Genomic DNA, 57671 nt, shown 5'->3' with positions numbered 1-57671 from the left:
AGCCAGCACGTCGAGTTCCTGCCGCAGGACAGCGCCATGACCTCACTCGGAGTCGTGAAGCTCACCGACGGCATGCCCGAGCAGCTCGGGATGATCGGGTTCCTGTACCCCTCGGTCGTGAAGCTCGAGTCGGGCGCGTACGCCTCGGCGCACGGCGCGCTGAATCTGCCGCTGCTGACCCTCGACGTGTACCAGGGCGATCTCGGCATCGACGACGGCACACCGCGCTCGGTGTTCGAGCTCGATACCAACGAGCTCGAGAAGCTCAACGGCCGCGGTACCAACGTCGACTCGATCGAGCTGCAGCCCGGCCAGACCGCCGACCTGCCGAACGGCCTGGGCACGGTCACGTTCGAGGACGCATCGCCGGCCGGCGCGACCGATTCGCTGGAGTCGGTCGATCGCTACGTGTCGCTGCAGATCCACCATGACGCGTCGGCGAAGTGGGTGCTCGTGTTCGCCATGCTGGCGCTCGGCGGACTGGGGCTGGCCCTGTTCGTGCCGCGTCGCCGGATGTGGGTGAAGGCGACAGCATCCGGTGACGACAGCATCCACCTGGAGTACGCTGGCCTCGCGCGCGGCGAAGACCCCACTCTGGCCGCTGCCGTGGACGATCTCGTCCGCGGACACGAGCGGCTGCTCGATGGGGCCGCGCTTCGCCCCGAGACCCCCGCGAAGGGAGCATGAACATGCCCGATCTCGATTCCCTCTCGATCCTGACGCTGTGGACGGCGATCGCGATCTACGCCGCATCGTTCATCGCGTACGCGTTCGACCTGGCGCGTCGGTCGTCGGCGAGCGATGCGGCGAAGACGAAGGTGCTTGTCGCTGCTGGCGGCGAAGCCGTGGCATCCGACGTCGGCGCGGGCGCGTCTGACGCGAGCGACGCCGATAAGCCGGCCAAGCCGCGCTACGTCTTCGCGCGGATCGGCACGGCGCTCGCGGTGCTCGGCTGGCTGTTCCACCTCGCGGCGACGCTGACCCGCGGCTTCGCCGCCGGCCGGGTGCCGTGGGCGAACCTCTACGAGTTCGCGATGATCGGCACGCTGCTGATCATGGGCGTCTACCTCGTGATGCTGCTGCGCATCGACCTGAAGTTCCTCGGCAGCTTCATCTCAGGGCTCACGCTGGTGCTGTTGGGGGCTGCCGCGGCGAACTTCTACACCGAGGTGACGCCGCTGGTCGATCCGCTGAAGTCGGTGTGGCTCATCATCCACGTGTTCGTCGCGTCGCTGTCGACCGCGCTGTTCGCGCTCGCGTTCGCGCTGTCCGTCCTGCAGCTGATGCAGTCGCGTCGCGCGCGTCGTGTGGCCGAGGGCATCGAGAACGCGGGGCCCGGGTTCCTGCGCACGCTGCCGGAGACGTCGCGGCTCGAGAACATGGCGTACCACTTCACGGTCGTCGGCTTCATCTTCTGGACGTTCACCCTCATCGCGGGCTCCATCTGGGCGCAGGACGCCTGGGGCCGCTACTGGGGCTTCGACGTCAAGGAGACCTGGACATTCATCATCTGGGTGCTCTACGCCGGTTACATCCATGCCCGCGCGACGCGCGGCTGGCGCGGCAACCCGTCGGCGTGGCTCTCGATCACCGGCTTCGCGGCCGTGATCTTCAACTTCACGATCGTCAACGTCTTCTTCAAGGGCCTGCACGCATACTCCGGGCTGAGCTGAGCCGGCTGAGCTGAGCTGAGCCGGCTGAGCTGAGCCGGCGGCGCGCGGTTCTTGCTGTCCCAGCATCCGTCCTCGCGCCACCCACACCCGAGAACCGGCTCGTTAGCCGGAGCAGGCCGATTTCGGCGAAACGGGCCTGCTCCCGACGTCTGACCTGATCTCAAGACGGTTCGGCCTCACGCCCGGGCGAAGCACGATGTACTGCCACCCCTCCAGGTAATCGCGCACCATGAGTCGAGGCTAGCGGCGCACGATCTCTTGCGCCGTGCCACGTTGTGCGCGAGAACAGGCCCGTTATCGAGCACAGGATGATTCTTGCGGGATCAGCCTGCTCCGGATAACGAGCCTGTTCTGGTGAGCGAACCCTTCGAGGCTAGGCCGTCGCGAGGGCGGACCTGACGCTCGTGGTGCGTCGGGTCGCGACTGCCAGGGTCGCAGCTCCAAGCGCCAGCACGCCCCAGACGACCAGGCCTGCGGCGGAGGAGCCGCTCGTGCTGACGAGCCCGCTGAGTGCGGGTGTCGTCGGCATGGCTGCGCCGAGTCCGGCGAGCCACGCGGGCACGGTCGAGATCAGGCTGGTCGCAAGGGCGAGCACGCCCACCAGGGCGCTGACCCAGCGGCCGATACCGCCCAGCACCGCGACGAGCGCCTGGTTGATCGCGGCGAATGCGACGCCGGCGAGCACGGCGAATCCGGCGAAGCCCCACCAGGCGGCCTGGTCGTAGTCGGCGACCATCTGCACGACGAGCGCGACGAGCACGCCCTGGCCCGCGCCGATCGCGGCAGCAGGCCAGAACCCGCGAAGCACCATGCCGATCGACGAGCGACGCGAGGTGAGCGCGCTGCCGGGAACCGCGCGCAGCGCGATGAACGAGGCGAGCGCTCCGAACCACAGCACGACGGTCGCGAGGAGCGGGATCGTGGTCGGCCCGAACATGCCGTCCGCGTCCGTCGACGAGCTCACCGGGTTCGCGATGACGGATGCCAGTGATGTCGACTCCTCGTCGCTGAACGACGGCAGCGAGGTCGATGCGGTCTCCAGACCGTCGGCCAGGTCGCCGGTGCCGGATGCCAGCGTGCCGATGCCTGTGGCGAGCTCATCCGCTCCTTCACTGAGGGCGGTGGCGCCGTCGCCGAGCTGGCTTGCGCCATCGCCGAGCTGCGTGGCGCCGCTCGCGAGTCCCGTCGCTCCGGTGGCCGACTGGGAGACACCGTCGGCCAGCTGTCCGAGGCCGCCGCCGAGCTGCGTGGCAGCGGCACCCGCGGTGCGCATCTGATCGGCGATCGCCTTCGGAGCCTCGGCATCGAGGGCGCGCATTCCCTGGGCCGTGCCGGCGGATGCCTGGTTCGCGCCGGTCGCCGCCTGCGCAGCGGTGGCCGAGAGCTGAGCCGCCGTCGTCGCGGGCTCCCGCAGGCCCTCAGCCGCACCGGCGAGTGCCGTCAGCTGCGCACAGAACTCGGCGTCAGCGGTGCAGGAGGTCGCGAGTCCGCTCAGCCCTGGGGCGAGTTTGTCGAGACCCTGCTGCACCCCGGCACTCGCCTGCGCGGCGCCGCCCGCGGCCTTGGCCGCACCGTCGCTCGCCGTCACGGCGGCATCCGCCGCCCCGAGCAGCTCGTCCGGTACAAGTCCGTTCTGCTCGAGCGTCGCCGCGCCCGCGGTGAGCCCCTGGCCGAGCTGGGTCGCCCCGGCACCGGCCTCGCGGGCCTTCGTCGAGATGGTTCCCAGACCGCCTGCGAGCTGCGTCGCGCCGTCGGCGAGGCCACCTGCGCCGTCTGCCAGTCCGTGTGCGCCTTCGGCGAGCTTGGCGGCTCCGTCCGGGATCTCGGCGGCTCCGTCAGCGGCGGTCTTGGCGCCGTCAGCGAGCTGTGCGGCGCCGTCAGCGGCCTCGCCGATCTGGTCGCCGATGGTCGCGAAGCCGACGAGCACGTTGCCGACGGTCGCCTCACTGAGCATGGTGCCCATGGTCGATGCGGCGACGGAAGCGATCTGCTGGGTGATCATGCCGTCGGCGACGCGGCCGTCGGGCGCGGTGGTCACGGTGATCTCGGCCTGCTCGGCGGTGCCGCCGTCCTGAAGCGCGGTGCCCGCGGAGGTGGCGTCCGCAGAGAACGACTCGGGGATCGTGACGATTGCCTGGTAGCGGCCGTCGGCCATGCCGTCGGCGGCGTCGTCCTCGTTCGAGATGACCCAGGTCAGGTTCGAGTCCATCTCGTCGGAGCCCTCGACCAGACCGGCGGCCAGCTGCCGGCCGAGCGGCGTGTACTGGTCGTCGATCGTGACGGGCTTGTCGAGGTTGACGACCGCCGCGGTCATCGCGTCGAGCCGGTCGGTCGGGTTGTGCAGCGCGGCGACGAGGATGCCACCCACGACCGCGGGCAGCAGCAGCACGCCGATGATGGTCAGCCAGGTGATCGGCCGACGCGAGCGGGCGCGTTCAATGGGGAGGGTCACTTCGTCTCACTCCGTTCGCTCAGTACATCGCATGCGTTCACCTCGGTGGTGTCGGTTGCCTGTCGCCGAGACCCCGTGCTGCCGTCGACACCCCGTGCTGCGGACGCCTGCAGCACGGGGTGTGGGCGAGAAAGGGGGGTGTCGGCGGAAGAAGAGGATGAGAGGTCGGCGACGGATGCCCGTGGGCGGCCGGCCTCGGCCAAGAGGCGCTGTGCAGCATCCGGGTTCGACGTCGTCAGCACCACAGCGGTGCCCGAGCCCGCATCGCGCAGGCGGGCCGCGACCTGATCCTGCTGGGCGGACGTGAGGCGGTCGACGCCGTCGACGACGACCAGGCCGGTGCGTCCGCGCAGCGCTTCCGAGAGCTCGGATGCCGCGTCAGCATCGCCCAGCAGAGCGATGCCGACGCGCGATCGCACCCAGGCGGCGCGGCCGGGCAGCAGGTGCCCGTCGACGCGCAGGCGCCCGGCATCCGGCTTCACACGGCCGGCGAGGGCGAGCGCGAGCGTGCGCAGCGAGCGCGGGGCCGCGCCGGTGACGATCAGCGATCGGCCGGGTGCGAGTCGCAGGTGCGCGCGGTCGATGCCGGCGGCGTCGAGAGTGAGGTCGTCGGCGGCGAGGATGCTGTCATCGCCGGGCCACTGCTCGAGCGCGCGTTCGCGCTCGACGGACTCGCCCTCGATGTCGACGTGCGGAAGGATCTTCTCCATCCAGCGCGGGATGCGCCAGGCGCGGTCGCCGAGGATCGCCATCACCGCGGGGATCAGCGTCATGCGCACCAGGAATGCGTCGACCGCGATTCCGGCCGCGAGGCCCAGCGCGATCGGCTTCAAGGACGAGTCGCCCTCGGGGACGAACGCCACGAACACGGCGAACATGATCAGCGCGGCGGCGGTCACCACTCGCGCAGAGGAGGTGAATCCGGAGCGCACGGCGCGGATGGCGGCGGCCCGGCGGTTCTCCGCCACCGAACGGGCGGGGTCGTGCACGTAGTCCTCGCGCATGCGCGAGACGAGGAACACCTGGTAGTCCATCGCCAGGCCGAACAGCACGCCCATCAGCACGATCGGCATGAACGCGATGATCGGTCCGGTGCGCGCGACGTGCAGCAGATCGGCGAACCAGCCCCATTCGAACACCGCGGCGACGACGCCGAACGAGGCGGCGATCGAGAGCAGGTAGCCGGCGGCGGCGGTGATCGGCACCCAGATCGAGCGGAACACGATCGCCAGCAGGATGAGCGAGAGCCCGATCACGAAGATGCCGAAGGGAAGCAGGGCTGCTCCGAGCTGGTCGGAGATGTCGATCGCGACGGCCGTGAAGCCGGTCACCTTGAGGTCGATGCCGTACTCGTCGAGCCACTCGTCGTGGTGCGCGCGCAGCTCGCGGACGAGGTCGCTGGTGGCCGGGTCGTCGGGTGCGGTCTCGGGCACGATCTGCACGATGCCGGTGTCGGCGGTCTCGTTCGGCGTGGCCAGCGCCACCTCGCGCACGCCGGGCAGCTGCTCGACCTCTTCGCCCAGATCCTGCATCAGGGTGAGCGGATCGGTTGAGGTCACGATGGTGCCGGTGAGGATCAGCGGGCCGTTGAATCCGGGTCCGAACTCCTCCGCCGTGAGATCGTAGTTGAGCCGGGCCTCGGAGTCCTTCGGCAGCACACCGGCGTTGGGCAGCGCGAGGTTCAGGCTGAGCGCGGGCACCGCGACGATGCCGAGTCCGAGCACGATCGCGATGGTCACGAGGATCGGCCGCTTGGTGACTGCGCCGACCCAGCGGGCGGCAAAGCCCCGTCGGGATGCCGGCGCCGTGGCATCCGACTTCGCGCTCTTCGAGACCTTCTTGACCCTCTTGGGTCGCCCGGCGACCCGCCCCTTCAGGAAGCCGAGCACGGCCGGCGTCAGCGTCACCGAGATGGCGACGGCGATCGCGACGGCGACGGCCGCGGCGATGCCCATGGTCGTCAGGAACGGGATGCCCGCGAAGCCGAGCCCGATCAGGGCGATGACCACGGTGATGCCGGCGAAGACGACGGCGGAGCCGGCGGTGCCGACCGCGCGGGACGCGGACTCTTCGGGGTCGATGCCCTCGCGCACCTGATCCTGGTGGCGCGCGATGATGAACAGCGCGTAGTCGATTCCGACGGCAAGACCCAGCATCAGTGCGAGCAGCGGCGTGGTCGATGAGACCGTCGCGAAGGCGGTGGCCGCGAAGATGCCGGCCATTGAGATGCCGACGCCGAGCAGCGCGGTGAGCAGCGGCATGCCGGCGACGACGAACGAGCGGAAGGTGACGATGAGCACGAGCAGGGCGATCACGACGCCGACGGCTTCGGTGAGTGTGATCGTGGGCATGGACACGGCGAACAGGTCGCCTCCGAGTGCGGTCTGCGAGCCCTCCGGCAGCTCGGCGCTGAGTTCGTCGACGACGTCCTGCAGGTCGGTCTTGACGCTGTCGGGCACATCGGTGACCTGTCCGTCGAACTGCAGGCGCACGATGGCCGCCGTGTGCTCGTCGTTGACCATGCCGTCGATGTTCTCGTCGTAGGGAGAGGTGACGGCCAGCACGCCGTCGAAGCGGGCGAGCTCGTCGACGGCGTCTTCGATCTGGTCCTGGTAGCCGGGGTCGGTGATGTCGTCGCCGTCGGCGGCGACGACGATGAACTGCGCGTTCGTGCCGCTGACCTGCGGGAACGTGCGCTCGAGCTGCTCGAGCCCTGCCTGCGATTCCGTGCCGGGGATCGAGAACGCGTCATCCGTTCCGGCGCCGAGCGCGAGCGCGCCGCCGCCGGCGATGCCGAGCACGATCAGCCAGCTGATGAGTACTCGCCAGGGGTGCCGGAACGACCAGCGTCCCAGGGAAGAGAGCAGAGTGGACACGCGTGCCTCCGGCAGATTCAATACACAGGTGTATTCAGTACGTACATGTATCGTAAGTGAATCGCGAGGCCGGATGCTGTGCGCCGGATGTGAACCTGCGATAGTGAGGCCGAGGAGGCAGCCATGATGACGACCGCGACGCGAAGCCGCGAGAACACGCGCGCACGCCTGCTGGAGGCGGCGGCGCAGGTGTTCGCGGAAGTAGGTCTCGACGGCGCCACCGTGGAGGCCGTCTGCGAGCGAGCCGGATTCACCCGCGGCGCCTTCTACTCGAACTTCGAGTCGAAGGACGAGCTTTTCCTCACCCTCGCGGGCACCGTCGCAGAAGAGCGCCTGAGCGCCGTGCGTGAGCAGGTGACGAGCATGGCCGCCGAGGGCGCTCTCGGCGACACCGACCCGGTGGCGCTCGTGCAGCGGATCATGGATGCCGGTGGCGAGGACCGTCTGAGCGTGATGCTCATGAGCGAGATCCGCATTCGCGCGCTGCGCGACCCTGTCTTCGGCGCAGCCTTCCTCGCGCAGGAGGGGGAGATGGTGGCGAGCATCGCCGAGATCATCCGCGACATCGTCGATACCGGGGCCATCGCACTGCGACTTGAGCCGGAGCTCGCGGCTCGCCTGCTCATGATCGCCTGGGAGGGCATGACCGTGCGCGGTGCCATGGCCGCCGACGGAGAAGCCCGGCTGCACGACACCGCCAGCGAGGCGCTCGGACGCCTCGTGCAGGCCCTGACGGCCTGAGCTCACACGTCTGAGGAGAGCTCAGACGCGTGCGGTGAGCACGGCGTGACAGCGGGTCAGCCGCGCCAGCCACCAGTCGCGGCGGTCTGGGTCAGCGGCCAGGCGGTCGAGCGCGCCGGCATCCGGGACCACGCGCGCGGCCGACACGGAACCCGCCACCGGTCGCGCATCGGCGACATCGTCGGCGAACAGTGACCCGGTACCCAGACCGCAGTCGTACTCCAGCGTCGGGAGGGCTGCCGCCAGTGCGGCGCCCTGGGCCAGGCCCACCGCTGTGTCGAGCGCGCTGGAGACCACCGCGGGCAGACCCGCCTCCGCCACGATCGACAGCGCCCGGCGGATCCCGCCGAGCGGCTGAGCTTTGATGACGATGAGGTCGGCGGCCTTCGCCTCCGCAACCGCGAGCGGGTCGGCGGCCTTGCGGATGCTCTCGTCGGCGGCGATCGGGATGCCCTTGTGCTTGACCCGGTAGCGCAGCTCGGCGAGCTCGGACACGGTGGCGCACGGCTGCTCGACGTACTCCAGGTCGAACTCGGCGAGTGCGTGCACCGCGTGCTCTGCCTCGTCGAGGTTCCAGCCGCCGTTGGAGTCGATGCGGATGCGACCGTCCGGACCCATGACCTCTCGGACCGCCCGCACCCGGGCGATGTCGTCGGCCAGGCGCTGACCGCGCTCGGCGACCTTGACCTTCGCCGTGCGGCATCCGTCGAACCGCGCCAGCACCTCGGCGACCCGCGCCGCCTCGACCGCGGGAACGGTGGCGTTCACCGCGATCCGATCGCGCAGCGGCGCCGGCTGCTCGTGCCAGGCGAAGTCCAGGGCCGCGGCCAGCCAGGTCGACGCCTCCGCGTCGTCGTACTCGACGAACGGCGAGAACTCCGCCCATCCCTGCGGACCCTCGAACAGCAGCGCCTCGCGGGTGTCGACCCCGCGGAATCGCGTGTTCATCGGCAGCGCGACCACCCGGGCCGTGGCGAGCAGTTCGTCGATCGCAGGCGTCATGCGTCCATCATGCCGCGCTGTCACGCCCGCGCGCTCGCCGCAACTCCGGAGATCTGCCCGGGTTCCGCCCGGAAACGGCCCGGAGCGACGGCTGCGGGCCCGGTTCTCCGGAGTTGTGGCGAGCGGGCTGCCGGAGTTGTGGCGATCGGGCCGCTGGCACTCAGCCCAGGCGCTTCTGCAATTCGGCCATCCGCGCCGCAGCGTAGGGCCGCGTCGCGAACTGCAATGTGCTGTTGACAATAGTGTGCGACGCACAATATAGTCAGTCACATGACCGAAGCGGATTTCGATGTACATCTGCAGGAGCTGAGGCGCGGCACGATCGTGCTGGCCAGCCTGCAGCTGCTGCGGGCGCCGGGGTACGGGTACGGACTGCTCGAGCAGCTGGCATCCGCGGGCTTCCCCACCGACGCCAACACTCTCTACCCCCTGCTTCGCCGGCTGGAGAAGCAGGGGTATCTCGAGAGCGAGTGGAACACCGATGACGCGCGACCGCGCAAGTTCTACCGCACCTCCGAGGCGGGCATCCGCCTCGCCACGACCCTGACTCAGGAGGTCGCCGCCATCGCGGCCGCGACCGCCGCCCTCTCGACCGGAGAATGACATGACCGCCACACTCACCGACCGCTACATCGCTGCGACCGTCCGCAGCCTGCCGCCCGGCCTCCAGCCCGAGGTGCGCGACGAGCTCGACGTCTCGATCGCGGATGCCATCGGCGCCCGCACCGAGCAGGGTGAATCGCACGAGGACGCTGAGCGCAGCGTTCTGAACGAGCTCGGCGATCCCGGCATCCTCGCCGCGGGCTACGCCGATCGTCCGCTGCACCTGATCGGCCCGAAGTACTACCTCACGTGGTGGCGGCTGCTGAAGCTGCTGATCGCCATCGTCCCGGCATGCGCGTTCGCCGGAGTCGCCATCGGCCAGGCCGTCGCCGGCGCTGGAATCGGACCGATCATCGGCGAATCGATCGCGGTGGCGCTGTCGGTCGTCGTGCACGTCGCGTTCTGGACGACCCTCGTGTTCTTCGTCCTCGAGCGCACCGGTGCCGACACCGGCGTGCGCTGGAGCGTCGACCAGCTGCCCGAGGACCAGCCGAACGGCGTCGGCCGCGCCGATCTGATCGCCTCACTGGTGATGATCGGGATTCTCGCCGGAGCGCTCCTGTGGGATCACTTCCGCGGATTCGTCCCCGGTCCCGAGTCCCTGCCGCTGATCAACCCCGAGCTGTGGCCGTGGTGGATCGGCGTGCTGTTCCTGCTGCTCGCCGCCGAGGCCGCACTCGCCATCGCCGTGTTCGCACGCGGACGCTGGACGAACGGCCTCGCGATCGCCAATGCCCTCATCGCGCTGGCGGTGATGAGCGCCGGACTCACCGCGCTCGGCAACGGCGTGCTGTACAACCCCGAGTTCGTCGACGTCGTGATGGTGGCGAACGGAGTGGACGACGACGCGCTCGCCGTGCTCGCGGTCCTCACCGGGGTGGGCATCGCCGGGATCGCCATCTGGGATGCCATCGACGGGTTCCTCCGAGCGCGTCGCGCCCGGATCGCCGGCTGAGGGCATCCGACGCCCCGTGGCGGGTCAGTTCGCGGTGACGGCGTCCAGCGTCACCGGGGTCTTCGGGGTGCCGTCGGACGCGCCGGATTCGGTGCCGTTGGCGGCGACGCCGGCCACGATCTCGGTGCTGGCGGTGTCGAGGTGGCCGAACACCGTGTACGAGGGCGGCAGCGACGTGTCGGCGTACACGATGAAGAACTGCGAGCCGTTGGTGTCGGGGCCTGCGTTGGCCATCGCCAGTGTGCCGGCCGGGTAGGTCTCGGAGCCGCTGAGCTCGTCGGCGAACGCGTATCCGGGGCCGCCGGTGCCGGTGCCCGTCGGGTCGCCGCACTGCAGCACGAAGATGCCCTGCGTCGTCAGACGGTGGCAGTTCGTGCCGTCGAAGTACCCCTGCTCGGAGAGCGAGAGGAAGCTGTTGGTCGTGCACGGCGTGGCATCCGCATCCAGCGTCACGGCGAGATCGCCCGCGCTCGTCGCGATCGTGACCGGCACTTCTCCCGAGACGGCCGGATCGGCGTCGGGCAGGTCGACCGCCTTCGAAGCCGGGCGCGCCTCGGTCGAATAGCTGCATTCGCTGGACGGCGCGGGCGCCTCACTCTGGCTCGGAGCAGCAGCCGGGGCATCCGGGGCGGACGCACAGCCGGTCAGCGCCAGAGCGGCGGCGGCAGTGAGGACGAGCAGGGAACGACGCAGGCGCGAGGATGTCTGAGGCACGCCATGATCGTACGCGAGTGCGGGCAATAGGGTGGATGCCGTGACCTCAGCATCCGTCTCCGACCTCTTCGATCCCGCCGAGTGGACCCTGGCGCCGGGCGCCGAGGCGTACACCGACATCACCGCGCACGTCTCGCGCGACGGCGGTGTCGCCCGCATCGCTTTCGACCGTCCGGAGGTGCGCAACGCCTTCCGCCCGCACACCGTCGATGAGCTGTACCGCGCACTCGACATCGCCAGGCAGGACCCGAAGATCGGCGCCGTGCTGCTCACCGGCAACGGCCCGAGCGCGAAGGACGGGGGCTGGGCGTTCTGCTCGGGTGGCGACCAGCGCATCCGCGGACGCGACGGGTACAAGTACAGCGAGTCCATGACCGAGGTGAACAACCCGGCACGCGCCGGCCGCCTGCACATCCTCGAGGTGCAGCGCCTGATCCGGTTCATGCCGAAGGTCGTCATCGCCGTCGTCCCGGGGTGGGCCGCCGGCGGCGGGCACTCGCTGCACGTCGTCTGCGATCTGACGATCGCGTCGGCCGAACACGGCCGCTTCAAGCAGACGGATGCCGACGTCGGCAGCTTCGACGCCGGATACGGCTCCGCGTACATGGCCCGCCAGACCGGCCAGAAGATCGCCCGCGAGGTGTTCTTCCTCGCCGAGGAGTACTCCGCGCAGCGAGCGTACGAGATGGGCGCGGTGAACCGGGTGGTGCCGCACGCCGAGCTCGAGCGCGAGGCGCTGAGGATGGCGCGGACGATCCTGACGAAGTCGCCGACGGCGATCCGGATGCTGAAGTTCGCCTTCAACGCCGTCGATGACGGCCTGGTCGGTCAGCAGGTCTTCGCCGGCGAGGCCACGCGTCTCGCCTATGGCACCGACGAGGCCGTGGAGGGCCGCGACTCGTTCCTCGAGAAGCGCGACCCCGACTGGTCTGCCTTCCCGTACCACTATTGACGCGGTGCGGGTCAATGCGACGCGTTGACGCGCGCCGGGTCAACATTGAGCGAGCGCAGCGAGACGAAATGGAGATCGATGAGGAGACTGCATCCGATCCACGGCGACGACCCGCGGGCGGTTCGCGATGCGCTGCCGGCCGCGCTCGACGGCATCCGCCCGCTCGCGCTCGGCTTCAGCCCGGAGCCGGATGACGTCGTTCCCGACGGCACGGCCGTCGTCGTCGCGACCTCGGGGTCGAGCGGAGTCCCGAAGAAGGTCGTGCTGAGCGCCGCCGCGCTGCGGGCGAGCGCCGAGGCGACCGGTGCCCGGATCGGCTCCGGCCGGTGGACGCTCTGCCTGCCCGCCGGCTACGTCGCAGGACTGCAGGTGCTGGTGCGCTCGCAGCTCGCCGGCACCGATCCGACCGTCGTCGAGGGGCATCTGTCGCCCCAGGCCTTCGTCGAGGCGACGCGGCAAGCCGCAGGCGACGATCTGCACATATCCCTTGTCCCCGCGCAGCTGGCCACCCTGATCGATGCGGCCGATGACGACCCGGCGGTCTTGGCGGCGCTGCGCGCGCACCGTGCGATCCTCGTCGGCGGGCAGGCTCTCTCCGACAGCATCCGAATGCGCGCGATGGATCTGCGGGTGCCGCTCGTGCACACCTACGGATCCAGCGAGACCAGCGGCGGCTGTGTCTACAACGGCGTTCCGCTGGACGGTGTGCGGGTCGGCCAGGTCGATGACGAACTGCGGATCAGCGGCCCCATGCTCGCCGACGGCTACCTGGCAGATGAGGCGCTGACCGATCGCATCTTCACCACCGACGAGCAGGGCGAGCGCTGGTATCGCACCGGCGATCGCGGGTTCATCCTCGACGGCGAGGTCGAGGTGCACGGCCGGCTCGACAACGTGATCGTCTCGGGCGGCATCAACATCTCCCTCGATCGAGTGGAGCGCATCGTGCGCACCGTGCCCGGGCTGGAGCAGGCCGTCGTCCTCGGAATGCCGGACGAGCGCTGGGGCGAGTCGTCGATCATCTTCGCGCCCCCCGTGCGCGGTGACGGCGGGCGAATGCTGGAGGATGCCCGCGCGCGCGTCGCGGCCGAGATCGGCAGGCACGCACGCCCCGTGCAGCTGGAGACCGGCGAGCTGCCGATGCTGGCATCCGGCAAGCCCGATCGTGAACTGCTGCGCCGGATGATCCACGACGTGCCGCCGCCTCCCGAGTGACGCGCGACGTCTTCGAGCAGATGCGCGCCTCTAGGCTGACGTCCATGGCCGTCTACACGCATGGGCACCACGACTCGGTGCTCCGCTCGCACAACACCCGCAGCATCGCGAACTCGGCGGCCTACCTCGAGCCGCTCCTCATGCCTGAGACGCGCCTGCTCGACATCGGTGCGGGTCCCGGCACGATCACGGCCGACTTCGCGAGTCGCGTCGGGCACGTGACGGCGACAGAGATCAACGCCGACGCCCTCGCGCTGTCACAGACCCTCGCCGCCGAGCGCGGTGCCGGCAACATCGACTTCGCCGTCGAGGACGTGCATGCGCTGAGCTTCGCCGATGACACGTTCGATGTCGTGCACGCGCATCAGGTGCTGCAGCACGTCGGCGATCCGGTGCAGGCGCTGCGCGAGATGCGCCGCGTCGCCAAGCCGGGTGGCGTGGTCGCCGCGCGGGATGCCGACTACGCCGGATTCCACTGGTTCCCGCTGCTGCCGGAACTCGACAAGTGGCTTCGGCTGTACCGTGAGGCCGCGCGGGCCAACGGCGGAGAGCCGGATGCCGGCCGCCGGCTGCTGTCCTGGGCGCGCGCCGCGGGCTTCGCCGACATCACTGCGACGGCATCCACCTGGTGCTACGCGACGCCGAGCGAACGCGAGTGGTGGGGCGGGATGTGGGCCGACCGAATCCTCGAATCCGCGCTCGCGCGCCAGCTGGAGCGCGAAGGGATGGCATCCCGCGGGAAGCTGCGGGCCATCAGCGACGCCTGGCGGGCGTGGGCGGCCGACGGCGACGGCTGGTTCCTCGTCCCGCACGGTGAGATCATCTGCCGGGTCTGACTGCTCACGCCGCCAGAACTCCGGAGAAACTCCGCCCACCGGGCCCAGATCCGCCCGTTCGGTCGCATCCGCCACCGGATCTCCGGAGTTGTGGCGAGCCGGCGGCGGGCATCCGCCCGGATACATCTCCGGAAGGATGCCCGGGCGCCGGCGCTCCCGTAGCGTGAAAGTGTGATCCGTCGCGTCCCTGTGCCCCTGCTCGTCCTGGACATCATCGGGGCGCTCATCGGCTTGGCCATCACGGTGCCGCTGACGCTGCTGATGATCGCGCCGTCGCCGAGCGGATGGATCACCGATTCCGGATGGGGGACGACGCTGTACATCGTCGTCAGCGTGCTGCTGTGGGGCGCCGCGGCGATAGTCCGCTTCTCTCCGCCGCTGGCGCTCGCGATCGCCTGGGCCGCAGCCATCCTGCAGATGGGGGTCGGCCTCTGGCCGGTCATCGCCAACATCGCGATCTTCGGCGTGCTGTTCGCCGTCGGAGCCTGGGGCAGCCGGCGCCTCATGTGGCTCGGCGGGGCTTCGGCTGTCGCGGGTGGCGTACTTGCCGGCGTGTACGTACCGCTGCTGCAGCAGATCGGAATGCCTCCCAGCAGCGACGCGGCCCTGCAGATGCTGATCTTCGGGTTGCTGACCGGCAGCACGGTGCTGTTCTCGCTCGCGCTGTCCTGGGGCGCGGGCCTTCTGTGGCGCAGCGTCCGGCAGAGCCGCGAGACGCGTGAGGCGCAGCTGCGCGCCGAGGCGAAGGCCGCCGAGGAGCAGGAGCGCGTGAGCATCGCGCGTGACATGCACGACGTGGTCGCGCATTCGCTTGCAGTGGTGATCGCGCAGGCGGACGGTGCCCGATACGCGGCAGCCAGCCACCCTGAGATGGCGCAGGAGGCACTGGGCACGATCGCGACGACGGCCCGTGGTGCGCTTTCGGATGTCCGGATGCTGCTCACCCAGCTGCGCCACCGCCAGGGCGACGGGCCGCAGCCCACGCTCGCCGACCTCGAGACGCTGTTCGCGCAGGTGCGTCGGGCGGGCATCGAACCGCGCGTCACCGTCGATCCGATGCCACCGGGCGAGCCGCCAGGGGCGATCCAGCTGGCCGTCTATCGCATCCTGCAGGAGGCGCTCACCAACGCGCTGCGCCACGGCGCCGGCGACGTCGACGTGCGCCTGTCCTGGCTGCCGGATCGCGTCGACATCGAGGTGCGCAACACCGTCACGGGAGCCGCGGCCCCGACCGGCGGCGGACACGGTCTTGTCGGCATGCGCGAGCGCGCGCAGCTCGTGGGCGGTACGCTCGTGGCCGGGCGGAACGCCGGGATCTTCACCGTCACCGCCGCGCTGCCGATCGGGAGCGCAGCGCATGCCGGCAGCGGAGGTTCACCATGATCAGGGTCGTGCTGGTCGACGACCAGGCGCTGTTCCGCGCAGGCATCCGGATGCTGGTCGCATCCCAGCCCGACATGGAGGTCGTCGGCGAGGCGGGTGACGGGCGCGAGGCTCTGGGCGTCGTCGCCGGCGCTCGGCCCGACGTGGTGCTGATGGACATCCGGATGCCCGTGATGGACGGCCTGGCCGCCACGGCCGAGCTGCTGAAGCAGCCGAACCCGCCGCGGGTGGTCATGCTGACGACGTTCGACCTCGACGAGGCTGCGGCCAGGGCGATTCAGCAGGGGGCGAGCGGATTCCTGCTGAAGGATGCCGATCCGGAGTTCCTGCTCGCCGCGATCCGCACCGTCGACTCCGGGTCGAGCGTGATCGCGGCATCCGCCACTCGCGAGCTGTTCGCTCACTTCACCGCCGAGACCAAGCCGGTGCCGCCGACGTACGCTGGTCTCACCGACCGCGAGCGGGAGATCTTCGCGCTCGCCGCGCGAGGGCTGTCGAACTCCGAGATCGCATCGCGGGAGTTCCTCAGCGAGGCGACCGTCAAGACGCACATCAGCCGCATCCTCTCCAAGCTCGGTCTGCGCGACCGGGTGCAGCTGGTCGTCTTCGCGTTCGAGCACGGCCTGGCCTGACTTGTCATCCGCCGGGTACCGCGGGATCATCCTGCCGATGTACTCGAGATGATTCCCCTGGCCGATGTGCCGGATGCGGCGGCGGAAATAGCGTCGAAGCATGGAGATCACGACCTCGGACCTCGGCCTCGCCGCACGTGTTCAGCACCTCACCAAGACCTACGGCACGGGGGATGCCGGTGTGCGGGCCCTCGACGACATCAGCGTCGGCGTGCGGCGCGGCCAGTTCACCGCGATCATGGGCCCCTCGGGCTCGGGCAAGTCCACGCTGATGCACATCATGGCCGGCCTCGACGCGCCCACCGAGGGTCGCGCGTGGATCGGCGACACCGAGATCACCGGCCTCGGCGACCTCGAGATGACGATCCTGCGCCGTCGGCGCGTGGGGTTCATCTTCCAGGCGTTCAACCTGGTGCCGACCCTCGATGCGCTCGGCAACATCATGCTGCCGTTCGAGCTCGACGGCCGCACGCCGACGGCCATCGAAAGGGCGCGCATCGACGGCCTCGTCGAGCGTCTGGGCCTGGCGTCTCGTCTCACGCATCGCCCGCACGAGCTCTCCGGCGGTCAGCAGCAGCGCGTGGCGATCGCCCGCGCGCTCGCCACCGGTCCTGACCTCGTCTTCGCGGATGAGCCCACCGGCAACCTCGACTCCCGCACGGGGCGTGAGGTGCTGCAGCTGCTGGCCACGGCCAGTCGTGAGCACGGTCAGTCCATCGCCATGGTCACGCACGACGCCATCGCGGCCAGCCATGCCGACAGGGTGCTGTTCCTCGGCGACGGCCGCATCGTGGCCGATCACCCGAAGCAGAGCGCCGAGCAGATCTCGTCGTACATGCTCGCGGCGGAGGTGGCCGCATGAGCTCGCACATCGCACGCGCCGGCCTGGAGCGGCCCCGACCGTCCCGGTTCGGATGGCTGCGCGATCGGGGCATGGGAGCCAGCATCCTCGTCGCCGCTCTCACTGCAGGGTTCGGAGTGGTGCTGGTCGAGGTGACCGCGTACATCGGCGCCTACCTGCAGTCGGATCCGTACATCGGCGACAGCGAGACGCTCGCCATCGTGGTCGCGATCCTGTCGGTGCTGCTGACCGGGGTCGCGATGTACGTCGCGGCGATCGTGACGGCGAACACGTTCTCGACGATCATCGCCGGGCGCACGCGCCGCATCGCGCTGATGCGTCTGATCGGGGCATCCGCCCGCTCGCAGCGCTCGGAGGTTGCGGGGCAGGGGTTCGTCGTCGGAGTGCTCGGTGCGACGGTGGGGCTCGTCCTCGGGGTGCTGCTCTCGGCGCTGGGGATCATGGTCGGCGAGCGGCTCCTCAAAGGGGCGCCAGAGGACTTCAGCCTCGTTCATCCGGCGGTCCTGCTGCCGTTCGCGGGCGTCGCGCTGACCACCTGGCTGGCCGCCTGGATCGGCTCGCGCCGGGTTCTCACCGTCACGCCGCTGCAGGCGCTGGGTGGCGCGGTCGAGCGCACGCATGAGGATGTCGCGGGCCGCGCCGGCCGGCACGTCGGCGCTCTGGTCCTGCTCATCATCGGGGTGGCGCTGCTGGCGTTCGGCGTCATGGTCGGCCTGATCACCCCGCTGGGTGTCGTGATCGCCTTCTTCGGCGGAATCCTCTCGTTCACCGGGCTGACACTGGGAGCGGTGCTGTTCATGCCTCCCGTGCTGCGGCTGGTCGGGCGCATGTTCGGCGGCTCGGCCACGGCACGGCTCGCCGCCGAGAACGCCTTGCGGTACCCGGAGCGCTCGAGCCGGATGGCGATCGGCGTGGTGATGGGCGTGACGCTGGTGACCATGTTCGCGGTCGCGCTGGAGTCGACCAAGGCACTGATGAGCCGGCAAAGCGACGAGGCCTCGCTGGGCGACACGTTCGCCGTGCTGGATGGGTTCGCGAGCGTGATGATGGTGCTCGTCGCTGTGTCGGCCGTCATCGCCGGCGTCGGCCTGGTCAACCTGCTCACGATCGGTGTCGTGCAGCGCCGGCGCGAACTCGGTCTGCTGCGGGCCATCGGCCTCACCGGCGGGCAGGTGCGCAGGATGGTGCTGCTGGAGGCGGTGCACATCACCGTGGCGGCGACCCTCGCCGGTCTCGTGCTCGGTGTCGCCTACGGCTGGGTCGCGGCGCAGTCGCTGCTGGGCTCGGTGCCCGTGCTGCCGGACTTCGAGCCGGCAGGTCTCGTGTACCCGGCGGTGCCGTGGCTGCCCGTGGTGATCATCGTGCTCGCCACGGCCGTGCTCACGGCGGTCGCGGCGGTCACCCCGACCCGGCTCGCGACCAGGGTCGCGCCGGTCGAGGCGCTCGCCGCGGACTGAAGCGGGGGCGTGTTTTGAAGGATGATTGCACTTCTGAAGGATTCTGCGGGCGCGAGAGTCCTTCAGACCTGCAGTCGTCCTTCAGAAATCCGGTGGGGTCGCCGTTGCATAGGCTGGACGGATGCCATCGCCCTTCGATCAGTCGTCGTATCAGGTCCGCTTCGAGTGGGGTGTCGATGGGCTCGCCCGGCTCGCGCCCGCCGACGTCGTCGTGGTGGTGGACGTGCTGCGGTTCTCTTCCACAATGGCGGATGCTGTCGCCGAAGAGCCGATCGCGCTGGAGCGCGCACTGCTCTGGTCGTCGAACGGCGCGGCCGTGGCCGCGGCGGCTGCCGGGTCGGGCGAGGGGCCGGATGCTGAAAGGTTGGATGCCGGCGCCCTAGATTCTGGGACCGCGCCGGTCGTTCTGCTCGGCGGCATCCGGAATGCGGCGGCGACCGCGCGTGCCGTCATGACGCTGCAGGAACGGCGCGGAGCGCGCACCTCGGTGAGCGTCATCGCCGCGGGGGAGCGCGCCCCCGACGGGAGCCTGCGCTTCGCGGTCGAGGATCAGCTGGGCGCCGGCGCCGTCATCGCGGCTCTGTCAGATCTCGGGATCGACCATTCCTCGCCGGAGGCGGCGGTCTCGGCGGAGTCGTTCCGGGCGCTGCGCCGCGGGCTGCGCCACCTGCTGATCGGCAGCGGGTCAGGGCGGGAGCTCGCCGGCGGGGTGGCCTCCACCGCGCGCATGCAGGACGATGGCATCCGCCCGGCGAGCGTCGCCCAAGCCGCGGAGCTGGACGCGTCCGACGTCGTCCCCGTGCTGCGCGCCGGGAACTTCGAGCCGTTCGACCGATGCGCTGGAGGGGACTGATGCGCGGAAAGGGATGCCCGCGGGCGGACACTCGCGCGCGCAGCACGGCAACAGGGCCGGGTCGCCATAGAGTGGCGCCATGAGGTACCTCCCCGCGCTCATCGTCGATGCCGTCCTGGTGCTCATCTTCGCCGCCATCGGCCGTGCATCCCACAATGAGGATCCGCTGGGCTTCCTCCTCACGGCCTGGCCGTTCCTCGTCGCGCTGGTCGCCGGGCATGCGCTCGCCGCTCTGGTTCCGGCACGGCCGCGTCGCCCGTGGTCGCTCGGGTGGGGACTGATCGTGTGGATCGTCACCGTGGCCGGAGGGATGCTGCTGCGCGTCGCATCCGGCGACACGGCCGAGGTCCCGTTCATCATCGTCGCGACACTCGTGGTCGGCGCGTTCCTGATCGGCTGGCGCCTCCTCGCCATGCTGGTGCGTCGCCGCCGGCCGCACCCGGGGAGCGCACCCGTGGCATCCGATCTCGACGAGCCGTTCATCATCGGCGAACCGGATCCCATCGACGAGCCGGATGTGATCGCCGAGCCGGATGCCATCGACGTGCCGGACAAGACCGACGAGCGGGCCGAAAGGCACGACGAGCGCGACCCGTCAGCCTGAGCGCGCACCGCTCAGGCGCCCGCCCTCACCGGGGCGTCTGCGCTGCCAGCCGGTCGGCAGGCGTGATCTCGCGGCGGCGCCACGCGAACAGGTAGCGGCGATCGAAGCGCCGCGAGCATTTCGCGCATGACGTCTCGCGTGCGGGCCGGCGGTGCCGGTAAGTCACGTGCCCGGCAGGGCACTGTCCGATCCACGGCGCCAGCTCGGTCGCGGTCTCACCGTGATGGGTGGTGCCGCCGACGTACCCGAGGTCGCTGGCGATGCGCTTCCACTCCGGGCCGTGCGCGGCGGTGTGGCCGGCGACCGCGTGCGCGACCTCGTGCAGCAGCGTCTGATGGATCTCATCGTCTTCGAACCTGGCGGCGAGATAGCGCGACACCGTGATGCGCTTGCGCTGGAAGTCACAGAGCCCCGCGCGGCGCTTGGCGTGGTCGAAATCGAACACCCAGGAGTCGTCGAGGTGCATGCTGATCAGCGCCTCCGCCCAGACCCGCACACGGTTCAGATCAGCCATGAGATCAGAGTATGGCCACCGACGGACATTCGGGCAAGCGCCAGGGAACTCGACGCGTCCGGCGCAGAACCGATGGACTCAGACCAGGACGCTCGGCTCGGCGGCGCTGCGCCGCTCGGCAGCCTCGATCGCGCGCAGCGCCTTCTCGAGGTCGGTGTCGTCGGCGCCGGCGGAGCGGCGCAGGAACAGCGACTGCTTGAAGCTGTCGCGCGCCTCGTCGAACTCGCCGGCCTCGTAGGCGTTCTTGCCGTGGTGCTGGTACGCGAACGCCGCGATTCCGAGCCACTCCTGGCCCTCGGCCTCGTTCGCGCAGGTGGCGAGCTCCTGCGCGGCGGCGGCGTGGGCGCCGCGGTTCTGCAGCACCGTGCCGTGCAGCACACGCGCGCGCAGCAGGTCCTTGCGGGTGCCCGCCATGCGGGCCTGTCGCACAGTCTCCTCCGCCAGGTCCAGGGCCTCGTCGAGGCGGTCGAGCACCTTCAGCAGCCAGACGCGCTCAAGCAGCACGGGCAGGCTGCGCTGATTCTCGATCTCGGCCAGACGCTCCTGGCACTCCTGCTGGTCCACCAGCTCACGAAGCGTATTCGGGTCGTAACCCTTGATCAGATTCACGGCTGATGGCTCCTCTCCGCGACCGTACTGACAGTCTGCCTCGCGGACGCTCGAACGCGCCCGAGCCACGCCCTGCGACGCGGCATCCGCCTTCCGTCAGCGCAGGAAGAGCCCGGCATCCGGGCGCGGAGACGCGACAGCATCCGCATCCGTCACGACCGCCGCTCCTCGTGCGAAGGAGGCGACTTCGTCGCCCTGCGCGATCTTCGCCGGGTGCGGGCCCGCCGCCAGCATCCGCGGAAGCCAATCGGTGGGCAGCGCAGTGGCGGATGCCGCGAGCACGAGGTTCCCGAACCGCCGTCCCTTGAGCACCTGCGTGTCGGCCAGCAGTGCGACCTCGGGGAACACGGTCGCCGCCGTCGCGACCTGCCGCCGCGCGAACGCGAGGCCCGGCCCGTCGGCGATGTTGACCAGCAGCACGCCTGTGGGCGCGAGCAGCTCGGCGATCTCGCGGTAGAACTCGAGGCTGGTGAGGTGCGCCGGGGTCTGCGCGCCGGAGAAGACGTCCGAGACGACGAGATCGCAGTTGCCCATCAGAGCCGGAGGGAGCCGGCGAAGCCCCTCGCGGGCGTCGCCGATGCGGATGCGGATGGCCGCGCCCTTGGGCAGTGGAAGATGCTCGCGCACGAGGGTCACGAGTGGAGCCTCCAGTTCGATCACCTGCTGGCGCGATCCGGGCCGGGTCGCGTCGATGTAGCGCGGGATCGTGAGGGCGCCGGCGCCGAGGTGCACGACGCTGAGCGGGGCGGATGCCGACGCTCCGAGCTGATCGATGACGGCGCCCATCCGCACGATGTACTCGAAGTGCAGGTGAGTCGGGTCGTCGAGGTCGACGTGCGACTGCGGCGTGCCGTCGACGACCAGCTCGAACCCGTTCGCGAACTCGGATGCCATGATCTCGGCCACCCCGCCGTGGTCGAGCTTCGCCTGCGGATTCTCGGCGTCGCGCCCGCGTGCTCTTCCCATGAGCTCGAGCCTATCCAGCCGCAGTCCCCTCAGCCCGAGCAGGTCTGCTGGTTCAGGTCGATGCCGCTGATCTCCTCGGACAGCACCGTCTTGTCGGTCGGAGTCGGGGTGGGTGCCGCGGACGGCGATGCGGTTGGGGTCTCTGGCGGGTCAGAGGGGGCCGGGGTCGCCGCCACCGCGCCGCCGTGATTGCTGACCTTGCCGGTGATCTCGAGCGAGTTCCCCTCGGCGATCGCGGCCCACATCGGCGCCGCGGCCGTCTCGTTGGCCACGACGCGACCGGGGTCGTCCGGATCGTCGAGGGTCGGCAGCTGCAGGAGCACGAAGTCATCGAACGGCACGTGCCTCAGCGCCAGCGCGAGCTGCGCGAGCCGCACCGGATTGGCGAGCGTGTCGCTCGGGTCGACATTGTCGGCGATCACGTTGGCCAGCTTCAGCAGGGTCGGCACGTCGCTGAGTGTCTCGCTGCTGAGCATCTTGCTCGCCAGCCGCGACATGTACTGCTGCTGGTTGGAGATGCGCGCCAGGTCGCTGCCGTCGCCGATGCCCTTGCGCACCCTGATGAACTGCAGCGCCTCGTACCCCGAGATCGCGCGCGCGCCGGGACCCCAGTCCAGGGCGGTCTCCTTGTCGTGCAGCCCGTTGGGACCGATGCAGACCTCGACGCCGCCGATGGCATCCGTGATCTTCATCACGCCGTCGAAGCTGAGCTTCGCGGCGAAGCCGATGTCGATGCCGCTCAGCTCCGACACCGTCTTCGCCATGCACGACAGGCCGCCGTGCTGGAAGACGCTGTTGATCTGCGCCTTGCTCATGCCGGATGCCACGGTGCCGTCCTCCGCGGTGCACTCCGGCACCTCGATCATCAGGTCGCGCGGCAGCGAGACGACGCTCACCTTGCGAGGCGCGGCAGAGACGTGCACGAGCAGGTTCACGTCGTTGCGGATGCCCTCCTCGCCGATGCAGCGCTCGCCGAGCCTCTGCGTCGAGATGGCACCGCACTCATCGGTGCCGACGAGCAGGATCGCGAACTCGCCCGGATATTCGCCGAGTGAGGGAGGGGCGACCGAAGGTGCGTCCTCGAGGGTCACGGCGTCCTCTCCGACGCGCACGACGAGATCCGTGGCGATGAAGGCGACCACGGCGACCGCCGACACCGTCAGCACCGCAAGCGCGATGCCCAGCATCTTCAGCACAGAGCCCGCCGCCGTCGGCGTGCGTTGCGGCGCGTGCTGCGCGACCGGTCTGCGCTTCATGAGCACTGACCCTACAGCGCCGCACCGTGACAGCACTGTCAGAAGCCGATACCAGATCGCAACGCGCCGGGGTTTGGAATACGCCGATCGCGTCGGTAGCGTCGGAGCATCACGTGTGCGGATGCAATGGTGCATCCGAACTCGCAACGTAGCGTTCACAGAGAGGTTCATCATGACCCACAGCCCCCTGCGCAGGCGAGGGATCGCCCTTGCCGCCGGAGTCGCCGTCGCAGCCATCGCGCTGACAGGCTGCGTCGCCAGCGAGCGCGGTGACAACGGAGGCGACGAGACCGCCGCCGACGTCGACACCACGTTCGTGTTCGCAGCTTCCTCCGACCCACAGGGCCTCGACCCGTCGGTCGCCCAGGACGGCGAGACCTTCCGCGTCTCCCGCCAGATCTTCGAGGGCCTCGTCGGCACCGAACCCGGCACGGCCGACCCGGCACCGCTGCTCGCGGAGGAGTGGGAGTCGTCCGAGGACGGCATGTCACACACCTTCACGCTGAAGCAGGACGTCACGTTCCACGACGGAACGCCGTTCAACGCCGAGGCCGTGTGCTTCAATTTCGAGCGCTGGTACAACTGGACCGGCGTGCTCGCGTCCGAGGCCGTCGGCTACTACTACAACAAGCTCTTCAAGGGCTACTCGTCCAACCCGCAGGACGCCGTCTACAAGTCGTGCACCCCGGACGGCGACGACAAGGTCACCATCGAGCTGAACAAGCCGTTCGCCGGCTTCGTGGCATCCCTCTCGCTCCCCGCATTCGCCATGCAGAGCCCCTCGGCCCTCGAGGAGTTCAGCGCTGACGAGGTCGGCGGCACGGCCGAGGCGCCCACGCTCTCCGAGTACGCGAAGGGCCACCCGGTCGGCACCGGTCCGTTCCAGTTCGACTCGTGGGCACCGGGTGAGAACGTCACCCTGACCGCGAACGCCGACTACTGGGGCGAGCAGGGCCAGATCGAGGAGATCATCTTCCGCGTCATCGACGACCCGACCGCACGCCGCCAGGCGCTCGAGGCCGGCGACATCGACGGCTACGACCTGGTCGGTCCGGCCGACACGCAGGCACTGGCCGACAAGGACTTCACGATGGTGTCCCGCCCGCCGTTCACGATCCTCTACCTGGCGTTCAACCAGGCGATCCCGGAGCTGCAGGACATCAAGGTGCGCCAGGCCCTGTCGTACGCCGTCGACAAGGATGCGCTGATCAAGCAGGTCCTGCCCGAGGGCACCGAGAAGGCGACGCAGTTCGTGCCGCCGGTCGTCAACGGCTACAACGACGGCGTCACCACCTACGAGTACGACGCCGACAAGGCGAAGTCGCTGCTGGAGGAGGCCGGTTACACCGCCGACAACCCGCTCACGCTGACCTTCAACTACCCGGTCAACGTCTCGCGCCCGTACATGCCGGACCCCGAGCAGATCTTCACCGTCCTGGCGAAGCAGCTCGAGGAGGTCGGCGTGCAGATCACGCCCGAAACCGACGCGTGGAGCCCGGACTACCTCGAGAAGATCACGGCGGGGTCGGACCACGGCATCCACCTGCTCGGCTGGACCGGCGACTACAACGACACCGACAACTTCGTCGGCGTCTTCTTCGGTCAGAAGAGCGCGGAGTGGGGCTTCGACAACCCCGAGCTGTTCAAGGCGCTGACCGACGCCCGTGGCGTCTCCAGCCTGGAGGACCAGACGTCCCTCTACGAGGACATCAACGAGCAGGTCGCCCAGTTCATCCCGGGTGTGCCGATCGCGCACCCCGCGCCGACGCTGGCCTTCAGCCCGCGCGTGGAGAGCTACCCGGCGAGCCCGGTGAACGACGAGGTCTTCACGGACATCGTCCTCACCGAGTAAGCCCGCCGAGTACGATCACCCGCTCAGACGATCCTTCCCCTCGCGCGATCCGCGAGGGGAAGGATCGTCGCGAGACCCGGAGACCCCTTTGCTGCGAACAATCGGCAAGCGGCTTCTGCTGCTCATCCCCACCCTCTTCGGCCTGAGCGTGCTGCTCTTCGCCTGGGTCCGCGCGCTCCCCGGAGGGCCCGCGATCGCCCTTCTCGGTGAGAAGGCGACACCCGAGGCGATCGCAGAGGTCAACGAGCTCTACGGCTTCAACCGCCCGCTGTACGAGCAGTACTTCGTATGGGTGGGTCGCCTGCTCCAAGGCGACTTCGGCTCGTCGATCGTCACGGGACGACCCGTGACCGAGGAGTTCTTCCGGCGCTTCCCCGCGACGATCGAGCTGAGCGCGCTGGCGCTGATCTTCGCGATCGGCGTCGGTGTGCCCCTCGGCTACTGGGCGGCGCGTCGGCACGGCAGGTGGACCGATCACACCGCCGTCGTGTTCAGCCTGATCGGCATCACGATCCCGGTGTTCTTCCTGGCGTTCATCCTGAAGTACATCTTCGCCGTGCAGCTGGGCTGGCTGCCCTCCGATGGGCGCCAGAGTGCACGAATAGATGCGACGCATGTCACCGGCTTCTACGTCTGGGACGGCATCATCACGGGCGAGTTCGATGCGGCCTGGAATGCCATCACGCACCTCATCCTCCCGGCGCTGGCACTGGGCACGATCCCCCTGGCGATCATCGTCCGCATCACCAGGGCGAGCGTGCTCGAGGTGCAGAATGCCGACTACGTCCGCACCGGACGCGCCAAGGGACTGGCCGTGCCGACGCTGCGCAACCGGTTCATCCTGCGCAACGCGATGCTGCCGGTGATCACGATCATCGGCCTCCAGACGGGCCTGCTGATCTCGGGCGCAGTCCTCACCGAGACCGTCTTCGCGTTCCCGGGCATCGGGTCGTTCCTCGCCCGCTCGATCTTCTCCCGTGACTTTCCCGTGCTGCAGGGATTCATCATCTTCATCGCGATCGCGTACGCGCTGATCAACCTCGCGGTGGACGTGTCGTACAGCCTGATCGATCCGAGAGTGAGGGTTCAGTGATGAGCGCAGTGCTCCCACCCGCACAGGGCCCGACCGGGCCGGCTGAAGGCGCAGCTGAATCGTCCGACACCGTCGCGGTCGCACAGGCGGAGCTGCACAAGAGCGGCAGCTTCTGGAGCGATGTCCTGCGGCGGCTTCGCCACAACCCCACGGCGTGGATCGGCGCGGCGATCGTGTTCGTCTTCCTCGCCGTGGCGCTGCTGGCCCCGATCCTGGCGCCGTACCCCGAGACCGCGCTGCCCGGCGCCGAGTACATCACCCCGACGCACATCCCCGGCCCCGGTGAGCTGCCGCAGTTCCCGCTCGGGCTCGACCGCTTCGGCGGCGACGTGCTCTCCAAACTCATCTGGGGTGCGCAGGCATCTCTGATGGTCGGTGTGGTCTCCACCGCGCTCGGTCTGGTCGGCGGAATGCTGCTCGGTCTGATCGCGGGCACGTTCGGCGGCTGGGTCGACACCCTGATCATGCGCATCGTCGACATCATCCTGTCGGTGCCGAACCTGCTGCTGGCGGTGTCGATCGCCGCGATCCTCGGGCAGACGCCCTCCGCGGTGATGATCGCCATCGGCGCCTCGCAGGTGCCCATCTTCGCGCGCCTGCTTCGGGCATCGATGCTGCAGCAGCGCAGTAGCGAGTACGTGCTCTCGGCGCAGACCCTGGGACTCGGCCGCGGACGCATCACCATGTCGCACGTGCTGCCCAACGCCATCGGGCCGGTCATCGTGCAGGCCACGCTGACGCTCGCGACCGCGGTCATCGATGCGGCGGCGCTGTCGTTCCTCGGCCTCGGCGGCGGGCGCCCGGAGACGGCCGAATGGGGTCGGATGCTGACCTACGCCCAGAGCGAGCTGGCGATCGCCCCGTGGCTGGCGTTCTTCCCCGGCATCTGCATCGCGGTGACGGCGCTCGGCTTCACACTGTTCGGCGAGGCGCTGCGCGAGGCGATGGACCCGAGGACGAGGGCGCGATGAGCGCCAGGGGAGATGAATCGATGACCGAGATGCAGACGAGCGCACAGCCGCTGCTGCAGGTGTCCGGCCTCGCCGTCGACTTCGGCACGATGGACGGTGTCGTGCACGCCGTCGAGGGCGTCGACCTCGAGATCGCGCCCGGTGAGACCGTCGCGATCGTGGGGGAGTCCGGTTCGGGCAAGTCCACGACCGCCATGGCGGTGATCGGCCTGCTGGCATCCGGCGGTCGGGTGGCCGGCGGCAGCATCCGACTCGACGGGCGCGAACTCGTCGGCGCCTCCGAGAGCGAGCTGCGCAAGATCCGCGGCCGCGACATCGGGATGGTCCCGCAGGACCCGATGTCGAACCTCAACCCGGTCGCCAAGATCGGCACGCAGGTCGCCGAGACCCTGCTCGCGCATGGCCTTGCGAACCGCGGCAACGTCAAGGAGAAGGTCGTCGAAGCGCTCTCGGCGGCAGGGCTCCCCGATCCGGAGCGGCGTGCGAAGCAGTATCCGCACGAGCTGTCCGGCGGTCTGCGTCAGCGGGCCCTGATCGCCATCGGCCTGGCGTGCCGGCCGCGCCTGCTCATCGCCGACGAGCCGACCAGCGCGCTCGACGTCACCGTGCAGCAGACGATCCTCGACCAGCTGGGCGAGATGACCCGTGAACTCGGCACGGCTGTGCTGCTCATCACGCACGACCTGGGGCTGGCCGCGGAGCGCGCGCAGCGCGTCGTGGTGATGCACCGCGGCCGCGTGGTCGAGCAGGGCTCGGCGCGACAGATCCTCGAGGCCCCGCAGCACCCGTACACGCAGAGTCTCGTGAACGCGGCCCCCTCGATCGCCGCGGCTCGCCTCCAGCCGGAAGTCTTCGTCGCGTCCGAGAAGACGTCGGATGCCAGTGACACGGGGCTTCCGGCATCCGACAACATCGTCGAGATCGAGGGCTTGCGCAAGGTGTATCCGGTGCGCGGCCAGAGCGACTTCGTCGCCGTCGACGACGTCTCGCTCTCGATTCCGCGCGGCAAGACCGTCGCGATCGTCGGCGAGTCGGGGTCGGGCAAGACCACGACCGCACGGATGCTGCTGAAGCTGATCGAGCCGACCGCAGGCACCATCCGGTTCGAGGGGCGCGACATCCAGTCGCTCGACAAGGCGCAGGCGCGTGAGTTCCGCCAGCGCGTGCAGCCGGTCTTCCAGGATCCGTATTCGAGCCTGAACCCGATGTTCACGATCGGGCGACTGATCGGCGAGCCGCTCGAGTTCTACAAGCGCGGCAGCCGATCCGAGCGCCGCGCCAGGGTGCGTCAGCTTCTCGATGACGTCGCGCTTCCGGCATCCATGATGCAGCGTTACCCGTCCGAGCTGTCCGGCGGGCAGCGCCAGCGCGTCGCCATCGCGCGGGCGCTGGCGCTCTCGCCCGATCTGATGGTGTGCGACGAGCCGGTGTCAGCGCTCGACGTGCTGGTGCAGGACCAGATCCTGACCCTGCTCGGCGACCTGCAGAAGGAGTACGGACTCAGCTATCTGTTCATCTCGCACGACCTCGCGGTCGTGCGGCTGATCAGCGACTACGTGTGCGTGATGAAGGACGGTGCGCTGATGGAGGCCGCCACGAGCGAGGAGATCTTCACCAACCCGCGCGATCCGTACACGCGCACACTGCTGGCATCCATCCCGGGCAATGAGCTCGGCATCGCATCCTGAGGGATGCCAATACCGCAGGTTCTCGAATTGGTCAAGGATCGTGCTTGCCATGTCGCCGAAATCGGCTTATAGTTAGTAGTTGCGCTCGCTTCTCCGTGCCCTCATATGGTGGTCGGCATCCGTTGAGTTCTCGAGCGCGCACTCCACGTCTAGGAATCGACCAGCCCCTGCCCGGGCTCACGGAGGTTACTCCCTTGGCTGCTGCTCGCAACGCATCCACATCCACCACCAACAAGAACGGCCGCGGAGTATCCCGCCTCTCGTTCGCCAAGATCTCCGACACGCTGACGGTCCCGGACCTGCTGGCACTGCAGACCGAGTCCTTCGGCTGGCTCGTCGGCAACGACGACTGGAAGGCTCGTGTCGCGGAGGCCAAGAAGGCCGGCCGCACCGACGTCTCCGAGGTGTCGGGTCTGGGTGAGATCTTCGAGGAGATCTCCCCGATCGAGGACCTCGGCGAGACGATGCAGCTCTCGTTCACGAACCCGTACCTCGAGCCCGAGAAGTACTCGATCGACGAGTGCAAGGAGCGCGGCAAGACCTACGCCGCTCCGCTGTACGTCGAAGCCGAGTTCATGAACCACCAGACCGGTGAGATCAAGACGCAGACCGTCTTCATGGGCGACTTCCCCCTGCAGACCGGCAAGGGCACGTTCATCATCAACGGCTCCGAGCGCGTCGTCGTCTCGCAGCTGGTGCGCTCGCCCGGTGTCTACTTCGACAAGACCCCCGACAAGACCAGCGACAAGGACATCGTCACCGCTCGCGTCATCCCGAGCCGTGGCGCATGGCTCGAGTTCGAGATCGACAAGCGCGACCAGGTCGGCGTCCGCATCGACCGCAAGCGCAAGCAGTCCGTCACGGTCTTCCTGAAGGCGCTGGGCATGACCAGCGAAGAGATCCTCGCCGAGTTCGCCGGCTTCCCGTCGATCGAGGAGACGCTGTCGAAGGACACCATCCTCACCAAGGAAGACGCGCTTCGCGACATCTACCGCAAGCTCCGTCCGGGCGAGCAGGTCGCCGCAGAGGCCGCCCGCGCGCTACTGGACAACTTCTACTTCAACCCGAAGCGCTACGACCTCGCCAAGGTGGGTCGCTACAAGATCAACCAGAAGCTCGGTCTCGCCTCGCCGCTGACCGACTCGGTGCTGACGGTCGAGGACATCGTCGCGACGATCAAGTACCTGGTGCGCCTGCACCGCGGTGACGAGACGTTCTCCGGCATCCGCTCGGGCAAGAAGGCCGAGATCCGGATCGCCACGGACGACATCGACAACTTCGGCAACCGTCGCATCCGCGCGGTCGGCGAGCTCATCCAGAACCAGGTCCGCACCGGTCTGTCGCGCATGGAGCGCGTCGTCCGCGAGCGCATGACCACGCAGGACATCGAGGCGATCACGCCGCAGACCCTGATCAACGTGCGCCCCGTCGTCGCCGCGATCAAGGAGTTCTTCGGAACGTCGCAGCTGTCCCAGTTCATGGACCAGAACAACCCGCTCGCGGGCCTGACGAACAAGCGTCGTCTGTCGGCTCTCGGCCCCGGTGGTCTGAGCCGTGACCGCGCCGGCGTCGAGGTCCGTGACGTGCACCCCTCGCACTACGGCCGCATGTGCCCGATCGAGACGCCTGAAGGCCCGAACATCGGCCTGATCGGCGCGCTCGCGACCTTCGCGCGCATCAACTCGTTCGGCTTCATCGAGACGCCGTACCGCAAGGTCGTCGACGGCGTCGTGACCGACCAGATCGACTACCTCACGGCAGCCGAAGAGGTCGACTTCAACATCGCCCAGGCGAACGCCCCGCTCGACAAGAAGGGCGGCTTCACCGAGAGCCACGTGCTGGCGCGCCCCCGCGGCGGCAGCGGTGAGGTCGACCTGTTCCTCCCCGAGGAGATCGGCTACATGGACGTCTCCCCGCGCCAGATGGTGTCGGTGGCGACCTCGCTCGTTCCGTTCCTCGAGCACGATGACGCGCAGCGCGCCCTGATGGGTGCCAACATGCAGCGTCAGGCCGTGCCGCTGCTCCGCTCCGACTCGCCGCTCGTCGGCACCGGCATGGAGGGCTACACCGCGATCGACGCCGGTGACGTGGTCACCGCCGCCAAGGCCGGTGTCGTCAGCGAGGTCTCCGCAGACCGCGTCGTCGTCATGCTCGACGAGGGCGGCACGCAGGAGTACCACCTGCGCAAGTTCGACCGCTCGAACCAGGGCACGTCCTACAACCAGCGCGTGATCGTCAGCGCCGGTGAGCGCGTGGAGGTCGGCGAGGTCATCGCCGATGGCCCCGCCACCGAGAACGGCGAGCTCGCGCTCGGCAAGAACCTGCTCGTCGCGTTCATGCCGTGGGAGGGTCACAACTTCGAGGACGCCATCATCCTCAGCCAGGAGCTGGTGAAGGACGACACGCTCTCGTCGATCCACATCGAGGAGTACGAGGTCGACGCCCGCGACACCAAGCTGGGCAAGGAGGAGATCACGCGTGACCTCCCCAACGTCAGCCCCGAGCTGCTGAAGGACCTCGACGAGCGCGGCATCATCCGCATCGGCGCCGAGGTCCGCCCCGGCGACATCCTCGTCGGCAAGGTCACGCCCAAGGGCGAGACCGAGCTGTCCGCCGAGGAGCGCCTGCTCCGCGCGATCTTCAACGAGAAGAGCCGTGAGGTTCGCGACACCTCGCTGAAGGTCCCTCACGGTGAGCAGGGCACGATCATCGCCGTCAAGGAGTTCGACGCTGAAGAGGGCGACGACGAGCTCGGCTCGGGCGTCAACCGCCGCGTCGTGGTCTACATCGCTCAGAAGCGCAAGATCACCGAGGGCGACAAGCTCGCCGGCCGCCACGGCAACAAGGGCGTCATCGCGAAGATCCTGCCCGTCGAGGACATGCCGTTCCTCTCGGACGGCACGCCGGTCGACGTCGTGCTCAACCCGCTCGGCATCCCCGGTCGAATGAACTTCGGCCAGGTGCTGGAGACCCACCTCGGGTGGATCGCCAAGCAGGGCTGGAAGATCGAGGGCAACCCGGAGTGGGCGGCGCAGCTGCCCGAGGAGGCACGCGATGTCGCTCCGAACACCAAGGTCGCGACCCCGGTGTTCGACGGTGCCAGCGAGCCCGAGATCGCAGGTCTGCTCGACTCGACCCGCGAGACCCGCGACGGCGTGCGCCTGATCGACCGCACGGGCAAGACCCAGCTGTTCGACGGCCGCTCCGGCGAGCCGTTCCCGGCGCCCATCTCGGTCGGCTACATGTACATCCTGAAGCTGCACCACCTGGTCGACGACAAGATCCACGCTCGCTCGACTGGACCGTACTCGATGATCACCCAGCAGCCGCTCGGTGGTAAGGCGCAGTTCGGTGGACAGCGCTTCGGTGAGATGGAGGTGTGGGCGCTCGAGGCCTACGGCGCCGCATACGCGCTGCAGGAGCTGCTCACCATCAAGTCCGACGACATCCTCGGCCGCGTCAAGGTGTACGAGGCCATCGTCAAGGGCGAGAACATCCAGGAGCCCGGCATCCCCGAGTCCTTCAAGGTGCTCATGAAGGAGATGCAGTCGCTCTGCCTGAACGTCGAGGTCCTCTCGGCCGATGGCACCGCCGTCAACCTGCGAGACACCGACGACGAGGCCTTCCGCGCTGCGGAAGAACTCGGCATCAACATCTCCAGCCGCTTCGAAGCCGCATCGATCGACGAGATCTGACCCGGCCCCTTCGATTAGCTACAGATTTTCTAACAGGAGAACTAGTGCTCGACGCAACAACTTTCGATGAGCTTCGAATCGGCCTGGCCACCGCAGAGGACATCCGCGGATGGTCCTACGGCGAGGTCAAGAAGCCTGAGACGATCAACTACCGCACGCTGAAGCCTGAGAAGGACGGCCTCTTCGGCGAGCAGATCTTCGGCCCCTCCCGTGACTGGGAGTGCGCCTGTGGCAAGTACAAGCGTGTCCGCTTCAAGGGCATCGTCTGCGAGCGCTGCGGCGTGGAGGTCACCAAGAGCTCCGTCCGTCGCGAGCGCATGGGTCACATCGAGCTCGCCGCTCCCGTGACGCACATCTGGTACTTCAAGGGAGTGCCTTCGCGTCTCGGCTACCTGCTCGACATGGCGCCGAAGGACCTCGAGAAGGTCATCTACTTCGCCGCGTACATGGTGATCTCGGTCGACGAGGATGCTCGTCACCGCGACCTCGCCACGCAGGAGAACAACATCCGGCTCGAGCTGAAGACGCTCGGCGACCGTCGCGACGCGAAGATCGCAGAGCGCATGGCCAAGCTGGAGGAGGAGCTCGCCGCCCTTGAGGCGGAGGGTGCCAAGGCCGACGCCAAGCGCAAGGTCAAGGACGCCGCCGAGAAGGAGATGACGCTCACCCGCAAGGGTGCAGACGAGGCGATCGCCAAGCTCGAGCGCGTGTGGGAGGACTTCCGCACGCTCGAGGTCGGCGCTCTGCGCCCGGAGGACGACGTCTTCCACGAGCTGCAGGACCGGTTCGGTCAGTACTTCGAGGCCCACATGGGCGCCGAGGCGATCCAGCGCCGCCTGCAGACCTTCGACCTGAAGCAGGAGGCGGACAACCTCCACCTGCAGATCTCCGAGGGCAAGGGCCAGCGCAAGATCCGTGCGATCAAGCGCCTCAAGGTCGTCAACTCGTTCCTGGAGACCGGCATGAGCCCGGCCGCCATGGTGCTCGACGTCGTTCCGGTGATCCCGCCGGAGCTGCGCCCGATGGTGCAGCTCGACGGTGGCCGCTTCGCGACCAGTGACCTGAACGACCTGTACCGCCGCGTCATCAACCGCAACAACCGTCTTCGTCGTCTGATCGACCTCGGCGCCCCCGAGATCATCGTCAACAACGAGAAGCGGATGCTGCAGGAGGCCGTCGACGCACTGTTCGACAACGGCCGTCGCGGCCGCCCCGTCACGGGCACCGGAAACCGTGCCCTGAAGTCCCTCAGCGACATGCTGAAGGGCAAGCAGGGTCGCTTCCGTCAGAACCTGCTCGGCAAGCGCGTCGACTACTCGGGCCGTTCGGTCATCGTCGTCGGTCCGCAGCTGAAGCTGCATCAGTGCGGTCTGCCCAAGCAGATGGCTCTGGAGCTGTTCAAGCCGTTCGTGATCAAGCGCCTGATCGACCTCGGTCACTCGCAGAACATCAAGGCCGCCAAGCGCGCTGTCGAGCGCACCCGCGGCGAGGTCTGGGACGTGCTCGAGGAGATCATCCGCGAGCGCCCCGTGCTGCTGAACCGCGCACCCACGCTGCACCGCCTCGGCATCCAGGCGTTCGAGCCGCAGCTCGTCGAGGGCAAGGCCATCCAGCTGCACCCGCTCGTCTGCGCCGCGTTCAACGCAGACTTCGACGGTGACCAGATGGCTGTGCACCTGCCGCTGTCGGTCGAGGCTCAGGCCGAGGCCCGCGTGCTGATGCTCGCGTCGAACAACATCCTGAAGCCGTCGGACGGCCGCCCGGTCACGCTGCCCTCGCAGGACATGATCATCGGCCTGCACCACCTGACCACGGTCAAGGAGGGCGCTGCCGGTGAGGGTCGTGCGTTCGGTTCGGTCTCCGAGGCGATCCTGGCCAAGGACGAGGGCACCCTCGACCTGCAGGCGAAGGTCCGCATCCGCATCCCCGGCCTCACCTTCCTCGAGGGCGAAGCGCCCGAGGGCTACGAGCGCCACGGCCTCGTCGACTCCTCGCTCGGACAGGCGATCTTCAACGGCGCGCTGCCGAAGGGCTACCCCTTCGTGCGCGGCGTCGCCGACAAGGGCAAGCTGTCGCAGATCGTGAACAAGCTGGCTGAGGAGTACCCCAAGGTCGAGACGGCCGCCACGCTGGACCGCATCAAGGATGCCGGTTTCCACTGGGCGACCCGCTCGGGTGTCACCGTCGCGCTCAGCGACATCCTCACCCCGCCGAACAAGGCCGAGATCGTCGCGACCTACGAGAAGCAGGCGGCGAAGGTCCAGTCGCAGTACGACAAGGGTCTGACCACGGATCTCGAGCGCCGCCAGGAGCTCATCAAGATCTGGACCGAGGCGACCGACGAGGTTCAGGCCGCCATGCGCGAGAACTTCCCCGAGGACAACACCATCAACCGCATGGTGTCGTCGGGTGCTCGTGGTAACTGGCTGCAGATCCGCAACATCGCGGGTATGCGTGGTCTGGTGAACAACCCCAAGGGTGAGATCATCCCCCGTCCGATCATCTCCTCGTACCGCGAGGGTCTGTCGGTGGCGGAGTACTTCATCGCGACGCACGGTACCCGTAAGGGTCTGGCCGACACCGCTCTGCGCACCGCCGACTCGGGTTACCTGACCCGTCGTCTGGTGGACGTCTCGCAGGACGTCATCATCCGCGAGCAGGACTGCGGCACGTCGAAGGGCCTCGAGCTCCCGATCGCCGCTCCGAACTCGCAGGGCGTGCTGACCCGCGACGCGAACGTGGAGAACTCGGTGTTCGCCCGCACCCTGGCATCCGACGCGGTCAACGCTGCGGGCGAGGTCGTCGCCTCTGCCGGTGAGGACGTCGGAGACGTTCTCATCGACAAGCTGGTCGAGGCCGGCGTCGAGAGCATCAAGGTGCGCTCGGTGCTGACCTGTGACTCGGCTGTCGGTGTCTGCGCGCAGTGCTACGGCCGCTCGCTCGCCACGGGCAAGACGGTCGACATCGGAGAGGCTGTCGGCATCATCGCCGCGCAGTCGATCGGTGAGCCCGGCACGCAGCTGACGATGCGCACCTTCCACACCGGTGGTTCTGCATCGGCGGATGACATCACGCAGGGTCTGCCCCGTGTGCAGGAGCTGTTCGAGGCGCGCACCCCGAAGGGTGCCTCGCCGATCGCCGAGGCCGATGGTCGCATCACGATCGACGAGACCGAAAAGGGCAAGAAGGTCATCCTGACGCCCGACAACGGTGACGAAGAGGTTGTCTACCCGGTGCTGAAGCGCGCGACGCTTCTCGTCGAGGACGGCCAGCACGTCTCCGTCGGTCAGCCGCTCCTGGTCGGCACGCTCGACCCCAAGGAGGTCATGCGCGTCATGGGCGCCCGCGAGGTGCAGCGTTACCTCGTCAACGGCGTGCAGGGCGTGTACCGCTCGCAGGGTGTGCCGATCCACGACAAGCACATCGAGGTCATCGTGCGCCAGATGCTGCGCAAGGTCACCGTGGTCGACCACGCTGACACGACGCTGCTCCCGGGCGAGATGGTCGACCTGAAGCGCTACCAGCAGATCAATCGCGAGGCTGTGGCCGGTGGCAAGCGCCCCGCGTCCGGTCGCCCGGAGCTGATGGGTATCACGAAGGCGTCGCTCGCGACCGAGTCGTGGCTGTCGGCTGCATCGTTCCAGGAGACGACCCGCGTGCTCACGCAGGCCGCCATGGAGGGCAAGAGCGACCCGCTGATCGGTCTCAAGGAGAACGTCATCATCGGTAAGCTCATCCCCGCCGGCACCGGTCTGCGCCGCTACCGTGACATCACGGTCGAGGCGACCGAAGAGGCCAAGAGCGAGCGCTACCCGAACCGGATCTTCGCATCCGACGGCGCGTACGCTGACGGCGGCGACTTCGGCTACGTCGACTTCGACGCGTTCTCGACCGACGACATCACGCCCGGTACCTACAACTGAGCGTGATCTCGGAGCGACTGAGGCCCCGGCCCTTCTTCGGAAGGTCCGGGGCCTCTCTCTGTCCGGAACCGGGTGCGCGCGTGCTCAGGGCCAGATGGCGGCGATGATGGCTGACGTGTACCCGGAGGGTGCGAGGTTCGAGTAGCGCGTGTCGATCAGCAACCCGTCGCGCCAGAAGAGCGTGCGCCCGTCGGTGACCGGATACTGCTTGTTCGGCCAGGTCTTCTCGCAGCGTGTGCCGTCGTCGGGCGTGTAGCAGCTGAAGCCCTCGTCGGCGACGAGTGCGTTGAGCATGTCGAGAGCCTCGCCGCGCCACATCGGCTCGATCGTCGTGGTGAGCCCTGTGGTGTCGGCCGCGGGGTCGCCCCAGATGCAGCGCAGCGAACCGTCCGAGAGCATGCCGCTCTCGCCGAATGCGGGATCGTTCAGCGGCACGCCATCGAGTTCGGCGAGGACGTCGTCCGAGAGGATCTCCCGGCAGTCCTTCGGCATCGTCATCGTCGGCGAGGTGGGTGTCGCGCTAGGCGTCGGCTCGGCGCTCGATTCGTCGGATGCCGTCGGCGACGCGCTCTTCGGGATCAGCGCCTCGTCGGGCAGGCAGCCGGCCAGCAGCGTCGCGCCCGCGACGAGGACCGCGGCGGCGATGCCGACTCGGAGCCTGCCCTGGGGCCTCATGAGCACAGGGTAGGTCCGCGCGCGTGATGCGAAGGTGAGCCGCGCCGCACCGTCGCCCGGCGTCTGTCGCCCGGCGTCCGCGCGGGCTGCCGTCCGTCCGCGAGCGCCGCCCGGCGTCCGTCGTTGTCGTCCGCCCGGGCTGCCCTCCGCCCGCCATCGCCCCAGAACAGGCTCGTTGCCCGCAGCAGGCTGGTTCTGCAGCATCCGACCTGCTCTCGCCAACGGTCCTGCACTCGGCAACGGCCCTGCACGCGATAGTCTCGCAGGATGAGCAATGGTGGTGCGGCGGTCGTCATCGGCGACGCGTTGATCGATGAGATCCGGGATGCCACGGGCGTCCGCGAACTGGTCGGCGGAGCCGCCCTCAACGTGGCCGTCGGCCTGCGGCGGCTGGGCATCCCGACCAGTTTGATCGCGATGGTCGGCGATGACGAGCCGGGCGACCACATCCGCGAGTACCTGCGCGATCATGGCGTGGAGCTGATCGCGAGCGACGCGCCGCGCGGCTCGTCGCGGGCGGTCGTGACGTGGTCGGCGAGCGGCGAGCCCCAGTACGTCTTCAATGACGCGGCGCGAGGGCGCAGCATCCGATACGACGATGAGGCCCGCAAGGCGATCTCGGATGCCGGGATCGTCGCGATCAGCTGCTTCCCGTTCGACGTGCCGGCCGAGGTCGACGCCCTCGTCGACGCCTTGGGGGATGCCAGGGTCGCGGTCGACCCGAACCCGCGATCGGGCATGCTCAGCGACCGCGACGAGTTCGTCCGCGGCTTCGAGCGCCTCGCCGCGCGCTCGGAGCTGGTCAAGGTCGGATCCGATGACGCAGCCCTGCTGTACGACGAGGAGCTCAGCGGAGATCTCGACGCGCTGCGCGCCCGCCTGCGCGATCTCGGCGTCGGCTCGGTGCTCGCGACAGCGGGCCCGGCTGGCGCGGTGCTCGAATCGGATGCCGGTGTGTTCACGTCCCCGATCGCCAAGCTGCCAGGCGCGATCGTCGATACCGTCGGAGCGGGAGACGCCACGCTCGCGGCGGTCGCGGCGAGCCTGTCCGCGGGCGTCCCGGCATCCGGATCGGACTGGCAGGAACTGCTCGATCGGGCGATGCTGATCGCCGCCGCGACCGTGCGTGCCGAGGGCGGTCTGCTGCGCACTCCCGAGTCGCTGGCGGACGCTGATCAGGGAGTGTTCGGCAGCTGAGGTTTCGATTTCTTACGACCGCCGCGGGCAGGTATGCTTGATTCTCGCGCCCCCGGTTGGCTGATCAAGTCGGACGGGCGTGCATTGGCAAGTTACCCAAGCGGCCAAAGGGAGCTGACTGTAAATCAGCCTGCATTGCATTCGGGGGTTCGAATCCCTCACTTGCCACCGCCAGAAACACTGACTGAGGGCCTCCGCATCGCGGGGGCCCTCAGTCGTTCCCTGGCGAGCCCGCTCAGGCCGCGTTGCGGATCAGGATGCGCCAGCGCTCCGGACCCTCGTCGAGGTAGCGGGTGTGGAAGGCGGCGCCGTGCTTGGCCGACAGCTGCGTCAGCAGGGGCACCGGATTGTGCGTGGCAGAGATGACCATGGCCGCACCGGGGCGCAGAGACTCGATCGCGCCGAAGATCGCTGCGTGGCGCACAGCGTGCGGAATCGTCTGCACGTCGAGTTCGGGCAGCTCCTCGTCGTGACCGCCGCAGGCGCAGCTGCCGCCACCGCCGATCGTCTGGTCGTGCGCCACGGAACGTGAGCTGTGGATCTCGATGCTGGCCATGATTTTCTCCGTCTCGATCGATGCGGGATGACGCTTCGATTTTATTACAATAGATTCCGTGGAAAAGGACTCGGCTCCCGGAGAAAATCCGGAACGTCCGCACCCCGAGCGCACGCCTCGGCGCGGTGCCGACGGGCGGCGCTATTCGTCGACCCGAGAACGCATCCTGCGCGAGGTTGAATCACGTGATTCCGCCACCACCGCCGAGATCGTCGCGGCGACCGGCCTGCACGAGAACACCGTCCGCGAGCACCTCGAGCGCCTGCGCGCAGACGGCCGGCTGCGTCGCATCCGATCCGAGGTGCAGGGCCGTGGCCGACCGGGCTGGCGCTGGGTGGCGCCGCCCGCCGACGCGGTGAATCCGTACGCGGGTCTCGCGCTGGCACTCGCCGACACCCTCGCGCGCACCGTGCCCGACCCGGTCGCGCACGCGCGCGCGTCGGGGGAGCGCTGGGGCGCCGAGATCGCCGCACAGCAGTCGGATGCCACCAGCACCGCCCGCGACCTCGTCGTCGGCACCATGCGCGAGCAGGGCTTCGAGCCCGATGGCAGCGGCGAGCCGATCGTGCTGCACCGCTGCCCGCTGCTGGCGGTGGCGGCGCGACGCTCCGACGTCGTCTGCGCCGTTCACGAGGGCATGATCGAGGGCATCGCGCGCTCGCGCGCAGAGAAGTCGGATGCCGAACTGCTGCCGTTCCGCGCGGACGGCGCCTGCGTCCTGCACCTGCGAGTCCGCTCGTGAGCCGCCGACGCGGCGGATGGCGGATGCTGTCGATGCTGCCGGCCGCGATCGCGCTGCTCGCCGGGCTCGACGCGGGTCTGCTGCTGCTCGGCCTGCCGGCACCCTTGAGCACTGATCGCCTCCCCGATGTGCATGGGATGCTTCTCGTGCTCGGCTTCGTCGGCACGCTGGTCAGCCTCGAGCGCGCCACGGCTCTCGCGCGCCCGGCAGGTTTCATCACCCCGGCGCTGCTCGGCCTCGGCGGGGTCCTGCTCGTCGCAGACCCGGTCCCGCTGATCATCGGCAAAGCCGTGTTGGCCGCAGGCGCGGCAGCTTTCGTCGTGCTCTACATCCCCCTCTGGCGTCGCCAGTACGACGCAGCCCTGCTCGTCCAGCTGCTCGGCGCGGGGCTCGCGTGCGCCGGCGCCCTCATCTGGCTCGGGCAGGACACGATGGCCAGAGTCATCCCGTGGCTGATCGGCTTCCTGGTGCTCACCATCGCCGCCGAGCGCGTCGAACTCGCCCGCATCACCATGGGGCCGCGCGCGGGCATCCGACTTCTCGTCCACGCCTGGGCGGTGACCGGCGCGCTCGTGGTCGGTCTCGTGCTGCCGGATGCCGGGGCGATCCTGCTCGGCATGACGATGCTCTCGCTCACCGGCTGGCTCATCGTGCACGACGTGGCGCGGCGAACGATCCGGGCGCAAGGCGTCACGCGCTACATGGCCGCGTGCATCCTCGCCGGCTACGTCTGGCTCGCCGTCGCCGGCCTCGTGCTGCTGCTCGGTGAGCCCAGCGAGCAGCCGGCGTATGACGCGGTCATCCACGCCGTCTTCCTGGGATACACCTTCTCGATGATCATGGCGCACGCGACGACGATCCTTCCGGCGGTGCTGCGCATCCCGCTGCCGTACCGGCCGGCGTTCTGGGCGCCGATCGGCCTGCTGCAGGTCGCATTGATCGTGCGGGTGTGGATCGGCGATGGACTCGGGATGCCCGTGGCGTGGCAGCTCGGCGGAGTGCTCGGCGTCGCGGCGCTGCTGCTGTTCCTGCTGACCGCGATCACGAGCGCGATGCTCGGGGAGCCGAAGCGTTCCGGGCGCTCGAAAGCAGCGGAGCCCGAGCCCGCACCCGCACCCGCACGCGCACCCGCACCCGTTCGGGAGGAGAACTCCCGTTCAGGAGGAGGAATTCAGCTGAAGGCTCCTCCCCGGGCCGAGAAGTCCTCCGCAGCCGGTGGCCCGAACCGGCCCCAACAGCACGAAGGCCAGCCCCAACAGCACGCAGAACCGCATCAAGAGCACGAAGAAGGAACCACGAAGTGACTGACCAGGTGAAGCGGCGCGGGTTCTGGGCGATGCGCGACATCCCGACCGTGGTGTGGCTGCTGCTGACGGTGGTGTCGACGATCGTGCACCGCTGGGTGCCGAGCCCCATGTGGCTGATGCTTCACCTGCTGCTGCTGGGAGCGGTGACGCACGCGATCCTGGTGTGGAGTCAGTACTTCTCCTTCGCGCTGCTGCGCAGCGCCGCCACCGCGTCCGATCGCCGCGACCAGAACATCCGTCTCATTCTCGCCAACGGCGGTGCGGTGATCATCGTCACCGGCGTGCTCACGGCGATCTGGCCGATCACTCTCGTCGGCGCCGCGGCGCTGATCGTGGCTGTCGCCTGGCACGGCATCAGCCTGTACCGGCGCACCCGCGCGAGCATGCCCGGAAAGTTCGGTCGCACGATCCGGTACTACATCACCTCGGCCGCTCTGCTGATCGTCGGTGCCGCCCTCGGCGCATGGCTCGCGCGCGGCGACAGCAGCCCGAACCTGGTGATCGCGCACGCGCTGATCAACGTGCTCGGCTGGATCGGCCTCACCGTCGCCGGAACGGTCGTCACCCTCTGGCCGACGATCCTGCGCACTCGCGCCGACGAGCACGCCGCCACCGGCGCGGCCCGCGCACTGCCCGTCCTCGCTGCGGGAGTGCTGATCTCGGCCCTCAGCGCCGCCTTCGGGTGGCTGCCCGGCGTCTCCGCAGGGCTTGGCGCATACCTCGTCGGGCTGGTCGTCATCGGCGTCTCGCTGTTCCGCGCTGCGCGGCAGAAGGCTCCGCACAGCTTCGCTGCGCTGTCGGTCGGCATGGGCCTGGTCTGGTGGGCGGGCACCGTCGCGACCGTGGCTATCGGCGCCGCGGTCTTCGCGATCGCAGGCGGCGGGTTCGCCGCACTCGACGATCTCTTCGCGCACGTCGTGCCGTTCCTCGCGGCGGGCTTCGTCGCGCAGGTGCTCCTGGGAGCGCTCAGCTACCTGATCCCGGTCGTGCTCGGCGGAGGGCCCAGCCCGGTGCGCGTCGGCACAGCCGGATTCGACGCCGCCGGCATCCTGCGCGTCACGATCGCCAACGCCGCACTCGTCGTCTACGCGCTGCCGGTCTCGAGCCTGCTTCGGGTGGTGTCGTCGGTGATGTACCTCTTCGCGATGGCATCCTTCCTCATCATCATGTTGCGGGCGATGCGCGCGCAGCGTCGCGCCAAGGCGTCCGGAGCCATGCTCACCGAACCCGGACGCGGGCCGATCGTGCCCGAGGGCGAGCCGCGCGGACGCCGCGCCGGTCAGGCCGTCGCCGGCCTGCTCGCCGTGGTGCTCGTCTCGGCGGGCGTCGCGGCCGCCGATCCGATCAGCATGGGCTGGGGCAGCGCCGCGACCGGGGACGCGGATGCCCCGGTGCAGACCGTGCAGGTCGAGGCCGCCGATATGCGCTTCACCCCGAACCGCATCGAGGTTCCGGTCGGCACGCGCCTGGTGATCGAGATCACGAACACCGACGCCACGCAGGTGCACGATCTCGTCTTCGCGAACGGCGTGAACGGCGGGCGACTCGCGCCGGGGGAGTCCGAGACGATCGATGTCGGCGTGATCACCGCCGACCTCGAGGGGTGGTGCTCGATCCTCGGGCACCGGCAGATGGGCATGACGATGCAGATCGTCGCGACCGGCGCTTCGGCATCCGAGTCGGGCACGGGGTCGGATGCCAGTGACCGCGCCGAACACGAAGACGACCACGGAACTCACGCTGGCCACGACATGAGCAACTCCGGCCTCATCGATCTGATGGCCGAACCCGGTGAAGACTTGAAGCCCTACGACGCCGTGCTGCCCGCGCTTCCGGCATCCGATTCTCCGATGACTCACGAGGTCACTCTCACCGTCACTGACGAGGAGAAGGAGGTCGCACCCGGGGTGACGCAGACGCTGTGGACGTACAACGGCACCGCTCCCGGCCCGACCCTGCATGGCAGGGTGGGCGACACGTTCGTCATCACGCTGGTCAACGACGCCGCGATGGGGCATTCGATCGACTTCCACGCCGGCGCGCTCGCCCCCGACAGGCCGATGCGCACGATCGCTCCGGGAGAGAGCCTCACCTACACGTTCACGGCGACCCGCTCCGGCATCTGGATGTACCACTGCTCGACCATGCCGATGAGCGCGCATATCGTCAACGGCATGTACGGCGCGGTCGTCATCGAACCGGAAGACCTTCCCGCCGTCGATCGGAGCTACGTGCTCGTGCAGGGCGAGTACTACCTCGGCGATCACGACGGCGGCGTGGTCGACATGGATGCCATGGCCGCGCGCAACCCGGATCTGGTGACCTTCAACGGCTACGCCAACCAGTACGACCACGCGCCTCTGCCGGCGAAGGTCGGTGAGCGGGTGCGGGTGTGGGCGCTGGATGCCGGCGTCGAGCGGCCGAGCAGCTTCCACGTCGTCGGCGGGCAGTTCGACACCGTCTGGTCGGAGGGCGCGTATTCGATCAACCGGGCCGAGGGCACGGGCGCGCAGGTGCTGCCGCTCGCGGTCGCGCAGGGTGGTTTCGTCGAGCTGATCTTCCCGGAGGCCGGTCACTACCCGTTCGTGTCGCACTTCATGATCGATGCCGAGCGAGGTGCGCACGGGATCTTCGCCGTGCAGGAGTGACGCGCGGCGCCCGGCGGCCCGCGTGCTGCACGATACGAAATGGGGGCCGACACGCCAGTTGTCGGACGAAAAGGGGCAACCGGTCCGATTTCTGGCGTGTCGGCCCCCGGAATGTAACGGCCCGGCGGTCGATGAGAGGATGCCATCATGGCCACCGACCCCGTGAACGAGCACGACCTCGAGTACCTGCGCCGCTGCGTCGACCTCGCGTGTGAGGCGCTGGAAGAGGGCGACGAGCCGTTCGGCTCGCTGCTCGTCGACGGCGGGGGCAGCATCCGATTCGAGGATCGCAACCGCGTCGCGGGCGGCGACCACACCCGGCATCCGGAGTTCGAGATCGCGCGATGGGCGGCGGCGAATCTGACGCCCGACGAGCGTCGTGCGGCCACGGTGTACACATCAGGCGAGCACTGCCCGATGTGCAGCGCGGCCCACGCGTGGGTGGGTCTGGGGCGGATCGTGTATGCGACGGCATCCGCGCAGCTGGTGCAGTGGAGGGCCGAATGGGGACTCGAGCCGGGACCGGTCGCGGCTCTGCCCATCGGCGAGGTGGCGCCCGGCGTTCCGGTTTCGGGACCGGCGCCCGAGCTCGTCGACGAGGTCAGGGAGCTGCAGCGACGGCTCGCCGAGCGGCAGCGGAGCGATGCCGTCGAACGGAGAGAGTGACACCAGAGCGCTTCATCGGCCACACTGAGTTCCATGGGATCAGCGTTGACCACCATCGGATTGCCCGTCGCACTCGGGATCATCATGCTCGGCCTCGGCCTGAGCCTCACCCTCGCGGACTTCGCGCGCGTGCTGAAGCAGCCGAAGGCGGTGATCGTGGCGCTGCTGTGCCAGCTGATTCTGCTGCCGGCGATCTGCTTCGGGCTGGTGCTGGCGTTCCAGCTGCCGCCCGTGCTGGCGGTCGGCATGATGATGCTCGCCGCCTCCCCCGGCGGGACGACGGCGAACCTCTACAGTCATCTGTTCCGCGGTGACATCGCCCTGAACATCTCGCTGACCGCGGTGAACTCGGTGATCGCCGTGATCACGCTGCCGGTGATCACGAACTTCGCGATCTGGTACTTCCGTCCCTTCGACGACCAGCTGGGCCTGCAGTGGGCGAAGGCGCTCGAGGTGTTCGCAATCGTGCTGCTGCCGGTGGCGCTCGGGATGCTGATCCGCAGGTTCTGGCCGGCGTTCGCCCGCGGCATGGACAAGCCGGTGCGGATAGCGAGCGTGATCATCCTCATCGTCGTGATCGCCGGCGCCGTGGCATCCAACTGGAAGCTGCTGACCGACAACTTCGCGCAGCTCGCGCTCATCACGATCCTGTTCTGCGTGATCAGCCTCGCGATCGGGTACGCGGTGCCCCGGATGCTGAAGATCGGCCGCCGCCAGGCGATCGCGTCGTCGTTCGAGATCGGCATCCACAACGCCACCCTCGCGATCGTCATCGCGCAGTCGGTGCTGGGCTCGATGGAGCTCAGCCTGCCCGCCGCGGTCTACGGCGTGCTGATGTTCTTCATCGCGTTCGGATTCGGGTTCCTGATCCGCGGGAAGGAGCGTGTGCCGGACGTCACGGCCGAGGTCGCTTCCTAGACTGAAGCGATGCGACCACTGACCGAGGCCGAAGTGCGCGCGGCGATCCGCAATGCGGATGCCGACGAGATCGCCCAGATCGGGATGCCGCATGACTTCATCCTGACCGACTGGGACTACCTGGACTTCCTCGCCTGGCGAGATCCGGAATCGAGCAGGCGCGGCATCGTCATCGTCGAGCACGAGCGCGTCGCGCAGGGCATCGTGCTGCGCGCAACCGACCCGGCACGGGTGCGCTCCGGCATGTGCAACATATGCCGCACCCTGCAGCCGGGCAACCAGGTCGCGCTGCTGACCGCACGGCGCGGGGGAGCGAAGGGGCGCCGCGGCGACAGCGCGGGGACGTACATCTGCGCCGACCTGTCATGCCACGAGAACGTGCGCCTCGCGCACCCGCTCGCCCCGAACGAGGTGCGTCCGCCGGGGCAGGCCGACCAGAGGCTGGACGGAACGCGGCACCGCATGGAGGACTTCGTCGTCCGAGTGCTCGCCGACTGAGCCGATGTGTCGGTGCCGTGCGCTTCGCGCGGACTTGTGCGCTTCGCGCGGACGAATTCCCGGGTTGCGTCCGCGTCAGGCGCACATCTCCGCGGCACGTGCACACGGCGTCGCGCGCATCTACCTGCTCACGCGCGGACACGGGTGAAGCCGGGTCCCGGCTATTCTGGGACTCCGTCCTGCGCATCGAAGGAGATCCATGAGCGAGCCGATCCTGTTCACCGTCGACGAGGGTCTGGCCCGACTCACGCTGAACCGCCCCGCAAGTCTGAACGCTTTCGACGCCGATCTCGCCGTCGCCTGGCGCGACGTCACCGCCGAGGCCGTCGGTCGCGACGACGTGCGAGCGATCGTGCTGGATGCGGCGGGGCGCTCGTTCTGCGCCGGAGGCGACGTGCTGGCGATGGCGAAGACCATGGGCAGCGGTGCGGACATCACCTCTCTCGCGCACGTGATCAACGAGGGCATCCTCAACCTCACCCAGTCGGCTATCCCGGTGGTCGCCGCCGCGCACGGCACGACGGCAGGCGGGGGACTGGGCATCCTGATGTGCAGCGACTACGCCGTCGTCGGCGCGCACTCGAAGATCGGCAGCCTGTACGCGAACATCGGCCTCACACCCGACCTGTCCGTCTCGGCCCAGCTGGCGCGCGCGATCGGCGAGCGCCGGGCCCTGCAGCTGGTGCTGCAGGACCGCCTGCTCACCGCGGCAGAGGCCGTCGAGTGGGGGCTGGTCGCCGAGGCTGTCGAGACTCCTTCGACCGGTTCGGCGGCAGAGGACGCGCAAGCGGAGGCGGATGCCGTGCGCGAGCGCGCAGAGCAGATCGCGCGCTTCTGGCTCGCCGGCGCCGCAGGCGCCTACGGACATGCCAAGCGCCTGGTGCGCTCGCAGCCGTCCCGCACGTTCACCGAGCAGCTCTCCGAAGAGGCGCGCTCGATCGGCGCGGCCTTCGACACTCCGGATGCCAAGGCGCGCGTCGCGGGCTTCGCAGCGGCATCCAGGAAGAGCGCGCGCTGACACTCGACGTCGCTGTGGATAACGTCCCGGCGAGGTCCCGTGTGCGTGGGAGGATGTGACGAGACTAGCCAGGAGGGTTCACATGTCTGATCACGAAACCCGCTCCGACCAGAAGCCGATGACATCGAAGCTGCTGCGGGGCGCCATCTGGATCGCGATCGGAGCGCTCATCGCGGCAGCTCTCGTCTGCGTCGTGTGGGTGCTCATCGGCGATCAGGACGGCATCATCGGCCGCGCGTTCCTGACGATCCTGCTCCTGGCACTGTTCGCCGGCATCGCGATCGCGGAATCGCACCTCGCCGAGCGGCGACCCGACTGGCTGGCACTGGCCAGCATGATCACGTGGATCATCGCCCTGCTGGTCGGTGCGGTGAAGATCTGGCTTCCGACGGGTGACGAGTACTACGGCTGGGTGATGGAGCGGTTCTTCCAGTTCCTGCTGGTCATCGGAATCCTGCAGCTGGCACTCTTGCACGTGCGACTGTTCCTGAAGGCCTCGCAGCGCTACGTCACCACCTTCACGCGGGTCATCGTGATGGTCACGTTCACGATGCTCGGCGCGCTCGTGGCGATGCTCGTGTTCTACCTGACCTTCCCGGAGACGTTCGAGTACAGCGACCTCTACTGGCGGATCGTGATCGCCCTTGCGATTCTCGCGGCCGTCGGCACGACCCTCATCCCGCTGCTGAACGCCCTGTTCGCTCCGCGCCCGCAGCAGGCGTTCACGCCGCCGCCGGCGGTGACGCCGATCGAGGCGACGCCCGCTCCTCGCGCCTGGCCGACCTACTCCGACGGGCGCACGCCTCTGCCGGTGCTGCCGGACGGCTCACCCGACTGGAACGCCTATTACACCGGCCGCCCGACATACGATCCTCAGGCGTCGATGCCGAGCTTCCCGACTCTGGATGCCCCGGTGCAGGCTCCCGCGCCGCAGCAGGCTCCCGCGCCGCAGCAGGCTCCCGTGCAGCAGCAGGCTCCGGTGCCGCAGCAGGCTCCGGCCGAGCCTGCGCCGCCGACGGCACAACCGCAGCCTCAGCCGCAGGAGCAGCCTCAGCCGCCCGTGCAGCCGCCTGCGCCGCCTGCGCCTCCGGTGCCGCCGTACGCAGCTGAGCCTCCGGCGCCGGGATCGATCCCGCCGCCCCCTCCCGCCGCGCCGGGTGCTGCGACCCCTCCGGGAGGGTCGCAGTGACGCCCGCCGAACTGGGGGAACTGACCGCAGACATCGCCCGCGAGGCGGGCGAGCTCGCCCGCAGTCGCCGTGCCGCGGGGGTGCTGCTGGCCGCGACGAAGTCCACGCTCGCCGACATCGTCACGGAGGCGGATCGCGAGGTCGAGCAGCTGATCCGCGACCGGTTGCGCAAGGAGCGTCCTGACGATGGATTCCTCGGTGAGGAGACCGGCGCCGAGCGCGGCACGAGCGGCCTGACCTGGGTGGTCGACCCGATCGACGGCACTGTGAACTACGCCTACGGTGTGCCGACGTACTCGGTGAGCATCGCCGTCGTCGAGGGCGAGCCGCACCCGGAGAGCTGGGAGGGCGTCGCCGCCGCCGTGTGCGCACCCGGGCTCGGCGAGCTGTTCACGGCCGCTCGCGGCGAGGGTGCCTGGCACGATGGCATCCGACTCGCGGTCAACGCTGAGACACCCGCCGGGGCGCTGCTCGGCACCGGTTTCGGGTACGACCCGGCCACGCACGACGGCGACCTGGTCATGGTGCGACGCGTCATGACCATGGCGCGCGACCTGCGTCGGATGGGTTCTGCTGCCATCGATCTCGCGTACGTCGCGGCGGGCCGGCTCGACGGATTCTTCGAGCGCGGCCTGAACCCGTGGGACTTCGCCGCGGGCGCGATCCTCGTGCAGGAGGCCGGGGGAGCGGTGAGTCGGCTCGAGCTGGATCAGCCGCGCCCGATGGTGATCGCCGGCGGCGCGGCCGTGCACGAGCGGCTCCGCGCGATCATCTCGGGCGAAGCCGAAGGCATGTGATTGAATTTGTATAGGGTTCATGGCTTTCTCAGACATGAGCATGTAGTGTTTACCCGATCGTTACTTTTGCGGCCCGAACCGTGACAGTGATCAAGCTTCCCCCCGCTTGACATCAACCCGAGAGAACTGATTTGCCCCCTGTGCGTTCCGAGGATGGCGCTGTGCCCACGCGCCGTTCGAATCGACTTCGCGCCGCGTCAGCGGCACCCGCGATGTCGGTGACCCCGGACGCATCGCAGGTCTTCTCCTCGGCGGAACCGGCCGCCGCACCCACTGCTGCACAGATGTCGGCCGCGGCTACGAGTCGGCGCGCGCGTCGCCTGGCAGCCTCGGGCGCTCCCGTCGTGCAGCCCATGAGCGAGCCCGTCGCCGTCATCGCCGAGCCCGCTTCGCAGTCGGTGACCGACCCGGTTGTGATGACGCGGCCCGAGCCGGTCGTCATGACCGAGCCCGCCACGATCACCACGCCGGTGACCACCGCACCGGCCACCGAATCGATCTTCACCGGGCATCCCGATCACGACGCGTTCGCCGTGGCATCCGAGGCCTTCGGCTTCGCCGCTGTCGACGATGAAGACGAAGCCCCCGAGGTTCCGCTCGCGGCTGAGCCCGTCACCGAAGGTGCGGCGCCGGAGCGGATCCAGCATGTCGCACCGGCTCGCCGCAACCGCGTGCTGCGCCGAGTCGTCGCGACCGGTGCAAGCGTCGGCGTCATGGGCGTCGCCGGTCTGATCGCCGTCTCGATGACCCTCCCCGTCAGTGCGGTCGCCGCCTCGCAGGGCAAGGTCGCCGCGGCCGCCACCTCGCTGGTCGCCGAAGGCGATGAGACGAACCCCAAGGTCACGGATGGCGAGATCCAGGCGTACGTCGCCTCCGCCGATGTGCAGGACGAGGTTCTCCAGCGCTCCGAGTCGTTCGAGACCGTCTCGCTGACCGAGGTCGCTGCAGAAGAGGGCATCCACTTCTCCGAGAGCCTGTACACGAACGATCCCGACGCGGCCATCCAGTGGCCGTTCATCGTCGGTGTGGCGATGAGCTCGCCGTACGGACAGCGCTGGGGCCGCCTGCACGCCGGCATCGACCTGGTGCCCGGAAACGGTGCGCCGATCCAGGCGATCGCCGACGGCGTCGTGCGCACGGCGACCGAAGCCGGCGGCGCTTACGGCGTGACCGTCTACATCGACCACGTCATCGACGGACAGGTCGTCACGAGCCACTACGCACACATGCAGCACGGTTCGCTGCAGGTGCAGGCAGGCCAGCAGGTCAAGGTCGGCGACATCATCGGAAAGGTCGGAAACACCGGCCGTTCCTACGGTGCGCACCTGCACTTCGAGATCATCATCAACGGCTCGACGGTCGATCCGCTGCCGTGGATGCGCGAGAACGCGGGACGGTACGAATACTGACCGGCTCGATTTCGCGAGTGGCCATCTCGGATGGTAATCTCGTCTGGTTGCCCTGACACGGGCAGCACGCCCCGATAGCTCAGTGGCAGAGCACTTCCATGGTAAGGAAGGGGTCGTCAGTTCAATCCTGACTCGGGGCTCGTAGCGTTCACCTCTTCGGAGTGGACGATTGCGGCGGAGTAGCTCAGATGGTGAGAGCGCACGACTCATAATCGTGAGGTCGCGGGTTCGAGTCCCGCCTCCGCTACGGAACAAGAACCCTCGGCATCGCCGGGGGTTTTCTCGTATCCCGCCCCCACCATTCACTCGCCCCTCCCGTCGTCGACCTCTTCGGGCAGCTTCGACACCGGGATCACGATGACGTCCTGCACCTTCCAGTCGAGCTCGGTGATCGCCTGCGCTGCCGCATTCAGATCATGAAGGTGCGGTTTCGCCCGTGTGGGCACGACGAACGCCTCGACCTGGAATACCTGACCCAGATCGCGTATGCGCACCCCGGCATCCGACACCCAACGCTGACTGCGCAGCAGCGTGAGGATCTCGAGCGTGAGCGGATGCACCTTCTTGCCGTCGTACGTTGTGGCGCGCTGGTCCATGAGGTCGAGCACGGAGTCCTTGGTATTGCGCCAGCCATCCCAGACGATCCCGGCCGAGATGAAGATGGCCGCAGCGCCATCGAGCCACCACACGCCCATGCCGATTCCCAGCACACCGATGATGGATGCCACGTTGGTCTGCCAGTCGGCCTTGGCCATGTCAGCATCGGCATACAGGAGCTTGTTGTGCAGCACCGGCGCGATCTTCGACTTTGCGGGTCCGTAGATGAACACCGGTCCGACGACGATCACCGCCATCACCGCCACCATCAGCCAGCCGAGCCACACCGTCTGTCCGAACAGCTGCACGGTGCCGATCGTGGGATGCTCCATCGCGACCAGTCCGCTGATCGCCTCGAACATCAGGTTCAGACCGATCACCAGCAGCGCGACACCCGCCACGAGATGCCCGACGCTCATCGCGCGGTGCAGTCCGTACGGGTGCTTCAGCGTCGGCGCACGCCGCACGAAGATGTAGGCGACGAGGAATGCGACCTGCGGCGCGAGCGAGAGCATGTCCTCGATCCAGGCGGTCCGCATCGCCTGGGAGTTGCCGACCACGAAGGCGACGACGGTGATCGTCACCGCCGTGTAGCACATGGTGAAGATCTCCCACTTGATGGCCTTCTTCATGGCCTTCGCCTGCTCCGGCGGCAGGTCGGTGCGTCCGAACTGGTGCAGACCGGCGACGCTCATGATCCGACCTCCTCGTCGAGGAACCGCTCGAGGTTGCTGAGGAATGCGTTCTCGCCGAGCGGCACCAGCATGACGATCTTTCGGCCGTCGGCGCCCTCGATGCTGCTGTAGCCCCGGGTCATCCCTGCGCGATCGACCCACGGAGTCTGGTCGGTGAATCCGCCGACCAGCAGGTCGAGGTCGCCGGCCTCCAGCATCCCGACCAGCGTCTCCTCGCTGTCGACGGTCCAGTCCGTCGAGGCATCGAGCTCTGCGGCGTAGGTGGTCACGAGGTCGGCCAGCGGGCCGCTGGGCGTCGCGCCGGCCGCCTCGATGAGCCCGGTGTCCGGCGAGGCGCCGACACGCAGCTCACCGCCGGACACGTTCTCGAGGGTGCGGTCAGGGTCGGTCGGGATGCTGATGCCGCAGCCCGTCAGCGAGGCGGCGAGCAGCAGTGCTGCCGCCGACGACAGGGGAGTTCTCAGAGGATGTCGCACGCCTCGATCATGGCGACCGGATGCCCGTGGCGGAACATCCTTGACAAGCGCGTGCGCCGTGGGGCATGGACGCCTGACGCCCCCGCGTAGGCTGTCTTCGTGCGCATCCGTCTCGACATCGCCTATGACGGCACCCACTTCCGCGGCTGGGCGAAGCAGCCCGGGCTGCGCACCGTGCAGGGCACGATCGAGGCGGCGCTGGCCCGCATCGTCGGCTCCGAGGCACAGCTGGTCGTCGCCGGTCGGACGGATGCCGGTGTGCACGCCGCCGACCAGGTCGCTCATGTCGACCTCGATGAGACGCAGTGGGCGCGTGTGCAGGTGCGGCACGGGCACGCGGCATCCGACCCCGCCGGATCGCTGGCGCATCGCATCCGAGGTGTTCTCGGCAACTATCCCGACGTCACGGTGACCCGCACGAGCCTCGCGCCCGAGGGGTTCGACGCGCGCTTCTCGGCGGTGTGGCGCCGCTACCGCTACCGCCTCGCCGACAACACGGTCGGGTACGACCCGATGCGCCGCAATGACACGACCACGGTGCGCGCCGATCTCGATGTGGAGAGGATGGATGCTGCCGCGCAGACCCTCATCGGGCTGCACGACTTCGCGGCGTACTGCAAGCCGCGTGAAGAGGCGACCACCATCCGGACGCTGCTCGACTACGGGTGGACCCGCGACGCAGAGGGGGTGCTGGTCGCCGAGGTCAAGGCTGACGCGTTCTGCCACAGCATGGTCCGTGCGCTGGTGGGTGCGTGCGCGGCCGTGGGGGAGGGCAAGCTCGAGGTCGACGATGTCGCGCGTCTGCGTGACGAGCTGACCCGCACGAGCGCATTCAAGGTGCTGCCGGCCCGCGGGCTGACGCTCGCCGAGGTCGGGTATCCCGCCGACGAGCTGCTGGCATCCCGCGCCGAGCAGACCCGGGCTCGCCGCGACCGAGAGGCGCGCGACGGCGGTACCTTGGACGAATGAGGCTCATCTCGTACAACCTGCGCAAGCATCGCGCGGCGGGCGAACTCGCCGAGCTGGTGAGCAGACACGATCCTGACATCCTCTGCCTGCAGGAGTGCGATACGCAGGATCTGCGCGACACCGTCGGCGGGCTCTCGCTGATCGAGGCGACCAGCGGCAACCGACTGGGGTTGGCGATGTATGTGCGCCGCAACACCTTCCGAGTCGAGTCGGTGCGCACGATCGGGCTCAAGAAGTCACTCCACGACCGCGTGCTCAAGCCCGCCCACGAGCGGGTATTGGGTGCGCGCATGACGAACATCGACACGGGGCGGCACGTGATCGTGGCATCGTTTCACGCGGCTCCCCTCACTGCGCTGAACTCACTGCGGCGCAATCAGATCCGCGCGGCGCTCGACGAGCTGCAGTCGCTCGGGCCCGATCTGCCGGTGCTGATGGTGGGCGACTACAACTACCCCGTCTTCAAGGAGAATCTCGGCCAGACGGTGCGCGAGCACGGGTACACGCTCACCCTCAGCGACGATCGCACGTATACGCGGTACCGCGTGTTCCGAGGGCACTACGACTTCGCGACGTCGGTGGGCTTCGACATCTCGAACATCACGACGCTGCCCCAGGGGACCAGCGACCATCGCCCGATCCTGGTCACCGCCGTGGCGGCTTAGGGCTGGCTGCGCGGCCCACGGTCGCTTCAAGTGGCGCATCTGGTCCCTTCGGCATGGGCGAGGCGGCCATTCGAGCCACCTGAGCGACGCTCAGCGCTCCGCGAGAGGTTATGCAGTCGGGTTCCAGCCACGGCGCACCAGCGCCATGCGAACAATGTCCACTGCGCGGCGGGTTGTGCGGATGTCCATCGACGTGATGCGCACCACTTCCCATCCGGCGTCGGCGTAGTCGCGATACTTCTGGATGTCACGGTTCCACTGCCAGCGAGAAGTCCTGTGGTGATCCCCCTCGATCTCGACGATGATCCGATAGTCGCGGTACACGATCTCGGAGATGCCCACGCGCCGGCCGCGCGCGTCACGGATCTCGACGTCCAGTTCGGGCGTCGGCAGGCCGGCGTCTTCGGCATCCAATCGGTATTCGGTCTCGAGCGGCGAGGAGCTTCCGACCCGCGCGCGAGCCAGGGCGGACCGCAGGCGAGGCAGCCCAACGCGGCGACCGGCGTCGAGTGCGGCTTGCAGTTGCTCACGTGTCGCGCCGCGCTGCTCCGGGTGCTGCGTCCCGTACTTGTCGCGCGGGACCTGCAGAATCGCGTCAGCGAGGATGACGAGCTTGCGCTCGCTCAGCTCGCGCCCCAGCATCGCCCAAGTCGAAGCCGGCGTCGTGATGGGCAGACCGTGCCAGGTGCGAACGAAGGCGAGGTGGGGTTCGACCTTTCGGCCCCTCACGCCCTTCCCCCGCGGGGCGCGCTGCGGAGCGAACACGCCGACGTCGCGATCGCCAGGGTCATCGGCCGGGTACTGATAGATCGCCGCTGCGCTCAGCCCGCAGATGAAGGCCCCAGGTGCCATGACGTCGAGAAAGCACAGCGCGTTGCTGCGGATTCGATTCGCGAGCTCGCGACTCCGAGCGAGCGGTGCCTTGTCCTTCTTCGCAGCCTTCTCCTGTCTCTTGATGTCCTTCTTGGTCCGCCTCGCGCCATGAAACGGTGCAATCAGGTCTCTTCCTTTCAGACGCCGACGGGATACGCCGCTGGCAAGGGCGTCCCCCGTGTTGAAGTGCGGGCCCAGGTGTGCGGGGAGGTGCGTCATGTGCAGAAGAAGGCGCTTGCGCTGAGGTGGCGCGTGTGGCCGCATCAGCCGTGAGAGCCGGCCATTCGCGCCACCTGGGCGGCGCAGAGAGACCCGCGCACCGTAGGCGAGTTCGGCATCGAGGCCCGGATGCTGTAAGCTGACTCTTTGGTGCCTGACATCCGACTCGCTCGGACGCCCGGTACGACGAACGTGAGCCCTCCACTGGCGTGTTCCCTGTCTCTCAGCGAGAGTCGAGAACCACCCCGGAGTGGGATTCACGAACCTCTCCGTTCGATTCAAGAAAGCAGCACTATTGTGACGCGCACATTCACCCCGAAGGCCGGGCAGATCCAGCGTAACTGGGTCGTCATCGACGCCACTGACGTCGTTCTCGGTCGCCTCGCCTCGCACGCAGCAGCGATCCTGCGCGGCAAGAACAAGCCCACCTTCGCCCCTCACGTCGACACCGGTGACTTCGTCATCATCGTCAACGCCGGCAAGGTCGCCCTCACGGGTCAGAAGCTCCAGAAGAAGATGGCCTACCGCCACTCGGGTTACCCGGGCGGCCTGACGGCCACGTCGTACGCCGAACTGCTCGAGAAGAACCCGGTTCGCGCCGTGGAGAAGGCCGTCCGCGGCATGCTCCCCAAGAACACCCTGGGTCGCGAGCAGCTGTCGAAGCTGAAGGTGTACGCCGGTGCCGAGCACCCGCACGCCGCGCAGCAGCCCACGCCGTACACCCTCGACCAGGTCGCCCAGTAAGCGCCGTAAAGACTAAGGACATACTCGTGGCTGACATCCAGGACACCACCGAATTCCCGCAGAACTTCACCACCTCGAGCCCTGAGGCCGAGGCTGTGGAGTCCGCTCCCCGTCCCGTGCTCTCCGTTCCGGGTGCCGCTGTGGGCCGTCGCAAGCAGGCCATCGCCCGCGTGCGTCTGATTCCCGGCTCGGGCACCATCACGATCAACGGTCGCACGCTCGAGGATTACTTCCCGAACAAGCTGCACCAGCAGCTGATCAACGACCCGTTCACCGCGCTGAACCTCGCCGGTGCCTACGACGTCATCGCCCGCATCTCGGGTGGCGGCGACTCGGGCCAGGCCGGTGCGCTGCGTCTCGGCATCGCCCGTGCGCTGAACAACATCGACGCTGAGAACAACCGTCCGACCCTCAAGAAGGCCGGCTTCCTCTCGCGCGACGCCCGCGTCATCGAGCGCAAGAAGGCGGGTCTCAAGAAGGCCCGCAAGGCTCCTCAGTACTCCAAGCGCTGATCCACGCAGTTCCTTCAATGGCACTGTTCGGTACAGACGGCGTGCGGGGGTTGGCCAACGGCCTCCTCACCGCCGAACTTGCGCTCTCCCTGGCCCAGGCGACTGCTGTCGTCCTGGGCCAGGGCCGTATCGCCGACGCGCGTCGCGCCACCGGCAAGCGGATCACCGCCGTGGTCGCTCGCGACCCGCGGATCTCCGGCCAGTTCCTCAGCGCCGCTGTCGAGGCGGGCCTCGCATCGTCCGGCGTGGATGTGCTGGATGCCGGAACCCTGCCCACCCCGGCGACGGCCTTCCTCATCTCCGACATCGACGCCGACTTCGGCGTGATGATCTCCGCCTCGCACAACCCGGCGCCGGACAACGGCATCAAGATCTTCGCCCGCGGCGGAGTGAAGCTGCCCGACCTCGTCGAGCAGCGCATCGAAGAGACGATGGTGGCTGGCACCAAGCTGCAGCCGATCGGCGGCGAGGTGGGTCGCGTGAGCCGATTCTCGGATGCCGAGGATCGCTACGTCATGCACCTGCTGGCGTCCCTGCCGCACCGACTCGACGGCATCCACGTCGTGCTCGACTGCGCCAACGGCGCGGCATCCGGGGCGTCCCCTGAGGTGTTCCGCAACGCGGGCGCCAAGGTGACCGTCATCGGCGCCGATCCTGACGGGATCAACATCAACGACGGCGTCGGGTCGACTCACCTCGACAAGCTGGCCGCGGAGGTCATCCGCGTCGGTGCGGATGTCGGCATCGCGCACGACGGCGACGCCGATCGCTGCCTCGCCGTGGACGCCGACGGCAACATCGTCGACGGCGATCAGATCATGGCCATTCTCGCGGTCGCGATGAAGAGCCGTGGCAAGCTCGCTGACGACACCCTCGTCGCCACCGTGATGAGCAACCTCGGTCTGCACATCGCCATGCGCGAGCAGGGCATCACGGTGCGCCAGACCGCTGTCGGCGACCGTTACGTGCTCGAGGACATGAACGCCGGCGGCTACTCGCTCGGCGGCGAGCAGTCCGGCCACGTCATCATGAGCGACTTCGCCACCACCGGCGACGGCCTGCTGACGGGCCTGCACCTGGTCGCTGAGATGGCGCGCCAGAGCAAGAGCCTGGCCGAACTTGCGTCGATCATGACGGTCTACCCGCAGGTGATGATCAACGTCAAGGACGTCGACAAGGAAGCTGTCCGCGACCACGCCCTCGTGCAGGAAGCTGTCGCGGCTGTGGAAACTCAGCTGGGCGATTCCGGACGCGTGCTGCTGCGCAAGTCCGGCACCGAGCCGCTCGTGCGCGTGATGGTCGAGGCAGCGGATGCCGAGACCGCCAATGCGCATGCCGCGTCGCTGGCTGAAGTCGTGCGCCAGCACCTCGCGCTCTGACTTCGAGGGCCGACGAGGGTCGACCCTCGTCGGCCCTCGCCCTTGTCTGTCGGAGCGGACCCCGTGTGTCTATAGGGCTCACGCTCAATAGGACTCCTCGCAGGCGGTTCAGTCCCCGAGAACAATACGCAGAAAGCGTTCCAGCTCCGTCAACCCGGGGATGAGCTGCGCTGCCGACTGGGCGTAGACCTCAGGTGAGCGGCGGTACGGGTCTATCACGTCATCGTCCGCGCTGGCCGTCGGAGTCGCTGCGTACACGCGTTGCGTGGTGACATGCTGCAGGACGGCGGTCAGGCGGGCTCGCGGGCTGTTGCCGGCATCGCCCGCCGCCGTGCGAATGTCCTCGGGGCTCAGAGCGGAAGTGAGCCGTGCGAGCTGGCGCGCCGTGAAAGAGCGACGCACCTGGCTCGGCACCATTCGGACCGCATGGGAGCGGTGGTCTCGAGTCATCGTCAGCACCAGATCCGCGTCGAGAATCAGCGGTTCAGTGAGGAGTTGAGCCCTGTGTGCGGATGTGGCGTCTGGCTCGGCTCCGGACTCGATGG

50 protein-coding genes and 3 tRNA genes (2 of these 53 running past the window's edge) are annotated in these 57671 nt (G+C 68.6%); 39 read left to right on the top strand and 14 right to left on the bottom strand.

All coding sequences use genetic code 11. The features are described 5' to 3' along the window. Both resB and ccsB read left to right on the top strand, forming a co-directional pair. On the top strand, positions 1-687 hold the 3' end of the coding sequence (gene resB, locus ACQUSX_RS06705) for a cytochrome c biogenesis protein ResB (RefSeq protein WP_428907604.1). 1041 nt of this gene lie to the left of the window's left edge; the window shows 687 of its 1728 coding nt (coding positions 1042-1728); the start codon falls outside the window, past its left edge; its stop codon occupies positions 685-687. Between the two features lie 2 nt (positions 688-689). Continuing rightward, positions 690-1673, top strand: coding sequence for a c-type cytochrome biogenesis protein CcsB (ccsB, locus tag ACQUSX_RS06700; RefSeq protein WP_428906175.1), 984 nt, complete (start codon positions 690-692; stop codon positions 1671-1673). A gap of 373 nt (positions 1674-2046) precedes the next feature. Here ccsB and ACQUSX_RS06695 read toward each other — a convergent pair whose 3' ends face one another. Together ACQUSX_RS06695 and ACQUSX_RS06690 are read right to left on the bottom strand one after the other, a co-directional pair. Next, entirely contained in the window at positions 2047-4125 is a 2079-nt protein-coding gene (locus ACQUSX_RS06695; protein WP_428906174.1) for a YhgE/Pip domain-containing protein, read from the bottom strand. Continuing rightward, positions 4122-7001: an MMPL family transporter gene (locus ACQUSX_RS06690; RefSeq protein WP_428906173.1), complete on the bottom strand. Its 2880-nt coding sequence runs from the start codon at positions 6999-7001 to the stop codon at positions 4122-4124. Before ACQUSX_RS06690 ends, ACQUSX_RS06695 begins: the two co-directional genes overlap by 4 nt. Before the next feature lie 123 nt (positions 7002-7124). Between ACQUSX_RS06690 and ACQUSX_RS06685 the strand changes: the two genes are divergently transcribed. Further along, on the top strand, positions 7125-7742 hold the full coding sequence (locus tag ACQUSX_RS06685; RefSeq protein WP_428906172.1) for a TetR/AcrR family transcriptional regulator: 618 nt from the start codon (positions 7125-7127) through the stop codon (positions 7740-7742). Positions 7743-7763: 21 nt separating this feature from the next. Here ACQUSX_RS06685 and ACQUSX_RS06680 read toward each other — a convergent pair whose 3' ends face one another. After that, positions 7764-8744: an o-succinylbenzoate synthase gene (locus tag ACQUSX_RS06680; RefSeq protein ID WP_428906171.1), complete on the bottom strand. Its 981-nt coding sequence runs from the start codon at positions 8742-8744 to the stop codon at positions 7764-7766. 270 nt (positions 8745-9014) lie between these two features. Between ACQUSX_RS06680 and ACQUSX_RS06675 the strand changes: the two genes are divergently transcribed. Together ACQUSX_RS06675 and ACQUSX_RS06670 are read left to right on the top strand one after the other, a co-directional pair. Next, entirely contained in the window at positions 9015-9347 is a 333-nt protein-coding gene (locus ACQUSX_RS06675; RefSeq protein WP_428906170.1) for a PadR family transcriptional regulator, read from the top strand. 1 nt (position 9348) lies between these two features. Further along, entirely contained in the window at positions 9349-10302 is a 954-nt protein-coding gene (locus ACQUSX_RS06670) for a permease prefix domain 1-containing protein (protein ID WP_428906169.1), read from the top strand. Between the two features lie 24 nt (positions 10303-10326). On the opposite strand, the gene ACQUSX_RS06665 is transcribed toward ACQUSX_RS06670, so the two are convergent. Continuing rightward, positions 10327-11016 (bottom strand): peptidylprolyl isomerase, encoded by a 690-nt coding sequence (locus tag ACQUSX_RS06665; RefSeq protein WP_428906168.1) that lies wholly within the window; start codon positions 11014-11016, stop codon positions 10327-10329. Between the two features lie 40 nt (positions 11017-11056). Here ACQUSX_RS06665 and ACQUSX_RS06660 point away from each other — a divergent pair, with 40 nt between their 5' ends. From ACQUSX_RS06660 to ACQUSX_RS06620, 9 genes are all read left to right on the top strand, one after another. Next, entirely contained in the window at positions 11057-11968 is a 912-nt protein-coding gene (locus tag ACQUSX_RS06660; protein WP_428906167.1) for a 1,4-dihydroxy-2-naphthoyl-CoA synthase, read from the top strand. A gap of 78 nt (positions 11969-12046) precedes the next feature. Beyond that, on the top strand, positions 12047-13183 hold the full coding sequence (locus ACQUSX_RS06655; RefSeq protein WP_428906166.1) for an AMP-binding protein: 1137 nt from the start codon (positions 12047-12049) through the stop codon (positions 13181-13183). A gap of 44 nt (positions 13184-13227) precedes the next feature. After that, positions 13228-14019: a class I SAM-dependent methyltransferase gene (locus ACQUSX_RS06650; protein WP_428906165.1), complete on the top strand. Its 792-nt coding sequence runs from the start codon at positions 13228-13230 to the stop codon at positions 14017-14019. Between the two features lie 171 nt (positions 14020-14190). After that, positions 14191-15402, top strand: coding sequence for a sensor histidine kinase (locus tag ACQUSX_RS06645; protein WP_428906164.1), 1212 nt, complete (start codon positions 14191-14193; stop codon positions 15400-15402). Next, a complete protein-coding gene (locus ACQUSX_RS06640; RefSeq protein ID WP_428906163.1) occupies positions 15399-16034 on the top strand; it encodes a response regulator in 636 nt (211 codons plus the stop codon). The genes ACQUSX_RS06645 and ACQUSX_RS06640 overlap by 4 nt, the downstream gene beginning before the upstream one ends. A 100-nt stretch (positions 16035-16134) precedes the next feature. After that, entirely contained in the window at positions 16135-16896 is a 762-nt protein-coding gene (locus ACQUSX_RS06635) for an ABC transporter ATP-binding protein (RefSeq protein WP_428906162.1), read from the top strand. Next, entirely contained in the window at positions 16893-18353 is a 1461-nt protein-coding gene (locus ACQUSX_RS06630; protein WP_428906161.1) for an ABC transporter permease, read from the top strand. Before ACQUSX_RS06635 ends, ACQUSX_RS06630 begins: the two co-directional genes overlap by 4 nt. Positions 18354-18474: 121 nt before the next feature. Next, positions 18475-19206: a 2-phosphosulfolactate phosphatase gene (locus ACQUSX_RS06625; protein ID WP_428906160.1), complete on the top strand. Its 732-nt coding sequence runs from the start codon at positions 18475-18477 to the stop codon at positions 19204-19206. Between the two features lie 79 nt (positions 19207-19285). After that, positions 19286-19810, top strand: coding sequence for a DUF3054 domain-containing protein (locus ACQUSX_RS06620; RefSeq protein WP_428906159.1), 525 nt, complete (start codon positions 19286-19288; stop codon positions 19808-19810). Positions 19811-19835: 25 nt separating this feature from the next. Here ACQUSX_RS06620 and ACQUSX_RS06615 read toward each other — a convergent pair whose 3' ends face one another. The 4 genes from ACQUSX_RS06615 to ACQUSX_RS06600 form a co-directional block, all read right to left on the bottom strand. Then, entirely contained in the window at positions 19836-20324 is a 489-nt protein-coding gene (locus ACQUSX_RS06615; RefSeq protein WP_428906158.1) for a SprT-like domain-containing protein, read from the bottom strand. 78 nt (positions 20325-20402) lie between these two features. Beyond that, a complete protein-coding gene (locus ACQUSX_RS06610; RefSeq protein ID WP_428906157.1) occupies positions 20403-20933 on the bottom strand; it encodes a hypothetical protein in 531 nt (176 codons plus the stop codon). A 96-nt stretch (positions 20934-21029) separates the two neighbouring features. After that, positions 21030-21899, bottom strand: coding sequence for a spermidine synthase (locus ACQUSX_RS06605; RefSeq protein WP_428906156.1), 870 nt, complete (start codon positions 21897-21899; stop codon positions 21030-21032). Between the two features lie 29 nt (positions 21900-21928). Further along, positions 21929-23155 carry an LCP family protein gene (locus ACQUSX_RS06600; protein ID WP_428906155.1) on the bottom strand — a complete coding sequence of 409 codons (1227 nt, stop codon included), beginning with the start codon at positions 23153-23155 and terminating at the stop codon, positions 21929-21931. A 172-nt stretch (positions 23156-23327) separates the two neighbouring features. Between ACQUSX_RS06600 and ACQUSX_RS06595 the strand changes: the two genes are divergently transcribed. The 6 genes from ACQUSX_RS06595 (at position 23328) to rpoC (ending at position 36377) form a co-directional block, all read left to right on the top strand. After that, positions 23328-25007 carry an ABC transporter substrate-binding protein gene (locus ACQUSX_RS06595; protein ID WP_428906154.1) on the top strand — a complete coding sequence of 560 codons (1680 nt, stop codon included), beginning with the start codon at positions 23328-23330 and terminating at the stop codon, positions 25005-25007. Between the two features lie 88 nt (positions 25008-25095). After that, positions 25096-26100 (top strand): ABC transporter permease, encoded by a 1005-nt coding sequence (locus ACQUSX_RS06590; protein WP_428906153.1) that lies wholly within the window; start codon positions 25096-25098, stop codon positions 26098-26100. Next, positions 26100-27071 (top strand): ABC transporter permease, encoded by a 972-nt coding sequence (locus tag ACQUSX_RS06585; protein WP_428906152.1) that lies wholly within the window; start codon positions 26100-26102, stop codon positions 27069-27071. Before ACQUSX_RS06590 ends, ACQUSX_RS06585 begins: the two co-directional genes overlap by 1 nt. Then, a complete protein-coding gene (locus ACQUSX_RS06580) occupies positions 27068-28759 on the top strand; it encodes an ABC transporter ATP-binding protein (protein ID WP_428906151.1) in 1692 nt (563 codons plus the stop codon). The genes ACQUSX_RS06585 and ACQUSX_RS06580 overlap by 4 nt, the downstream gene beginning before the upstream one ends. Positions 28760-28953: 194 nt before the next feature. Beyond that, complete coding sequence (gene rpoB, locus ACQUSX_RS06575; protein WP_428906150.1) at positions 28954-32454, top strand: DNA-directed RNA polymerase subunit beta; 3501 nt, start codon at positions 28954-28956, stop codon at positions 32452-32454. A 44-nt stretch (positions 32455-32498) separates the two neighbouring features. Further along, a complete protein-coding gene (gene rpoC / locus ACQUSX_RS06570; protein WP_428906149.1) occupies positions 32499-36377 on the top strand; it encodes a DNA-directed RNA polymerase subunit beta' in 3879 nt (1292 codons plus the stop codon). Positions 36378-36461: 84 nt separating this feature from the next. Here rpoC and ACQUSX_RS06565 read toward each other — a convergent pair whose 3' ends face one another. After that, positions 36462-37052, bottom strand: coding sequence for a hypothetical protein (locus ACQUSX_RS06565; RefSeq protein WP_428906148.1), 591 nt, complete (start codon positions 37050-37052; stop codon positions 36462-36464). Positions 37053-37319: 267 nt separating this feature from the next. Between ACQUSX_RS06565 and ACQUSX_RS06560 the strand changes: the two genes are divergently transcribed. Together ACQUSX_RS06560 and ACQUSX_RS06555 are read left to right on the top strand one after the other, a co-directional pair. Continuing rightward, entirely contained in the window at positions 37320-38249 is a 930-nt protein-coding gene (locus ACQUSX_RS06560; RefSeq protein WP_428906147.1) for a carbohydrate kinase family protein, read from the top strand. Between the two features lie 86 nt (positions 38250-38335). Continuing rightward, positions 38336-38417 (top strand) — tRNA-Tyr (locus ACQUSX_RS06555). 67 nt (positions 38418-38484) lie between these two features. On the opposite strand, the gene ACQUSX_RS06550 is transcribed toward ACQUSX_RS06555, so the two are convergent. Continuing rightward, complete coding sequence (locus ACQUSX_RS06550; protein ID WP_428906146.1) at positions 38485-38805, bottom strand: DUF2249 domain-containing protein; 321 nt, start codon at positions 38803-38805, stop codon at positions 38485-38487. Positions 38806-38863: 58 nt separating this feature from the next. Between ACQUSX_RS06550 and ACQUSX_RS06545 the strand changes: the two genes are divergently transcribed. The 12 genes from ACQUSX_RS06545 to ACQUSX_RS06490 all read left to right on the top strand — a co-directional run bounded on the left by ACQUSX_RS06545 (position 38864) and on the right by ACQUSX_RS06490 (position 50244). Further along, the gene (locus ACQUSX_RS06545; protein ID WP_428906145.1) at positions 38864-39547 is read left to right on the top strand and encodes a helix-turn-helix transcriptional regulator; all 684 of its coding nucleotides are present in this window, start codon (positions 38864-38866) and stop codon (positions 39545-39547) included. Beyond that, positions 39544-40851 carry a DUF8744 domain-containing protein gene (locus ACQUSX_RS06540; protein ID WP_428906144.1) on the top strand — a complete coding sequence of 436 codons (1308 nt, stop codon included), beginning with the start codon at positions 39544-39546 and terminating at the stop codon, positions 40849-40851. The genes ACQUSX_RS06545 and ACQUSX_RS06540 overlap by 4 nt, the downstream gene beginning before the upstream one ends. Next, entirely contained in the window at positions 40848-43502 is a 2655-nt protein-coding gene (locus ACQUSX_RS06535; RefSeq protein WP_428906143.1) for a multicopper oxidase domain-containing protein, read from the top strand. The genes ACQUSX_RS06540 and ACQUSX_RS06535 overlap by 4 nt, the downstream gene beginning before the upstream one ends. 147 nt (positions 43503-43649) lie before the next feature. Beyond that, complete coding sequence (locus tag ACQUSX_RS06530; RefSeq protein WP_428906142.1) at positions 43650-44168, top strand: nucleoside deaminase; 519 nt, start codon at positions 43650-43652, stop codon at positions 44166-44168. 33 nt (positions 44169-44201) lie between these two features. Beyond that, the gene (locus tag ACQUSX_RS06525; RefSeq protein ID WP_428906141.1) at positions 44202-45086 is read left to right on the top strand and encodes a bile acid:sodium symporter family protein; all 885 of its coding nucleotides are present in this window, start codon (positions 44202-44204) and stop codon (positions 45084-45086) included. A gap of 9 nt (positions 45087-45095) precedes the next feature. Continuing rightward, positions 45096-45584 carry an FBP domain-containing protein gene (locus tag ACQUSX_RS06520; protein ID WP_428906140.1) on the top strand — a complete coding sequence of 163 codons (489 nt, stop codon included), beginning with the start codon at positions 45096-45098 and terminating at the stop codon, positions 45582-45584. A 199-nt stretch (positions 45585-45783) separates the two neighbouring features. Beyond that, a complete protein-coding gene (locus ACQUSX_RS06515; RefSeq protein WP_428906139.1) occupies positions 45784-46602 on the top strand; it encodes an enoyl-CoA hydratase/isomerase family protein in 819 nt (272 codons plus the stop codon). Positions 46603-46684: 82 nt separating this feature from the next. Beyond that, entirely contained in the window at positions 46685-47791 is a 1107-nt protein-coding gene (locus ACQUSX_RS06510) for a hypothetical protein (protein WP_428906138.1), read from the top strand. Next, positions 47788-48588, top strand: a complete 801-nt coding sequence (locus tag ACQUSX_RS06505; RefSeq protein WP_428906137.1) for an inositol monophosphatase family protein — start codon at positions 47788-47790, stop codon at positions 48586-48588. Before ACQUSX_RS06510 ends, ACQUSX_RS06505 begins: the two co-directional genes overlap by 4 nt. 161 nt (positions 48589-48749) lie before the next feature. Next, positions 48750-49997 (top strand): M23 family metallopeptidase, encoded by a 1248-nt coding sequence (locus ACQUSX_RS06500; RefSeq protein WP_428906136.1) that lies wholly within the window; start codon positions 48750-48752, stop codon positions 49995-49997. A 68-nt stretch (positions 49998-50065) separates the two neighbouring features. Beyond that, positions 50066-50137 (top strand) — tRNA-Thr (locus tag ACQUSX_RS06495). A gap of 33 nt (positions 50138-50170) precedes the next feature. Next, positions 50171-50244 (top strand) — tRNA-Met (locus tag ACQUSX_RS06490). Between the two features lie 55 nt (positions 50245-50299). Here the strand turns inward: ACQUSX_RS06490 and ACQUSX_RS06485 are convergent. Then, positions 50300-51289, bottom strand: coding sequence for a cation efflux transmembrane domain-containing protein (locus ACQUSX_RS06485; protein ID WP_428906135.1), 990 nt, complete (start codon positions 51287-51289; stop codon positions 50300-50302). Beyond that, positions 51286-51765, bottom strand: a complete 480-nt coding sequence (locus tag ACQUSX_RS06480; protein ID WP_428906134.1) for a type 2 periplasmic-binding domain-containing protein — start codon at positions 51763-51765, stop codon at positions 51286-51288. Before ACQUSX_RS06480 ends, ACQUSX_RS06485 begins: the two co-directional genes overlap by 4 nt. Positions 51766-51864: 99 nt before the next feature. Between ACQUSX_RS06480 and truA the strand changes: the two genes are divergently transcribed. After that, complete coding sequence (truA, locus tag ACQUSX_RS06475; RefSeq protein ID WP_428906133.1) at positions 51865-52734, top strand: tRNA pseudouridine(38-40) synthase TruA; 870 nt, start codon at positions 51865-51867, stop codon at positions 52732-52734. Continuing rightward, complete coding sequence (locus ACQUSX_RS06470) at positions 52731-53399, top strand: endonuclease/exonuclease/phosphatase family protein (RefSeq protein ID WP_428906132.1); 669 nt, start codon at positions 52731-52733, stop codon at positions 53397-53399. The genes truA and ACQUSX_RS06470 overlap by 4 nt, the downstream gene beginning before the upstream one ends. Before the next feature lie 108 nt (positions 53400-53507). On the opposite strand, the gene ACQUSX_RS06465 is transcribed toward ACQUSX_RS06470, so the two are convergent. Continuing rightward, positions 53508-54251 carry a hypothetical protein gene (locus ACQUSX_RS06465; RefSeq protein ID WP_428906131.1) on the bottom strand — a complete coding sequence of 248 codons (744 nt, stop codon included), beginning with the start codon at positions 54249-54251 and terminating at the stop codon, positions 53508-53510. 537 nt (positions 54252-54788) lie between these two features. On the opposite strand from ACQUSX_RS06465, the gene rplM reads away from it, so the two are divergent. Genes rplM through glmM form a run of 3 tightly spaced genes read left to right on the top strand, consistent with a single transcriptional unit; the run spans position 54789 to position 57126 of the window. Next, positions 54789-55235, top strand: coding sequence for a 50S ribosomal protein L13 (gene rplM / locus ACQUSX_RS06460; RefSeq protein ID WP_428906130.1), 447 nt, complete (start codon positions 54789-54791; stop codon positions 55233-55235). 26 nt (positions 55236-55261) lie between these two features. Next, positions 55262-55747, top strand: a complete 486-nt coding sequence (rpsI, locus tag ACQUSX_RS06455) for a 30S ribosomal protein S9 (RefSeq protein ID WP_428906129.1) — start codon at positions 55262-55264, stop codon at positions 55745-55747. 17 nt (positions 55748-55764) lie between these two features. After that, a complete protein-coding gene (gene glmM / locus ACQUSX_RS06450; RefSeq protein WP_428906128.1) occupies positions 55765-57126 on the top strand; it encodes a phosphoglucosamine mutase in 1362 nt (453 codons plus the stop codon). A gap of 108 nt (positions 57127-57234) precedes the next feature. On the opposite strand, the gene ACQUSX_RS06445 is transcribed toward glmM, so the two are convergent. Continuing rightward, positions 57235-57671 carry the 3' portion of an arsenate reductase/protein-tyrosine-phosphatase family protein gene (locus ACQUSX_RS06445; protein ID WP_428906127.1) on the bottom strand. 259 nt of this gene lie beyond the right edge of the window, so the window shows 437 of its 696 coding nt (coding positions 260-696); the start codon falls outside the window, past its right edge; it ends in the stop codon at positions 57235-57237.

The organism is Microbacterium alcoholitolerans (assembly GCF_050408615.1).
In the GTDB taxonomy this organism is placed as follows: Bacteria; Actinomycetota; Actinomycetes; order Actinomycetales; family Microbacteriaceae; genus Microbacterium.
The sequence above is the reverse complement of the archived record's forward strand: the minus strand, read 5'-3'. Positions and strand labels throughout refer to the sequence as shown.

Excerpts from the sequence above, each read along its gene's own strand:
- ccsB (WP_428906175.1), top strand. The coding sequence starts at position 690 with ATGCCCGATCTCGATTCCCTCTCGATCCTGACGCTGTGGACGGCGATC.
- ACQUSX_RS06685 (WP_428906172.1), top strand. The coding sequence starts at position 7,125 with ATGATGACGACCGCGACGCGAAGCCGCGAGAACACGCGCGCACGCCTG.
- ACQUSX_RS06680 (WP_428906171.1), bottom strand. The coding sequence starts at position 8,744 with ATGACGCCTGCGATCGACGAACTGCTCGCCACGGCCCGGGTGGTCGCG.
- ACQUSX_RS06675 (WP_428906170.1), top strand. The coding sequence starts at position 9,015 with ATGACCGAAGCGGATTTCGATGTACATCTGCAGGAGCTGAGGCGCGGC.
- ACQUSX_RS06670 (WP_428906169.1), top strand. The coding sequence starts at position 9,349 with ATGACCGCCACACTCACCGACCGCTACATCGCTGCGACCGTCCGCAGC.
- ACQUSX_RS06655 (WP_428906166.1), top strand. The coding sequence starts at position 12,047 with ATGAGGAGACTGCATCCGATCCACGGCGACGACCCGCGGGCGGTTCGC.
- ACQUSX_RS06650 (WP_428906165.1), top strand. The coding sequence starts at position 13,228 with ATGGCCGTCTACACGCATGGGCACCACGACTCGGTGCTCCGCTCGCAC.
- ACQUSX_RS06640 (WP_428906163.1), top strand. The coding sequence starts at position 15,399 with ATGATCAGGGTCGTGCTGGTCGACGACCAGGCGCTGTTCCGCGCAGGC.
- ACQUSX_RS06635 (WP_428906162.1), top strand. The coding sequence starts at position 16,135 with ATGGAGATCACGACCTCGGACCTCGGCCTCGCCGCACGTGTTCAGCAC.
- ACQUSX_RS06630 (WP_428906161.1), top strand. The coding sequence starts at position 16,893 with ATGAGCTCGCACATCGCACGCGCCGGCCTGGAGCGGCCCCGACCGTCC.
- ACQUSX_RS06625 (WP_428906160.1), top strand. The coding sequence starts at position 18,475 with ATGCCATCGCCCTTCGATCAGTCGTCGTATCAGGTCCGCTTCGAGTGG.
- ACQUSX_RS06620 (WP_428906159.1), top strand. The coding sequence starts at position 19,286 with ATGAGGTACCTCCCCGCGCTCATCGTCGATGCCGTCCTGGTGCTCATC.
- ACQUSX_RS06615 (WP_428906158.1), bottom strand. The coding sequence starts at position 20,324 with ATGGCTGATCTGAACCGTGTGCGGGTCTGGGCGGAGGCGCTGATCAGC.
- ACQUSX_RS06605 (WP_428906156.1), bottom strand. The coding sequence starts at position 21,899 with ATGGGAAGAGCACGCGGGCGCGACGCCGAGAATCCGCAGGCGAAGCTC.
- ACQUSX_RS06600 (WP_428906155.1), bottom strand. The coding sequence starts at position 23,155 with ATGAAGCGCAGACCGGTCGCGCAGCACGCGCCGCAACGCACGCCGACG.
- ACQUSX_RS06595 (WP_428906154.1), top strand. The coding sequence starts at position 23,328 with ATGACCCACAGCCCCCTGCGCAGGCGAGGGATCGCCCTTGCCGCCGGA.
- ACQUSX_RS06585 (WP_428906152.1), top strand. The coding sequence starts at position 26,100 with ATGAGCGCAGTGCTCCCACCCGCACAGGGCCCGACCGGGCCGGCTGAA.
- ACQUSX_RS06580 (WP_428906151.1), top strand. The coding sequence starts at position 27,068 with ATGAGCGCCAGGGGAGATGAATCGATGACCGAGATGCAGACGAGCGCA.
- ACQUSX_RS06565 (WP_428906148.1), bottom strand. The coding sequence starts at position 37,052 with ATGAGGCCCCAGGGCAGGCTCCGAGTCGGCATCGCCGCCGCGGTCCTC.
- ACQUSX_RS06560 (WP_428906147.1), top strand. The coding sequence starts at position 37,320 with ATGAGCAATGGTGGTGCGGCGGTCGTCATCGGCGACGCGTTGATCGAT.
- ACQUSX_RS06550 (WP_428906146.1), bottom strand. The coding sequence starts at position 38,805 with ATGGCCAGCATCGAGATCCACAGCTCACGTTCCGTGGCGCACGACCAG.
- ACQUSX_RS06530 (WP_428906142.1), top strand. The coding sequence starts at position 43,650 with ATGGCCACCGACCCCGTGAACGAGCACGACCTCGAGTACCTGCGCCGC.
- ACQUSX_RS06525 (WP_428906141.1), top strand. The coding sequence starts at position 44,202 with ATGGGATCAGCGTTGACCACCATCGGATTGCCCGTCGCACTCGGGATC.
- ACQUSX_RS06520 (WP_428906140.1), top strand. The coding sequence starts at position 45,096 with ATGCGACCACTGACCGAGGCCGAAGTGCGCGCGGCGATCCGCAATGCG.
- ACQUSX_RS06515 (WP_428906139.1), top strand. The coding sequence starts at position 45,784 with ATGAGCGAGCCGATCCTGTTCACCGTCGACGAGGGTCTGGCCCGACTC.
- ACQUSX_RS06510 (WP_428906138.1), top strand. The coding sequence starts at position 46,685 with ATGTCTGATCACGAAACCCGCTCCGACCAGAAGCCGATGACATCGAAG.
- ACQUSX_RS06485 (WP_428906135.1), bottom strand. The coding sequence starts at position 51,289 with ATGAGCGTCGCCGGTCTGCACCAGTTCGGACGCACCGACCTGCCGCCG.
- ACQUSX_RS06470 (WP_428906132.1), top strand. The coding sequence starts at position 52,731 with ATGAGGCTCATCTCGTACAACCTGCGCAAGCATCGCGCGGCGGGCGAA.
- ACQUSX_RS06465 (WP_428906131.1), bottom strand. The coding sequence starts at position 54,251 with ATGGCACCTGGGGCCTTCATCTGCGGGCTGAGCGCAGCGGCGATCTAT.
- glmM (WP_428906128.1), top strand. The coding sequence starts at position 55,765 with ATGGCACTGTTCGGTACAGACGGCGTGCGGGGGTTGGCCAACGGCCTC.